Below are 56,089 nucleotides of genomic sequence, written 5' to 3' on the forward strand. Positions count from 1 at the left end.
AAAGAAGAAGAAAAACAACAGACCACTGATAAGCCAGTACTCGCGTTTGGCGGCAAGCTGCATGTGACAACCCTCTTGTTTTTATATAGGTTAACGTTAACATCGCAACACATTACGCGTCTTCGAACGCTTCGCTGTCAAGTGCAAGCCGCTGCAACAGGTGCTGAAAATGCCCTGGATGTCCGCTACAGGCCCCTGCCCGAGCGCCGTCCGCAAGCCGTTCGAAAAATGCCTGCACTACCCGAATACAAAAACAAGAGGGTCATCTATGCGTTCTGCGGTTTGCCGGCCTTGGGCTGGCTTTTCTCTGTTGCTGCTGTCCACCCAGTTGTTCGCCGCACCGGCGCCAAGCATCGAGGAGCGTCTTGCCCGGCTCGAAGCCCGGACCTCCTCCGCCGAAGCGCGTGCCGCGGCGGCCGAAGCCGACGCGGCGCGGTTGCGCCGCGAAGTCCAGCAGCTCAATCAGCAAATCGGCGGCCGGCTGCCGCCCCCCGCCGAACAGGCCCTCGACCAGCGCATCGCCCGGATCGAAGCCCATCAGCAGGCCCTCGCCAGCGCCGCCCCGGCGGCTGATTCGTCAACCAGGGCCAGCGAGCACTCGAGCGATGGCTTCACCTTCGGTGGCTACGCTCGCTCAGGTTTCATGAGCAATGGGTCCGGCGCCGGCCACGGCGGCCCTTACCTGACCCCCGCCGGCTCCGTGGGAGGCGCGGTCGGTCGCTTGGGCAATGAAGTCGATACCTACATGGAGGCCAAGCTGGCCAAAGAGAGCCAGGCCGACAACGGCACGCGCTCCAAGTACCTGCTGATGCTCGCCGACGGCCTGGAGACACCCAATGACTGGACCGCAGCGCAGAGCCAGTTGAATGTGCGCCAGGCCTACGCCGAGCTGAGCCACCTGGCCTCGTTCCAGGACACCCCCCTGCTGCGCAATACCACGCTGTGGGCAGGCAAGCGCTTTGACCGGGACAATTTCGATCTGCATTGGCTCGACAGAGGGATAGTGTTCCTGGCCGGAACCGGCGGCGGCATCTACGACCTGCAGCCGACGCAGGACTGGCGTATCAATGCCTCCTTGATCAGCCGTTCATACGGCGACTTCGGCACCGAGGAGAAAAAGGATATCCGCAGTTATGTCGCGACCCTCAATCAGTTCTTCGATCAGGGGCGTTGGCAGGTCATGCTCAATGGCATCTCGTCCGGCCAGAACGATGCCGACCTGAGCAGCACCAAGACAACGCCACTGGAGCGCAAGAACCGGGTCAACAAGTCCGGTTTCAGCCCCGCCACCGGGGGCGCCCACGGCCTGTTCGCCTACCATCGACCCGACTTCTTCGGCCGCGAGGGCTACGCCAAGGCGGTGCTGCTCTACGGCCAGGGCCTGGGGGCGGAGGTCAACAACATCGGTGCCGATGGCGACTTGCTGGACCAGGCCAGGACCTTGCGCCTGGCGTTCTATGGCCATACCCGCCTCAACCAGGACTGGCGCATCGCCCCGGCGCTGATCGCCGAGCACAGCCAGCACCGTTACGTTCCCGGCGACGACTATCGCTACATGACCTTCAACGTGCGCCTGGCCAACGAGTTGAGCAGCAACTTCGAAATGCAATACGAACTGAGCTGGCAGACCATGGATCTCGACGCCCGGGGCTACGATGGCCGCCAGGCCGCCAAGGGCGACTACTGGAAGCTGACGTTCGCGCCGACCTTCAAGGCCCAGACCGGCGACTTCTTCGTGCGCCCGGAGCTGCGTCTGTTCGCCACCTACATGAACTGGTCCAAAGACCTGGATAACTTCAGTGCAACGGACGATTTTGGCCAGAAAGGCTTCAAGTCCGGCGGCGACTGGCAACTGGGCGTGCAGATGGAAACCTGGTTCTAGAAGCGCGCAAAGCGGGCCGGCGCAGCAAGGTGGCAGCTCCCGCTGCGGCCAATGTTGCACCGGCGGCAACACTGAATTGCACGTCAGGGCATTGTTAACCGGCCAACCAGAGGCGCAGGCTAGAGGGCTGGCTTTGGTCTTATATCATTCCGAATGATAGTTACCTTCGCTTCATTCGATTCGTGAGATACCAGCCTGCCGAGCATCATCCGCCCATCTCAAATTACCTTGGCGGATGAACCATGGACCAGTCAGTCAAATTCTTGCGTTACCCCTTAGCCGCCCTCGCCGTACTGGTAATGAGTGCCTGCGGCAAAGCCCCGGAAACCGCCTCCGCCCCACCCGCCGCCAAGGTCAGCGTGGCCAAGGTGCTGGAGCAGCCGGTCAACGAATGGGACGAGTTCACCGGGCGCCTGGAAGCCCCGGAAACCGTGGAAATCCGTCCGCGAGTCTCGGGCCAGATCGATCAGGTGGCCTTCACCGAAGGCGCCCTGGTGAAGAAAGGCGACCTGCTGTTCCAGATCGACCCGCGTCCGTTCCAGGCGGAAGTCCGCCGCCTCGAAGCCCAACTGCAGCAAGCCCGGGCCACCGCCACCCGCAGCGCCAACGAAGCCCAGCGCGGCCAGCGCCTGCTGACCAGCAATGCGATTTCCGCCGAGCTGGCCGATACCCGCAGCAGCGCCGCCCAGGAAGCCCGGGCCGGGGTCGATGCGATCCAGGCCCAGCTGGACCTGGCCAAGCTCAACCTGAGCTTCACCCGGGTGGTGGCGCCCATCAGCGGTCGCGTCAGCCGCGCGCAGATCACCGCCGGCAACCTGGTGACCGCCGATGTCACCCCGCTCACCAGCCTGGTGTCCACCGACAAGGTCTACGCCTACTTCGACGCCGACGAGCGCGTGTACCTCAAGTACACCCAGCTCGCCCGCCAGGGCCAGCGCGGCCAGACCACCCCGGTGTACCTGGGCCTGTCCAATGAAGAAGGCCACCCGCACCTGGGCCAGATGAACTTCGTCGACAACCAGGTCAACCCCAAGACCGGCACCATCCGCGGCCGCGCGGTGTTCGACAACCGTGATGGCAGCTACACCCCGGGCCTGTATGCGCGCCTGAAACTGGTGGGCAGCGGCACCTACTCGGCGATGCTGATCAACGACGAGGCCGTGGGCACCGACCTGGGCAAGAAGTTCGTGCTGGTGATGGACGCCGACAACAAGCCGGCCTACCGCGCCGTGGAACTGGGGCCGAAGATCGAAGGCCTGCGCATCGTGCGCAATGGCCTGAGCAAGGACGACACCATCATCGTCAAGGGCCTGCAGCGGGCGCGTCCCGGTGCACCGGTGACGCCTGAGGTGATCCCCATGGCCAGCCAGGAAACCCTCGCCGCCCTGGCCCAGCAACGCCAGGCACTGGAAGCCAGCAACCTGCAGCAGGCCACCCCTGCCAAGGCGGCTCCGGCTGTGAAACTCGCCGCCGCGACTCCACGCGGTTAAGGGACGACTCTCAAGATGAATTTTTCCCAGTTCTTCATTTCAAGGCCGATCTTCGCCGCGGTGCTGTCGCTGCTGATCCTGATCGCCGGCGCCATCTCGCTGTTCCAGCTGCCCATCAGCGAATACCCGGAAGTGGTGCCGCCCACCGTGGTGGTACGCGCCAACTTCCCCGGGGCCAACCCGAAAGTCATCGGTGAAACCGTGGCCGCGCCTCTGGAACAGGCGATCACCGGGGTCGAGAACATGCTCTACATGTCCTCGCAATCCACTGCCGACGGCAAGATCACCCTGACCATCACCTTCGCCCTGGGCACCGACCTGGACAACGCCCAGGTCCAGGTGCAGAACCGCGTGACCCGCACCCAGCCCAAGCTGCCGGAAGAAGTGACGCGCATCGGCATCACCGTGGACAAGGCCTCTCCGGACCTGACCATGGTGGTCCACCTGACCTCGCCGGACAAACGCTACGACATGCTCTACCTGTCCAACTACGCCCTGCTCAACATCAAGGATGAGCTGGCGCGCCTGGGCGGCGTAGGCGATGTGCAATTGTTCGGCATGGGCGACTACTCGCTGCGGGTCTGGCTCGATCCGAACAAGACCGCCTCGCGCAACCTGACCGCCACCGACGTGGTCACGGCGATCCGCGAACAGAACCGCCAGGTCGCCGCCGGGGCCCTGGGCGCGCCGCCCGCCCCTAGCGCCACCAGCTTCCAGCTGTCGGTCAACACCCAGGGTCGCCTGGTCACCGAGGAAGAGTTCGAGAACATCATCATCCGTTCGGGTGAAGACGGCGAAATCACTCGCCTGAAGGACATCGCCCGCATCGAGCTGGGGTCGAGCCAGTACGCCCTGCGTTCCCTGCTCAACAACCAGCCGGCGGTGGCGATCCCGATCTTCCAGCGCCCAGGCTCCAATGCCATCGAGATCTCCAATGAAGTGCGGGCCAAGATGGCCGAGCTCAAGCAGAGCTTCCCCCAGGGCATGGACTTCAGCATCGTCTACGACCCGACCATCTTCGTCCGCGGTTCCATCGAAGCGGTGGTCCACACCCTGTTCGAAGCGCTGATCCTGGTCGTGCTGGTGGTGATCCTGTTCCTGCAGACCTGGCGCGCCTCGATCATCCCGCTGGTGGCGGTACCGGTATCGCTGATCGGCACCTTCGCGGTCATGCACCTGTTCGGTTTTTCCCTCAATGCTCTGTCACTGTTCGGCCTGGTGCTGGCCATCGGCATCGTGGTGGACGACGCCATCGTGGTGGTGGAGAACGTCGAGCGCAACATCGGCCTGGGCCTGACCCCGGTGGAAGCCACCAAGCGCGCCATGCGTGAAGTGACCGGCCCGATCATCGCCACCGCCCTGGTGCTGTGCGCGGTGTTCGTACCGGCGGCCTTCATCAGCGGCCTGACCGGGCAGTTCTACAAGCAGTTCGCCCTGACCATCGCCATTTCCACAGTGATCTCGGCCTTCAACTCCCTGACCCTGTCGCCGGCCCTGGCCGCGGTACTGCTCAAGGAACACCATGCGCCCAAGGACCGCTTCTCCAAGCTCCTCGACAAGCTGCTGGGTGGCTGGCTGTTCACGCCGTTCAACCGCTTCTTCGAGCGTGCAAGTGGTGGCTACGTCGGCACCGTGCGCCGGGTCATCCGCGGCAGCGGCATCGCCCTGTTCCTCTATGCCGGCCTGATGGTGCTGACCTGGTTCGGCTTCGCCCACACCCCGACCGGTTTCGTTCCGGCCCAGGACAAGCAATACCTGGTGGCCTTCGCCCAACTGCCGGACGCCGCCAGCCTGGACCGCACCGAAGACGTGATCAAGCGCATGTCCGACATCGCCTTGAAGCAGCCCGGCGTGGAAAGCGCGGTGGCCTTCCCCGGCCTGTCGATCAACGGCTTCACCAACAGCCCGAACAACGGCATCGTCTTCGTCACCTTGAAGCCCTTCGATGAGCGCAAGGACCCGAGCATGTCCGCCGGCGCCATCGCCGGTGCCCTGAACGGCAAGTACGCGGACATCCAGGACGCCTACATGGCGATCTTCCCACCGCCGCCGGTACAGGGCCTGGGGACCATTGGCGGCTTCCGCCTGCAAGTGGAGGACCGCAGCGGCCTGGGTTACGACGAGCTGTATAAAGAGGTGCAGAACGTCATCGCCAAGAGCCGCAGCGTGCCGGAACTGGCCGGGCTGTTCACCAGCTACCAGGTCAACGTGCCCCAGGTGGACGCGGCCATCGACCGGGAAAAGGCCAAGACCCATGGCGTGGCGATTTCCGACATCTTCGACACCCTGCAGGTCTACCTGGGTTCGCTGTATGCCAACGACTTCAACCGCTTTGGCCGCACCTACCAGGTCAACGTCCAGGCTGAACAGCAGTTCCGTCTCGAACCTGAACAGATCGGCCAGTTGAAAGTGCGCAACAACAAGGGCGAGATGATCCCCCTGGCGACCTTCATCAAGGTCAGCGACACCGCCGGTCCCGACCGCGTGATGCACTACAACGGCTTCGTCACCGCGGAAATCAACGGCGCAGCGGCCCCGGGTTACAGCTCCGGGCAAGCAGAAGCGGCGATCGAGAAACTGCTCAAGGAAGAACTGCCCAACGGCATGACCTACGAGTGGACCGAGTTGACCTACCAGCAAATCCTGGCCGGCAACACCGCGCTGTTCGTGTTCCCGCTCTGCGTACTGCTGGCCTTCCTGGTGCTGGCCGCGCAATACGAGAGCTGGAGCCTGCCGCTGGCGGTGATCCTGATCGTGCCGATGACCCTGCTGTCGGCCATTACCGGGGTGATCGTCTCCGGTGGCGACAACAACATCTTCACCCAGATCGGCCTGATCGTACTGGTGGGCCTGGCGTGCAAGAACGCGATCCTGATCGTCGAGTTCGCCAAGGACAAGCAAGAGGAAGGCCTCGACCCGCTGGCCGCGGTGCTGGAAGCCTGCCGCCTGCGTCTGCGGCCGATCCTGATGACCTCCTTCGCCTTCATCATGGGCGTGGTGCCCCTGGTGATCTCCAGCGGCGCCGGCGCGGAAATGCGCCACGCCATGGGTGTGGCGGTGTTCGCCGGGATGCTCGGGGTGACCTTCTTCGGCCTGCTGCTGACCCCGGTGTTCTATGTCCTGATCCGCAATTACGTGGAGCGCAGCGAGGCCCGCAAGGCCGCCCGCGCCCTGCAACTGGAGGCGCAACAATGAGTGCCAAAGTCTTCCTGCCGAGCCTTTTGGTACTGGCCCTCGGCGCCTGCGCCGTCGGCCCGGACTACCAGACCCCGACCACCGAGGCGGCGCATATCAGCGCCGCCACCGACGGCGCCGCGGGCCAGAAGAACTTCGACCGCGCGCGTTTCGAAGGCATCTGGTGGCAGCAATTCGATGACCCGACCCTCAACCAGCTGGTGAGCAAGTCCTTGCAGGGCAACCGTGAACTGCGGGTGGCCTTTGCCCGCCTGCGGGCCGCCCGGGCGATCCGCGATGACGCCAGCAACGACGCCATGCCGACCATCACCAGCCGCGCCAGCAGCGACCTGGGCAAGGGCCAGATCCCTGGCCAGACCACCAGCCGGGTCAAGACCGAGCGCTACGACCTGGGCCTGGACATGGCCTGGGAACTGGACCTGTTCGGCCGCATCCAGCGCAACCTGGAAGCCACCGAAGCCGACCAGCAGGCTGCCGAGGCCGACCTCTACCAACTGCAGGTGACCATGATCGCCGAGCTGGTGGACGCCTACGGCCAACTGCGCGGCGCGCAACTGCGGGAAAAGATCGCCCTGGCCAACCTGGACAACCAGCAGGCCTCGCGCAAGATCACCGAAAGCCTGCGCGACGCAGGCGTCGGCGACCAGCTCGACGTGGTCCGCGCCGACGCCCGCCTGGCTTCGGTGGAAGCCAGCGTGCCGCAGTTGCAGGCTGAGCAGACCCGCCAGCGCAACCGCATCGCCACCCTGCTGGGTGAACGTCCGGACCAGCTCAGCGTCGACCTGTCGCCGGCGCAGCTGCCGGCGATTGCCAAGGCCCTGCCGATTGGCGACCCGGGCCAGTTGCTGCAGCGCCGCCCGGACATCCTCAGCGCCGAACGCCAGCTGGCCGCCGCCACCGCGCGCATCGGCGTGGCCAAGGCCGACCTGTTCCCCAAGGTCAGCCTTAGCGGCTTCCTCGGCTTCACCGCCGGACGCGGTTCGCAGATCGGCTCCTCGGCAGCCAATGCCTGGGCCCTGGGCCCGAGCATCACCTGGGCGGCCTTTGACCTAGGCAGCGTGCGCGCCCGCCTGCGCGGCGCCGACGCCAACGCCGACGGCGCCCTGGCCAACTACGAGCAACAGGTGCTGCTGGCCCTGGAAGAATCGGAGAACGCCTTCAGCGACTACGGCAAGCGCCAACAACGGCTGATCTCGCTGATCCGCCAGAGCGAATCCAGCCGCAAGGCCGCGGACCTGGCCGAGATTCGCTACCGCGAAGGCACCGTGGACTTCCTGGTACTGCTGGACGCCCAGCGTGAACGGCTGGCGGCCGAAGATGCCCAGGCCCAGGCCGAAGTCGACCTGTACCGCGGCATTGTCGCCATCTACAAGGCCCTGGGTGGTGGCTGGCAGCCAGAGACACTGGCCAGCCGGTAAGGATTGGCAACGAGCTCCTTTGGTTGGCCGCAACCAACCAATGTTTGGCCCCGCGACTCATTCGGTCGCGGGGCTTTTTTTCGCTCGTCCCAAGGGCCCCTTCGCCGGCAAGCCGGCTCCTACAAGTAAAACCGCGTGCGGCGCAAACCCTGCTGGAGCCGGCGGGTCAGCGGCGGCGGAACAAGGGGCGCGGTTCGATCACCGAACGGCCGTAGAGCACGCTCATGCCCGCCAGGCCCTTGAGGGCGTCCTGGGCGCATTTGTCTTCGCGCACGGCAAAGCTGTCGAAGCCGCATTGGCGCATGTGGCTGAGCTGGTCGCGCAGCACGTCGCCGATGGCGCGCAACTCGCCCATCCAGCCCAGGCGGGTGCGCAGCAGGTACGCCTGGCTGTAGCCCCGGCCATCACGAAAGCTTGGGAAGTCCACGGCAATCAGCGGAATCAGCTTGAGCCAGGGCTTGAGGCTCTCCACCTCGTCGTCCGGACCGATCCACACCCCGTCCCGGGCCGGGTGATGCTCGATACGGCGGATCAGCCACAGGGCCAGCGGCAAAATCAGCGGCCCCTCGGGCAGCACCGCATCGACTTCGCGTACCAGGCTCCAGGCATCGTCCGCCACCAACAGGGCTTCACCTTCATGCAGACGCAGCAGGTTGTTCATGCCAGTGCCTCCACGGCCTTGGGATAGACCCGCTCCTTGAACGGCTCAAGGCCAATGCGCTGCAGGGTATCGACGAAGGGTTCGTCGCTTTCGCGGTAGCGCACGAAGGTGGCGATAATGCGCTCGATCACCTCGGGAATTTCCTCGGCGCTGAAGGACGGGCCGATCACCTTGCCCAGTGCGCTGTCACGGCCCTTGGCTCCGCCCAGGGTGACCTGGAACCACTCGCTGCCGTTCTTGTCGACCCCGAGGATGCCAATGTTGCCAATGTGGTGGTGACCGCAGGCGTTCATGCAGCCGGAGATGTTCAGGCTGATGTCCCCCAGGTCGTGGAGGTAGTCCAGGTCGTCGAAACGCTGCTGGATGGCCAGGGTGATCGGCAATGAGCGGGCGTTGGCCAGGGCGCAGAAATCGCCGCCCGGGCAGGCGATGATATCGGTCAGCAAACCGACGTTGGCGGTGCCCAGGCCGTGCTCGCAGGCCCGCTGCCAGAGCTCGAACAGCCGTGACTTGGGCACGTCCGGCAAGACGATGTTCTGTTCGTGGGCAATGCGGATCTCGCCGAAGCCGTAGTCCTCGGACCAGTCGGCCACTGCTTCCATCTGCTGGCCGGTGACATCCCCGGGAGGCGAGGCCGGGCCGGGCTTGGTCGACAGCACCACGCAGGTGTAGCCCGGCACCTTGTGCGGGTGCACGTTGCGCGCTACCCAGCGGGCGAAGGCCGGCGACTCGGCCAGGTGACTGCCGTAGTCCAGGTCGGTGTCCGCCAGATGCTCATAGATCGGCGGCACAAAGGCGCTGGCCACCCGCTGGTACTCCTCGTCGGTGAGCTGCGCCGGACCGTCCTTGAGATGCTGCCACTCCTCTTCCACTTCCTTGGCAAAGGCCTCGATGCCCAGGGCCTTGACCAGGATCTTGATCCGCGCCTTGTACTTGTTGTCGCGCCGGCCGTAGCGGTTGTAGACCCGCAGCACCGCCTCGACATAGGACAGCAGGTGCTGCCAGGGCAAGCCATCGCGGATCTGCAGGCCAAGGATCGGCGTGCGCCCCAGGCCGCCACCGACGATCACCCGCAGCAGCATCTGGCCACTGCGGTCGCGGTACAGGTACAGGCCGATGTCATGCATCATGATTGCCGCGCGGTCCTGCCTGGCCGAGCAGATGGCGATCTTGAACTTGCGCGGCAGGAACAGGAATTCCGGGTTGATGGTGGACCACTGCCGAAGGATCTCCGCCAGCGGGCGCGGGTCGAGGTATTCATCGGCAGCAACCCCGGCGAAGGCCTCGGTGGTGATGTTGCGCACGCAGTTGCCGGAGGTCTGGATCGCGTGCATCTCCACCTCGGCCAGACGCTGCAGGATGTCCGGCACCTGGGCCAGCTCGATCCAGTTGAACTGCAGGTTCTGCCGGGTGGTGAAATGGCCGTAGCCGCGGTCGAAGTCCCGGGCGATGCTGGCCAGGGTACGCATCTGCCGGGCGCTCAGGGTGCCGTAGGGAATCGCCACCCGCAGCATGAACGCATGCTTCTGCATATAGAGACCGTTCTGCAGGCGCAGAGGCAGGAACTCCTCTTCACTGAGCTGGCCGCCCATGAAGCGCTCGACCTGATCACGAAACTGTGCCACCCGCTCAAAGACCAGGGCCCGGTCATATTCGTCGTACTGATACATATCCCTACCTCATCGAAACTGGTCGTGCTCTAACGGCGCGTGCTGTGAGGGGGCGACTATGCGCGTACAGCGCAGAACGTTACAGATTCAGGTAAAAACTAAAAAACCATATCAGCCATGACCACGATCCCGTGCACACTAGATAAATCTGATCCGTATTAATGCGGTTTTTCTGAGCCTGTTTTGTTTCCTCGCTGATTCCTACAGTGCACCCCGTGCCAGACCGGGTGGCCTGGCAAGACTTTGCAACCGTGGAAGCATTGACCATGAACTCAGCAACAATCGGACAGGCCTACAACTACAAGGTGGTTCGCCAATTCGTCGTCGCAACCGTGGTATGGGGCGTGATCGGCATGGCCATGGGGGTGTGGATCGCCTCGCAACTGGTATGGCCGGAGATGAACCTCGATCTGCCCTGGAGCACCTTCGGCCGCCTGCGGCCGCTGCACACCAGCCTGGTGATCTTCGGTTTCGCCGGCAGCGCCCAGTTCGCCGCCAGCTACTACGCGGTACAGCGCACCTGCCAGGTACGGCTGTACTCCGACACCCTGGCCGCCTTCACCTTCTGGGGCTGGCAGTCGGTGATCGTGATCATGCTGATCAGCCTGCCCCTGGGCTACACCACCACCAAGGAATACGCCGAGATCGAATTCGCCGGCGCGGTGTGGATGGCGGTGGTCTGGGTGGCCTACGCGATCGTCTTCTTCACCACCGTGGTGCGGCGCAAGAGCCAGCACATCTATGTCGGCAACTGGTTCTTCGGTGCCTTCATCCTGGTGATTGCCATGCTCCACGTGGTCAACCACCTGTCGATCCCGGTGGACTGGTTCAAGTCCTACCCGGTGTATTCCGGGGCCACCGACGCCATGGTCCAGTGGTGGTACGGCCACAACGCCGTGGGCTTTTTCCTCACCACAGGCTTTCTCGGGATGATGTACTACTTCGTGCCCAAGCAAGTCGGACGCCCGGTGTACTCCTATCGCCTGTCCATCGTGCACTTCTGGGCGCTGATCACCCTGTACATCTGGGCCGGCCCGCACCACCTGCACTACACCGCCCTGCCGGACTGGGCCCAGTCCCTGGGCATGGCCATGTCGCTGATCCTCCTGGCCCCGAGCTGGGGCGGCATGATCAACGGCATGATGACCCTGTCGGGCGCCTGGCATAAGTTGCGCACCGACCCGATCCTGCGGTTCCTGGTGCTGTCCCTGGCGTTCTACGGCATGTCGACCTTCGAAGGCCCGATGATGGCGATCAAGACCGTCAACGCCCTGTCCCACTACACCGACTGGACCATCGGCCACGTGCACGCCGGAGCCCTGGGCTGGGTGGCGATGATCACCTTCGGCGCGATCTACCACATGGTGCCCAAGGTCTTCGGCCGCGAGCAGATGTACAGCGTGCCGCTGATCAACCTGCACTTCTGGCTCGCCACCATCGGCACCGTGCTGTACATCGCCTCGATGTGGGTCAACGGCATCACCCAGGGCCTGATGTGGCGCGCGGTCAACGAAGACGGGACCCTCACCTACTCCTTCGTCGAGGCCCTGGTGGCCAGCCATCCGGGGTTCGTGGTGCGTTTCGCCGGTGGCGTGTTCTTCTTGAGCGGCATGCTGCTGATGGCCTACAACACCTGGCGCACCGTGCGCGTGGCCGATGAAAAACTCGCGCTGAACGACGCCCAGATCGCCTGAGCCGGACCTTGCCCGCCGGCCCCAGTGGCCGGCGTTTTCTTTCAGGGAGCCTTTGGCCGATGGATATTCTGTTCAACCTGCTGGGGGTGGCGTTTCTCTACCTCTGCATCGAGTACTGCCTGCGCCACCAGAGCGCCAAGAGCCTGGACGACGCCAGCCTGATCCCCTTCGCCGACGACCCCGAGGTGGCCCACCGGGTCGAGCTGGCCACGGGCAAGAAAGTCAACGCCGTGGCCCCGGAGGAAGCCAAGCCGGGCTGGATCAACCTGGACATGTAACCCGCTGGCGCCTGCAGGCTCGCGTCGCAACTCCAGCAGGTCCGGCAGCGGCGATGCAGGCGCTGGCTACAGGGTGAAATCCGCGGCGCGCGTGGCAAACCGCAGCCGGTACTGACGCGGGGTCAAGCCCGTGGCCTGGCGCAAGGCACTGCCCAAATGGGACTGGTGGGCAAAACCACAGTCCTGGGCAATCGCCGCCAAGGGCAGGTCCGTGCGCTCCAGCAGGCGCCGGGCGGCTTGCACCCGCACCTCGGTGAGCCAGGCATGGGGGGTGATCCCCACGGCACGGCGAAAATCCCGCAACAGCCGCAGTTCGTTGTGCCCATAGGTCAGCGCCAGTTGCGCCAGGGACAGCGGCAGCGGGTATTCATCGGCCATCCGTTGCAGCACCGGCGCAAGCTTCGCCGCAGGGGACGGTGTTGCGCGCTCGCCTTGAACCAGCCCGAGAAACTCCAGCGCGCAGTGCTCCAGGGCCAGTTGGTCGCGGTCTGGTGCCAGCAGCAGGCGCCGGGCCTCGCGCCCCAGGGCCAGGGCACTGGCATGCCCCGGGCTCTGCCGGCGCTGCTGGCCGGCAATCAGCGGCGTCGCACCCTGCCAGCGCAGCAACAGGTACTCGCCGCCCTGGGCGGATTCGGAAAATACTTCGATGCCGGCGGGTGTCAGGGCCAGGGTCCCGGGCCAGGTGTCGAAATCCTCGCGCCGGTCGGAATCGATGGCATGCACCCCGCGCTGGCGCTCCAGGGTCACCCCCAGGCTTTGCCATTGCACCGGATCACGGGCGCTGTAGGCCGCTGCCGGCAGCAGTTGCAAAACCAGCCGGTCATCCAGCAGACGCTGTTCGAGAACCTCGGGCATGTGAAATTTCCTGATAGATCGCCAGCTCGGGCGCGACCAAACTGCGGCTCACTGACCCACACCACAGAGGAGTTGCCCATGCGCACCATCGGCCTGATTGGCGGCATGAGCTGGGAGTCCAGCGCCGAATACTATCGCCTGATCAACCAGCAGGTTCGGGACCGGCTGGGGCCGCTGCGCTCGGCGCGGCTGCTAATGTACAGCGTCGACTTCGGGCCTGTCGAACAGGCCCAGCATGCCGGGCGCTGGGACCAGGCGGCCGCGATCCTGGTGGACGCGGCCCTGCGCCTGCAGGCCGGCGGCGCCGAGTGCGTGGTGCTCTGCACCAACACCATGCACAAGGTCGCGCAGCAGATTCAGGCGGCCATCAGCGTGCCCTTCCTGCACATCGCCGACCCCACCGCGCAAGCGGCAGTGGACGCCGGCACCCTGCACGTCGGCCTCCTGGGCACCGCCTTCACCATGGAAGAAAGCTTCCTGAAGCAGCGCCTGGCGCAACGCGGGCTCAGCGTGCTGGTGCCCGATGAACAGCAACGCCAGGCAGTGCACCGGATCATCTACCAGGAGCTGTGCGTGGGCCTGGTCAGCGAGGCTTCGCGTCGGGTGTATCAGCAAGTGATCGACACGCTCCAGGCCCGGGGCGCCCAGGCGATCATCCTCGGTTGCACGGAAATCGGCCTGCTGCTCAAACCCGAGCACAGTCCCCTGCCCCTGCTCGACACCACCGCGCTGCATGCCCGGGCGGCGGTGGCCTTTGCCCTGGCGGACGACAACAGCGACCCGGGCTCGGCACCGGCCCCGTAGCCGCTATCGAGCCAAGGCGAGATTGCGAAACGGCCCGCAGGGCCTTGCCTGATGATTGGCAGAAGCGCCTTTGGCGCCCGCAAGATCCTTGCGGGCGCCAAGCACTGGTTCGCCGCCTGCGGCAGCGGCTGCAAGGTGCGGCGGGGTCAGGCGGGGCGGCGCAGCCGTGCCATGCTCAGCACGTCAACGAATTGCCCGCCACGGATGGCGTAGTCGCGCAGCCGGCCTTCGGTTTCAAAGCCGAATTTCTGGTACAGCGCAATGGCCGGCTGGTTGTCGACATACACCGTCAATTCGACCCGGCGCAGGTTCATCCAGTTGTCGGCCACATCCAGCACCGCCGCCAGCAGACGGCTGCCAATGCCCTGGCCCTGCCAGCTTGGGGACACGCCCATGGCCACATCCGCACAATGGGCGCGGCGCACCCGCGCCACCTGGTTCAGGCTGCAACTGCCGATCACCGAGCCCTGATGCAGAGCGACCAGAGCCACCCGCCCTTCGTGGTCCTGCCCCAGCCCTACCCGCTTGTGCCACAGCTCGCGGGATTGGTAGGGCAGTTGCAGGGTCTGGGCGGCCACGCTGGGTTCGCTGTACAGCGCGGTGAGGCCATCGATATGGGCTTCGGTGCAGCGCTCGATGACGATGGAGGGTTGGGCGTTGGGCATGGCGACGTCGTCCTTGAAGTTGAAGTGGCCAGGGAGTGTAAGGCGATCAGCCTGGAGCTGACGAGGGGATGGTTGCGCAGGCTTGTCGGCTCTTTGCCGACACCCGGGCCTTCACCACGGCTATGCGCAGATCAAGCGCGGTTCAGGAGCTGGCTTGCCGGCGAAGGCGAATCTGCGGCCGGGGCCAGGCTTACGGGCCCTTCGCCGGCAAGCCGGCTCCTACAGGCGGGGGTGGTGTGGCGGGCTCGCTCAGACAAACCAGTCCTGGCGTTCGCTGAAGGTATTGAGGATCAGCTCCACCAGTTGCTGCACCTGTTCCTCATGCTCCAGCCGGGCATTCACCGCCAGCCAGGCGCGGCGCTGCATGCTGTCCTGGAACAGCCCCGGCAAGGCGATCAGGCCGCGGTCGAAGTGGCTCATGTACTGCGGCAGCAGGCCAATGCAGGCGCTGCAGCGGATCATTTCCAGCATCAGCTCATAAGAGTGCACCTGCACCACGCCGGCCAGGCGCTGTTCCACCAGGCTGTTCCAGGGCCGGAACGGTTCCACCTGACGGTCGTGCTGCCATTGCACCAGCATGTAGTCGCTGAGGTCGTCGAGGCTGTCGGGACGCGCCGCCACCCGCGAGTAGCGCTTGGCGATGTGCGGCAGATAGTCGATGCGCGCCAGGGGCATGGGTTCGCGAGTGGCGAAGCTGGGGCCCGGCAGCGGCGATTCTTCGGCCGCCAGCCACAGCACCAGGTCGGCGCTCAGGGCCTGCAGGGACAGGTCGCTGTCGATGGAGATGATCTCCAGGCGCGCGCTGGCGTTGCGCCGCAGCAAGGCGATCAGGTCGCGGCCGAGGATGTCGTGGAGAATGGCTTCCGCCACGGCCAGGCGAATCAGCGGCTGTTCCACCACCGGCAGCCGGCGCTGGTGTGCCAGGGCCAGCAGCTGGCCCTGCAGTTGCTGGCCTTCGCGGCTCAGGCTCAGGACATTGCCCTGGTAACAGAACAGCGAACGGCGCAGGTGCTCTTCCAGCAGCGCCAGTTGCTTGCGCAACAGGGTGGCCTTGATGTTCAGGCTGCGCGCCGCCTGCATGAAGCAGCCGCAACGGGCACTGACCAGGAAATACTGGGCGACCTCCGGATCGATCCCGGCGGCCAGGGCCAGCCAGGCCTCCCGGGGTTCCTGCGGCGTGGTGTACGGCGCTACGCCCTGAAGTGGAGCGGGTTCGAGAAATGCCATGGGTGACTCCCTGTCTTGTTGAGTATTGCTTCCTTGGCTGGCGCGCGGCGGGGCCGGTGAAATCGCCATCGCTGGCCCGCTGCTGCCCATTGCCCTGTAGGAGCCGGCTTGCCGGCGAAGAGGACCGTGAGATCGCCTTCGCTGGCAAGCCAGCTCCTACAGTTTGTCGTCCAGGACTTGATTCAATACCGCGCCATCGATGCTCAGGGTCGCGGTGTTGAGCATGCCTTCCAGGTAGGCCTTGGCGATCTGCTCCTGACGCTGGGCACGCAGGGCCTGGGTCAGGCGCTCGCGCAACTCGTCCAGGGTCGCGGTACGCGCCGGTTGCTGTTCGGTGAGCTTGAGCACATGGAAACCCGCCGCGCTCTGCACCACCTCGGACACGCCACCAACCTTGAGCCGGGCCACCGCGCTGCGCACTTCCGGCAGCAGTTGCTGCAAGGGTTGCAGCCCCGAGTCGCTGTCGCGGTCCTGGGAGTACTGCGCCGCCAGGGCGGCGAAGTCAGCCGGTGCGGCCTGGGCCTTGCGGCTCAGTTCCTGGGCCTGGCGCCGTACCTGCTCAACGGCCTGCGGCTCGGCGACGGCGAGGAAGATCTGGCTGACCCGGTACAGCGGCGGGGTCATCCAGGCCGCCTTGCCGCTGTCATAGGCCTGCTGCAACTCCGCCGCGCTGGGGTAGTCCGCCGGCACCTGGCTGACCGACTGCATATAGTCGCGAAACACGATCTGTTCAGTGGCGGCGCGGGTCTGCTGCTCCACCTCCGGGCGCTGGCGCCAGCCCTGGGCGTCGGCCTGTTCCAGCACGGCCTTTTGCGCCAGCCGCGAGCGAATCCAGGCGTCCAGCGCCGCACGGTTGCCCCGCAGTTGCGCACGGGCGTCCTCGGGCAGGCTGGCGAACAGCGTCTTCAACTCCTCGGCCGCCACCTGCTGGTTGCCCAGGCGCGCCACCGCCGGGGAGCTCGCCGTTTGCTGCAGCACGGTCGGCGCCGGTTGCTGGGCCGCCACCGGGTCGCTGCCCGGACGCAGGGCCAGCCCCAGCGCCAGGCCGAGCAGGGTCAGTGCCCCGGCACCGACCACCAGGGTCGGCTTCTTCACAGGCTGGCCGCCTCTTCCCGGGGCTGCTGCTCGGGCACCGGCGGCTGTTCGCCCCGGGCCTGCAACTGGGCCGCCTGCTGGCTGTATTCGCGCAGGTAAACGATGAACTCCTGCAGCAGCCGGTCCCACAGTTCCAGCTGGCTGCGCAGGTAACTCTCGCCGACCCCGGCCACCACCACGTCCATCTCCATCAGCAAAAACTCGCCCTGCAGCGACAGCCGGGCAAAGCGCCGCGAGGCGTTCCACAGTTCCGCCAGCCCGACCGGCAGCTCACCCTGCACTCGCAAGGCGCAGCTGTAGGTGAAGTCCACATAGTGCCCGGCCTCGCTGCCCGGGTTGCCGAAACGCACGGCATAGCCGATGCCCTGGCTGGCGCTGAGCAGTTGCACGATGCCGTTCTGCTCGGTCTGGTTGACCCGGTAGCCGGCGCCTTGCAGCAGGTCGGTGAGGCTGTCGGTGGTCACGCTATTAATCAAGTTCATGCTGGTCTCTTCCCTGGTGATCAGTGGGTGCTCGCCGCCCGCGGGGCGTCGAACTGGGTCTGGTAAAGCTCGTCGCCAAAACCCTGGGCCAGTTCTTCGAACTTGACCCGGGCCTTGCCGGCGAAGGGCTGGCGGATGTTCACCACCTCGGCCACGTCGATCTTTTCGTAGGCCGTCAGAATCTGTTTGGCGATGCCGTACATCTGCTGATTCTTGACTGCGCATTGCTGCACTTGTGTGTCACGTTCGCTCAATTGCGCCTGCAATTTCGCCCGCTCGGCTTCCTTGCCCCGGGCCAGCACCAGCAAGTCTTCGTAGGCTTTCTTGAACTTGCCCAACTGCTCGCTGCTGGCCGCCGCCTGGGCTTGGGCCTGGCTTTGCAGGTTCTGCTGCTGGCCGGCCAGTTGCTCGGCCACGCCGCGGGTCTTGGCCAGCTCGGCGCTCAGTTGCTTGACCTGGGCCTGGGCTTGCTTGGCCGCGTTCTCGGCGGCAAGCCGCGCGGCCGCGGCCTGGGCCTGCTCGCTTTGCAGGGCCTGCAACTGCTGGGTGGTGCTGCGCAACTGGGTGCGCAGGCGTTCCTCCATGCCTTCGGCACTGGCCCCGGCGCAGGCCAGCACACTGCAGGCCAGCAACAGGCTGACCGCCCCTGCCCTCACTCGGCTGTTCATAACCTTCCTCCCGATGCTTAGAAGCGCGTGTTGAGTTCAAGCTGCATGACATCGACTTCGTAGCGCGGCCCGTAGACTTCCGAGGCGCTCATGTAGCGGGCCGTGGCGTAGATGTTCTTGTCGATGCCGTAGTTGCCGCCGACGAAATAGCCCTTGGCGTTGGTGCCCCCCAGGTGGAACGAGGAATCGTTGAAGCCGTCGGGCAAGGCATCGGGCTGGATGTACTTGTAGCCAGCCAGCAGGTTCCAGTCGCCGGACTTCTTCATCTCCAGGGCGTTGCCCAGGGTGAACTGCACCATCAAGGCATTGCCGCCGCTTTCGAACTCGCCGTTGCGGTTGATGTTGTTGACGATCTGGCCTTCGCTGCGCTTGAGCATCTCGCCCTTGTCGTAGGCCAGGTTGCGGATGTAGTTGGTCTGGCTGCGCAGGCGCAGGTCGTCCGGCAGCTCGGTGTCCCAGGCCAGGTTCAGGTCGAGCACGTCGAATTTGGAGGCCAGGCCGACGAACTGCGGCTGCGGAGTCAGGCCCGGGGTGGCCGGGTTGGGGGTGATGTTGCGCAGCAGGAACACGCTGTTGCCCTTCTGCATGAAGGCCACGCGCGAGCCGTCGGTGTCGCAGCCCGGGGCCCCGGCCCAGGGCGCGCAAGGGCTGGAGCGCTGGCCTTCGATGTCATCGAAGCGGTAGTAGGCCAGGGCACCCTTGAGGCTGTTGCTGCGGTTGATCTTCCAGTTGGCGCCGATCTGCCCGCCGAACAGCCACTTGGTGTCGCTCTCGTTCTTGTCGAAGCCGTTACTGGTGGCGGTGTCGTTGGTGTACTCCACCGGGAACACGCCGAGGGTGCCGAACAGGCCCCAGTCGCTGCTGAGCTTGTGGTTGAACAGCGCCGCCACGCCGTCGAAGTTCAGGTCGTTGGAATACAGCATGTCGGTGGAATAGAACGGGTTGGCGAAACGCCCGCCGGTCAGGGTCAGGTCCTGGCTGGCCTTCCAGGTCAGGTAGCCCTGGTCGAGCCAGATGTCCTTCTTGCCAAAGCCCCCGCCCAGGGTCTGGGTGGTGGACACCGGGTTGTTGTCCGAGCCGGTGCCGATGCGGATGCCGGCGGTCCATTCCGGCGAGATCACCGCCTTCATCCCCAGGCGCGCGCGCAGGCGGAACAGGTTGTCACGGTCTTCACGGCTGTTGAGCAGTGGCGGCAGCTTGCTGTTGGTGTCCTTGTTGACGTCGTAGGGGCCGTTGTCGTTGAGCTTGGCGTAGTCGACGATCTCGTTGCTGTTGTTGTCGGCAAAGAACCGCGACTCCTCGCGCAGGCGGATATCGCCGTCAAAGCTGATGCGCGACACCCAGTCCGGGAAGGTGTTGGGCTGGGCCCAGTTTTCCTGCTTGGCGGTGGCCATGACCTCGGCCTTGACCTGATCGCGGATCTGCTCGCGGACGATCGCCGGCACGTATTGCACCCGCACATCCCCCGGCGCCGCCGTGGGGCCAGGAGCCGCCACGACGGTGGCGGCGCTGGCCTGCCGGGCCTGCTGGGCCTCTTGTTCGGCCTGGGCGATCAATGCCTCGGCCTTGGCCTGCGGCAGTACCCCCTGCTGCACCAACAGACGGATCAGGTTGATCGTGGCGTTCTCCGAAGGCGCGGCCGCGGCGGCCGAGGCCTGTCCGGCCAGGGTCAGGGCGACCATGCCGAGCGCCAGGGTCAATCGATTCACGGTGGAAATCATCTGCACACAACTCCTGTAGAAACTGCAAATAGGGGTTCGCTCATTCCGGTCGCCGGCCCTTGAGGGACAAGCGCACCGGCAAGGTCAGGGAGGCCGGCATACGTTCTTTCAGGCGCGGCGTGGCCCGCAGCGCCGCCAGCACCTGCTGGTCGGTCTCGGGGTTGCCGCTGGAGCCGGCCAGCTCGGCGCGGGTCACCTGGCCATCGGCGCCGAGCCACAGGTCGACCTGCAGCGCATAGGCCTTCTTGCGCAGCTCCGGATCCTCGCGCAGCACCCGTTGAAAGGTCGCCGCCAGGTACTGCTTGTAGGTGCCGGTGCCCAGCCCGCCGCCACCGGCGCCGGCCATGCCGCCGCCCTTGCCAGCGCCGACGTTGAAGCCGTCGTTGCCGGACTGGGCGTCGCCATCGATCTGCATCGGGTTGGCCAGGTCGTCCGCCGGCGATGGCGGGGCTTCCTCCTCCGGCTTGACCTCATCGGGGGTCGGCGTGGGTTCGGGTTCCGGCACCTTCTCCTCCACCGGTTCCGGCTCCTTGGGCTGCTCCGGCGGCGGTGGTGGGGGCGGCGGCGGAGGCGGCAGCGGGATGATGGTCGGCACCTTCGGCGCTTCGCGGCGCACCCCGGCCATGTCATTGGCCCACTGCCACAGCAGCCAGGCAGCCACGGCCCCCAGCAGCAGCCCGGCGCCCCACTTCAGCAGTTGCACGGCGCGCGGCTTGTGCTGCACCGGCGGCAGCTCGATCGGTTGTTGTGCGGTCATGGCTCAGCCCTGGCTCGGTTTGCCGGTGACCAGGCCGACCTGGGACAACTCCAGGCGGCGCAGCAGGTCGAGGACTTCAATGACCTTCTGGTACTGCACCGTGGCATCGCCACGGACGATGATCGGGAAGTCCGGGTTCTGCGCCTTCTCGATGCGCAGGCGCTCTTCCAGCTCGCCCAGGGTCACCGGGTAGGCATCGAGGAACACCTGGCCGCCATCGTTCACCGAAATGGCCTTGGTCTTGGCCTCGGACAGCGACACCGAGGCACTGGCCTTGGGCAGGTGGATCTGGATGCCCGAAACCTGGGCGGTGGCGGTGAGGATGAACATCACCAGCACCACCATCAGCACGTCCACCAGGGGCGTGATGTTGATGCTGTCGACGGCGGCGTCGTCTTCGTCGTCATGGGAGGCGTTCACGGAAGCCATGGCAGTTCTCCTCAGGCCGGAACCGACGCGTTGCTGTGACTGACCCGCCAGTGGGCGTTCTCGCTGTGCTGGCTCTCGCCATGCAGCTCCGCCAGGCGAGTGATGAACTCGTCGACGAACACCCGCATGTCGGCGCCGACTTCCTTGTTGCGGGTGATCAGGCGGTTGTAGCCAAACAGCGCCGGAATCGCGACGAACAGGCCCATGGCGGTGGCCAGCAAGGCCGCAGCCATGCCCGGGGCGATCGCATTGATGTTGACGTCACCGGCCATGGCGGTGCCGAGGAACACCACCATGATCCCCAGCACCGTGCCCAGCAGGCCGATGTAGGGGCCGCCGGCAATGGCGTTGGACAGGGTCGAGAGCTTGGCACTGAGCTGCTGGTTTTCCCGGGTGCGCACCCCGTCCATGGAGCAGCGAATGGCTTCGATGGTGGCCGCCGACACCGAGGAGGTATCGGCGCCCTGCTCGCGGCGGGTGCGGATCTCCTTCACCGCCACCAGGTACAGGCGCCACAGCGAGGAATGCTCCAGGCGGCTGGCCAGTACCTGATCGTCGGCGAACATCTCCAGGCGCGTGCCGACCTTGGCGAACTGCTCGCGAAACAGCCCGTTGGCGGCGCTGACCCGGCTGACCATGCGGTTCTTGCGCAGCATGATCACCCAGGACTGGATCATCATTGCCACCAGCACCAGGATGATCACCCAGGCATCCACCGGCACCGCCTTGAGCAAAAAGCCCAGGCTGCCGAAACCAAACCCCGACTGTTCTTCATCGACGCCGTAGGCCACCAGCTTCGACTCCGCGCCCTGGGCGCTGGCATCGGCCAGGATCAGCGCCGCCGGACGCGCCACCTTGGACAGGCGCAGCTCGTCCAGGGCCCCAGTGAACGGCAGGAAGCGGCTGGCCTCGGCGCCAGCGGCGGGCGGCAGGTCGGCACCGATGGCCATGACCGAATTGAAGGTTGGAATGGCTTGGGCCAGGCTCGCGGTTTCCCGGCCATTGACGTACAGCGCCAGGCGGCTGCCCTCGCCGCTCAGGGCCAGGTGCTGCCACTGCCCCGGGTTCAGCGGCTGGGTGGAGGCGGCGCGCTGGCCGTCCACTTCGACGAAGGGCATGCCCTGGTTGACGCCGATCAGCAGGCTGCCGGCGCCTTCGCGGCGGGCCAGCAGCAGCTGTTCACCGCTGGCCTGATCCAGGCGCACCCAGGCGCTGAAGGGGAAGGCGCCGCCGGCGTTGTGCTGCAGCGACGGGCTGGCCGGCAGCAGCAGCGGCTGGCCGCTGAACTGCAAGGCGCGGCCGATGACCCCGTCAATGCTGGCGCCGGTGGCGTTCTGCGCGGTGTTGCCGTAGGCGGTGGTGTCTTTGGCCGGGGTGCCGTTGCTGCCATCGAAGTGGTAGATGGCGGTGTAGCTGGGGTCGAAGGTCAACTGGCCGTTGGCGGTGCTCGGCGCCTTCGGGTTGCCGTAGTACATCCAGAGGTCCTGGCGCTGGCCGCCTTCGACCTTGGGCACATCGACCCAGATCAACGCCATGCCCATCAGCGGGTCGAAGCTTTCGATCTGGTGGTTGAGCACGGTCTTGTCATCGGCGGTGACAAAGCGCAGGTCGGCGCCGTCTTCCTTGACCCCATCGAAGGTGAAGTTGCCGGTGTGCAGGCGCACCAGCAGCGCGGTGCGGCCCAGGGCCTCATTGATGGCGGCGCCCTGGGGGGTGGTGTCCACCGAGATCTGCTTGCGGTAATGCCAGTCGTCCTGCCACCAGGCGTGGGCCGTGGCCGGGAGCACGAAGCCCAGGCAGATCAACAGGCTCAGGAATAAGCGTTGCATGGGAAGGGTCTCCGTAATGGGTCAGAACGTCGCTTGCACGCTGAAGTGCAGGCGCGGGTCGTATTTCTGGGTGTTGGGGCCGTCTTTCAGCGGGTAGCCCCAGTCGAGGCTGCCGGACAGCCACTTGCTCAAACTGGCGCGGGTGCCCAGGCCAACGCTGGCCAGGCTGTACCGGTCTTCCTGCTCCGGCAGCGGCTCGTGCAGCGACAGGTGCGCGCCTTCGGCAAAGGCGTAGAAACGCCACTCCTGCACGTAGCTGCCAAGGAACTTGGCCAGCGACGGCGTGCGCAGCTCCTGGGAGAACAGGTAGCCCTCGTCCCCGGTGCGCTCGGCGGCCAGATAGCCGCGCACCGAGGTGGCGCCACCGGCGGAATACTGCTCGTTGGACACCAAGGGCCCGGAGGCCAGCTGGAAGGCGGCCTTGGACGCCGACTGCCAGTCGTTGGCGAAGGTGTAGGTGAAATTCAGGTCGCCCTTGAGCACCGAGAAACTGGCGCTGGCCTCGTCGCGCTTGTAGTGGAACTCCTCGGCGTCGCTGCCGTAGCCGAAGAAGCGCCGGGTGCCGACGATCAGGTTCAGGCCCAGGCCCAGCTGGGATTTTTCGCTGTAGCGGTAGCCGTTGTAGCCAAAGGTCACTGGGGCGTACTTCAACGGAATCTGGTCGCTGCTGCGGCCAAAGCGCATCTCTTCCTCGAAGTCCTTGAAGTCCACCCCCAGCGACAGCGAGTTGGCCCAGTTGCCGGCCGTGGGCAAGGTGTAGATCGCCGACACCCCGTAGGAATGGCCCTTGCCCAGCACGTTGCTGCCGCCGATGGTGGCGATGTTGCTGTCGGACTGGTAACCGGAGAACTGCAAAGCCCAGCGCTCGCTCAGCGGCGCGGTGTAGGAACCGGACCAGACCTTGGCGTTGTCGGTGTCCTGGGGTGCGGTGAAGTAGGTCAGGGAAATGCTGTGGCCCAGCTGCCAGAGGTTGTCGTAACCAACGTTGACCACCGTGCGCAGCTTCTCGGTATCGGCGCTGTAGTCATTGTTCAGGCCGACGCTGGCGTGCCAGGGGTTCTGGTCTTCCACTTGCAGGTCGACGTCCATGGTCCCCGGGCGCTGGCCCTCGCGCACCAGCGGCATGACCTGGCGCCCGGCACCGCGATTGAGCCCGGCCAGCTGGCTTTGCACCGTGGCAAAGTCCGGCACCTGGCCTTCTTGCAGCGCCGGCACCTGATCGCGGATCTCCACCGGCGAGTAATGCTTGGCGCCCACCACCCGCACCCGTCCGACCTTGGTTTCACTCACCTGCAGGTAGACGATGCCGTCCTCGACCTTCTGCTCCGGCAGCTCGACGAACACCGACTGATAGCCGCGCTCCTGATAGACCTTCTGCAGCGCATCGCGAGCGCCTTCGATATCCGCCAGGGCCTTTTGCGGCCCGAGGAACGGGTACACCGCCTCCTCGATGGCCCGGGCATCGAGCACGGTATTGCCGCGCACAAAGTACTCATTGACGTCCACCAAGCGCGGCGCGGCCGTGGCTTCGACCGGCACCGGCTCGCCCTCCTCGGCCTGCACCGCCGGCGCCAGCGCCAACAGCGCCAACCAACCGCACAACGGCCACCAGCGCCCGCCACTGCCGGGTCGCCCTGATTTGCCCAGATGCTCCACACCGCCCCCTAAAAATCTGAAAATTGGCGCGCGCACGCGCATTGCCGTCGCCGTCTGCACAGCGTTTGGCCGCTTCAATTACTGCTGATCGAGGTGTTTTCGTGGCGCGCCAGCCAGGTGTGCAACAGCGCAAAATTCAGCGAGAACTCGGGCATTTGCAGCAGAGCGCCGCAGAACACTTCACCGATGATTTTCTGGATCAGACGCACCGCCCGCGGGTCATTGAGCAGCGTGCCGATGTCACGACTCAGCACGTTGAAGCTCCAGACCTTCTGGTTCAGATCCAGACCGACGAACCAGCGGAACAGCAGGTTGTAGCTGAGCTGCTCATACAACTGCTGCTCGCTGGGCACCGAATACAGCAACTGCAACAACAGAATCTGCACCACCGTGCGCGGCGCAATCAGCAGCCCCGGCTCGGCATTGAGGCCCTGGAGCAGATCGCCGTGCTGATCGAGCAACTCATCGATCTGCGGACGCAACAGCACCAGCGAATGGCCGGGCGGGATATAGCTCGACACCTCCTTCAAGGCGCCCTGCCAGTCATCCTGGGACACGATCCAGACCCAAGGCGCCCCATAGCGATAGACCGACACCGGCTTCTTGCGCGCCGCCTCGACAATCTTCGACAGCCGTTGATCCAGCTCCTGCATGCCCACTTTCGAGTAGCGTTCCATAGTCCCCATAGCCTCACTCCCGGCGTCCCGCCTCGGCTTAAAAAAGTGGCCTGGCGGCCCCCTCAAGCGCGTTACATACCCAAGACATGCGTGGCCATGTGCTACCGAACTTTTGTCATAAAAGCTTCATTCACAAAGGCCAACGGACGGTGAAACCACGACCTCCGAAAGTGGAGCGTGCACACAGCCCATTACCGGATGGGCAGGCCTGGGCTGCTTCGCGAAATATTTGGTCGTGAATTAATTCTCGCCAGCCCCAGCCTGCGTTACAGCCCGGTGCGCAAGCCCTTGCGCAGTGCATTCAGGCTATAAGGCCGGCAGCTTTCAGCGTGGCGGACGGCCACGCCAACACACTGTTACGACAGGAGGAACCATGGATGTTCAACGCCTCGCGCAGGGCAAGGCACGGCGCAGGACTGGCCTGCTGGCGCGGGTACTGGTCAGCGCCCTAGCCCTGCAAGGCTGCGCAGGACAAACAGCCGACATGATTGGATTGCCCATCGAGGGCTTCAGCCACACATCGGCAGCCATCAACCGCTTTTCGGTCAATGGCAATGGCGGTCCGAATATCAGCCCCTATGGAGGTGGGGGTAGCCAGATGTGCTGCGCACCACTTCCGGTCAAGTGGCACCCTGGTTTGACCGTGGTCGTAGAGTGGGAAAAAGACTCTGACCCTCACGCATCTGCAAATTGGCCACCACTAGGGACTGATGGCTACAGGGCGGCCTACAAGATTCACGCAGCCAAGTACACCCGTCATCGCGCGGTGGTGGTTGTTGCACCGTATGAACGACCCGGAGCTATCGACGTTCATTTTCTGCCCTGCAATCAAGTCGCGGTATCCGCCGTGGCGGAGTTGCCAGGCCAACCTGGGTATCCCTTTAACTTCCCTCAAAAAATGCAGGAGCCCACGACATGTCCGAAGCCTTAACTCCGCCTCATTCCCGGCCAGAACCACAATGGCTCCCCCCTACACCCGAGTTCAGAGAGGGTGGGCTGCTACCTGAAACCTCGAAGCAAGTAGCACACAACCGCCGAGAACAACACAAAGCCTATGCCCCCTTTGAGCTCGCAGCGCAGCGCGCGGCCCAAGCCGCAGGAAACGTTTACATTGGTTCGCCCTGCATGAAAATTCTGAGCATCACTCTGTGTTTTGACGGCACCAATAACCATGAGCCCAGCGATAGCATCGCCCGACCCTCTACCACCACCAATGTGGCCCGCCTATACCATGCCAGCCTGGGAGGAAGTGGTACCGAAAGAGAACAGAGCGAAGGGTTTTATCGTTACTACATGCAAGGTGTCGGCACCGAGTTCAAGGAAATAGGTGAGTTCAAGCCCGATGCTGACGGCCTGAAAATGTCGGTGGGCGGCGAAAGGCGAATTAACTGGGGTCTCACACGCCTAGTCGATGCACTCAAAAGAGCCTGTGGTAAGCCTCGTCTTGATCCTGCAGAAGCCTACAAACTCGTCGAAAAAATGGGCACCAGCCTCACCGAAGATCTGCTCGGCGCATCCCTGTTCAAAGACAGCCACACCCGCCGTCAGGAAGCGCTGAAAGAGCCATTGGCAACCCTGAAAAGCGAAATAGATGCCGCCCACGCCGACAAGTCCATCGCCAGGATCAAAGCAGTGCGCCTGTTCATATACGGCTTCTCCCGTGGCGCCGCCGAAGCCCGGGCCTTCGCCACCTGGCTCGAAGCCTTGACCAGGGTCGAGGTGAACGGCGAAACCTGCTACCTGTTCGCCGGGCTGCCCATCAAGATCGTGTTCATGGGCCTGTTCGACACCGTGGCTTCGGTGGGCATTCCCTACATAGTGCCCTTCGCTGCCGGGCACATGGGCTGGGCCGACGGCTCGCTGCGCCTGCCGGACTCCGAAGCCTTTCTCGAACACTGTGTGCACATGGTCGCCGCCCACGAACAACGGGGCTGCTTCCCCCTGGATTCGATCCGGCGCAAAGCCGACCCGGACGACCCCGACTGCCCTTCCACCTATCGCAATGGCACCGCTGAATACCTCTACCCCGGCATGCACTCCGATGTCGGTGGCGGCTACCCGCCCGGCGACCAAGGCAAAGCCGCGTCCGGTAGCCATGAACTGCTATCGCAGATTGCCTTGCACCATATGTACGCCGAAGCATTCAAGGTTGGTGCGCCGTTGCAGGTACCGTCCCGGGCACTCGGTGTCTGGAAGAAGGAGTGGCCCTGGTTGGAAATGGATGTTGAAACAGAAAACGAATTCGACATCGGCCCCACCCCAATCAAGCGCTTCAACACCTGGCTCAAATCCGTAGAAAATGGCCCACTGGAAGACGTCATGGAACGCCAGGCCGGCCTGATCACCGGCTGGCGCATCAACCGCTATGCCAACTACCGCCTCAGACACACTCCCTCCTATGGCGAAGTGATGAAGAGCGGCCACCCCCGCGGTGGCGACATGACCGCCAGGGAAATCGAATCCTTCGAAGCCCTGCACCGAATGCAGCTCGAAGAAGACGCCGCCGTCCGGGCCAATCAACCGCTGCCTGAATGGTCGGAGCGCCAGCAGCAAACCCGGCAAGAACATGAACGGGTGAAACAGGAGTACGAACGCCGCACAGGAGCCGCCTCCCCGGTCGAGCTCAATACCAGCAAAGTGTTCGAACCGAGCCTGGACCACCGGCAATTGGAAAACGCCATGACCGACTTTCGCCGCGACTACATCCCCGAATGGGGCTTGAGCGAAGGCGACGGCTTCAGCCTGGGCAGCCTGCCCAATATCCTCCTGGGTGGCATCGTCTACATGACCAACGACCAGGACGAAGCCGAGGACTACGCCAAACTGCGCCGCGCCGGCAACCATCATTACGCAATACTGTTCGACTCCAATGGCCAGCCTCAGGACGAACAGGCCAAGGCCATCATCAGCCTGTTCGACGAGCAGGTACACGACTCCCGAGCCTGGTTCATGAACTCCAACCTCAACGAACGCGAACTCTTCAGCGACTACTTCCGTTACCGCTGCGTCTTTTTCGACAACGAATCGAACAAGCAACTGTCGCTGCTGGCGACCGCCACCCGAGTCATCGGCGTAGCCGTGGCCGTGGGCAGCATTGGCCTGAGCATCAAACGCCGCGACCCACGCTTGCTGGTGGGGCTGATTATTCCGTCCCTGGGCATCCCGGTTCTTCGAGGCAAAGCCGGCTTACCAGAGATCCGCGCCTTCGACAGCGTTACCGGCCTCGCCCTGCCGATGCTTGAAGGCATGGAAGCCCTGCGCGTCTTCACTCAAGATCCTGGCAGCGTACTGAAACAAGCACAGGCACTGCCAATGCCTGCGGCGCTTAACGAACAGACCGCCACCACCGACGACTTGAAAACCATCCTCAAAGCCGCCCAAGCCCTGGCAGCACACGCTGCACCAGAAGAACCCTTGAATCCACTTGATGCAACACAAGAAGCAACAGCCCCGAGCTGGCTGGACCAAGCAAAGAGCGCAGCCAGGCACCTCAATACATGACCAAAATTATTCTGGCTTTTGATTCTGCTGTTGATTTGGCTGTTGATCTTGCCCCACCCGCCCCCTCGGCAGGCTGAGTGCAGGTGTTCATCAGGGGACTGGCGCGTAGCGCCCCTCGACGCAGTCGAGGCCATCGCTGGAAGCGATGCCCCCTGATGGGCACCGGAGCGAGGGAACCTGAGCGCAGCGAAGGCCGAACGCGGGGGCAAGCGTTTTTGGTTCCTTTTTAGGCGACTGTAAAAAGGGACTCGCCGTAAGGGCGAAACCGCCAGCGGCCGTTACCGCAGCAACGGATATGTACCCCCCCCAGAAAAACTGGCCGGCTCACAGGCCGCCAAGTCCCCCCCACGCAATCCTACAAAACTTGCAGACGCGTCTGACTTGTCCCCCCAAGACCCAACGTCCATAGTCCCCACTCGCCCCAATGGCGACCGGGTTTGGCGACCTGGCTACTCACCCACAGGCACTTCCGCTTGCAACCTTTGCCGAGGACCCTTTATGTTCACGGCGATCTTTCATGGCGGCTGTACGCGGGAGATCCTCGGATCTGCCGATTATTGTGGGATGAGTCGGCTCGCCAACCCGCGTATAGCTGCCACCTATTCGACTGGCGACGACAGGACAGCTCCCTTACCCACAAGCGGAGGTTCCCATGACTCAGCAATACATCCCCATCACCGGCATCGACTGCCTGATTCCCTGCCTGTTTATCGACAAGACCGCACCATTGGACGTGCTGCATGCCAACGGCACCGCACGTTTACTGGCGGTCACTCAACTGCTGGAAAGCCTCTCCCGCGCAGAGTTCAAGAGTGCTGACGACACCGATCTGCAACATATCTCCAACGCAGCGGCGATTCTGCTGCGTGACAGCTGCGACCTGTTGGGAGTGATGGGCTGGCGCCTTCAAGCCTGACGCCTGAGCGCTCCGCGCTGCTTGGTGGCGCGGAGCGTTTCAAATGGGGTCTTGGACTTTTTAGGGGGAAGAGTCTTTTAAAAATCGACCACCTTCTGCTTGCTTCTCATAGATTCAGGCGCAGATGGTGAACTACGAGGGCTAGTACAAAAGCCTCAGCGCTGCCGAGGCTTTCATCAGACCTACCGAGCAGATGAGCAAGCTTACTCAGACCTCAAGCCGTTGTTTTGCCCCATCAAGTGTCGTTCTTGATCTTGCTCCAAGTGCGGGTACGTACACGCTCCAGCTTCAATGGCAGAGTTTCCAGGGGAAACAGGCTGTCCATGACTGACTGCGGTGGATACAACATTGGGTCGTTGCGCAGATGCTCATCAACTAGTGCAGTGGCAGCCTGATTTCCGTTGGGATAGCCGACGTAGTTGGAGTTCTTGGCGATGATCTCAGGGCGCAGCATGTAGTCGAGAAATTTGTAGGCAGGCTGCGGATTGGGGGCGCTCTTGAGGACCACCAGGGTGTTGATCCACAGGGGCGCGCCCTCGCGCGGGATGCTGTAGGCCAGGTTGACGCCGTTGTGGGCGTTCTCGGCGCTGAGCTTGGCGCTGTAGACCGATCCACCCCAGCCCACCACGACGCAGATATCGCCATTGGCGAGGTCGGTGCTGAACTTCGCAGAGTTGAAATAGCGAATGTAGGGACGGATCTCGTGCAACAGCGCCTCAGCCCGTTGGTAGTCGTCTGGATTCTTGCTGTTGCTGGGCAGCCCCAGGTAATGCAGGGCGATGGGGATGATCTCGACCGGCGCATCGAGCATGGCAACGCCGCACTGGCTGAGCTTGGCGATGTTGTCCTTCTTGAAAATCAGATCCCAGGAGTCGACCGGCGCGTTGTTGCCGAGCAGTTCGCGCACCTTGTCGATGTTGTAGCCGATGCCTGTGGTGCCCCACATGTAGGGAATCGCGTAGCGGTTGCCGGGATCGTTGACCTCCAGTTTGCGCATCACGTTCGGGGCCAGGTGGGACCAGTTGGCGAGCTGCGAGCGATCCAGCTCCTGCAGCAGCCCGGCTTTAGCAAAGTTGGGCAGCAGATCGTCCGGCACCACCACCACGTCATAGCCGCTGCGCCCGGCCATCAGTTTGCTTTCCATCACTTCGGCGTCATCGAACACATCGAGGATGGGGGCGATGCCGGTTTCCTGCTTGAACTCTCTGGGCGTTTCCGGGGCAAGGAAGTCGGACCAGTTATACAGATGCACGCTGGGCGTATCTGCTTGCGCGTGACCCAAGCCGGAGAGCAGACCGACCAGGCTGAGGGTGAGCAAAGGCTTGCACTGCATGGTGATTCCTTCAGGTGTTGTTATTCGAGGACGGGAGGATCAGGCGCGTGAGGGAATCAGCAACTCGCGACGGCCGTCGGCATGGCGACAGCGTTCGCCGGGTAGGGCGAAGCGTCGGTCGGCCTGGTAGTCGTAAAGCTGGCGAGCGCTGGCGATGCGCGTCATGTCCAGACGCAGGCTATGCCGACACTCTTCCTGGCCCGCCTCGAACAGCAGGTGGCCAAAGGGATCTACCACGGTGCTACCGCCAGCAAAGGTCAGCTCGTCGATACCTGGGCCTACCCGGTTCACCATGGCAGCGAACACCTGGTTTTCCTGCGCCCGCGCGGCCACCGCAGTGCGGTGTACGAAGCCATAGGGCTGCATATTGCCGTCCGTGATCAGAAGTAGCTCGGCGCCCAGTTCGGCCAGGGCGCGAGCGCTCTCTGGGAACTCGCAGTCGTAGCAGATCAGCAGGCCGATACGCACACCGCGCCACTCCACCGTGGTGTAGCGATCGCCGGCCTCAACCAGTTCGCCTTCACCGACCCACAGGTGGGTCTTGCGGTAGCTCAGGGCGATGCCGTCCGGGGTGATCAGTACGCTGGTGTTGTAGTAGTGGCCTTGGTCGTTCTCGGTCAAGCCGACCACCACGGCGACATCGCGTTCGCGTACCACCTGCTGAAGCGCGCTCAGGCTCGGACCATTCAGTGGCTCGGCCAGGCTGGCGATGTTGTGCGGACTGGGGAAGCCGGTGATCAGCGACTCAGGAAAAATCAGAATGTCGGTGTCGTCCTGGCAGGCGGCAATGGCTTCCAGTGTGCGCTGCAGGTTGTAGGCAGTATCACCATCGCGGCCGGCCATTTGTACGAGCTCGAGTTTCATGAGCAAACCTTGTTGTTATGCGATTAGGCGTGGGCTCCGGAAACACTATGACTTTCCAGAGGGGAGGTGTAAGTATGTGTTTTCATTTTGAATTTCATATAACCCGGATTAGCTAACCCAGGGAGTAGTAGACATGGGGCTGACCCTGCAGGATCTGGCGTGGCACCGCGCTGTCGGTCAGTTGATCGAGCGCCTCGACCACCCTGGCTTCTGGCTGGCATTGAGTCGCTTGCTGCAGGACTACGTGCCGGCCGACAGCTGGGTCGTCCTGCTGTTCAGCCAGGGTCGCCCCCGGGTATTTGCCGAGAGCCCATATGAGGGTGAGAGCAGCGATCCGCTGTACTGCGACTACCTCAAGGGCCTGTATCTGCTCGACCCTTTCTACATCGCCTGTCGCGAGCACCCCGGCAGCGGCCTGGTGCGTCTGGCCGAAGTAGCTCCCGAGTGTTTCGAGCAAACCGACTACTACCGCCTGTACTTCACCCACAACGTGGTCGCCGACGAGGTGCAGTTCAATGTTCAGCTGAGTGCGGACAGCACCCTGTGCCTGTCTCTGGGCAGCAAGCTCCGCTTCACCCCCGAGCAGATCGCCCTGTTGGAGTTGATCCGCCCTTGGCTAATCGCCTTGATGCGCCAGCGCATGGCCTTCGAACCAGAGCCTGCAGAACCCGTGGCCGAGCAGTTGGCGCAGGAGGCTGGAATGGAGATGGTCATGCAGCGCCTAGGCGCAGCGCTGACGATGCGCGAAGTGGATGTGGTTCGCTTGATGCTGGCCGGCTGCTCGAACAAGGAAGTCGCGCGCAAGCTGGATATCTCTACCGAGACGGTGAAGGTTCACCGACGGCATCTCTACGCCAAACTCAACATCAAGTCGCAGCCTGAACTGTTCGCGCTGTTCATAAAGGCTCAGGGCTCGCTCAGCGCAACATCAACCTGAACCGTAGAGGACCGTGCCTGCTAGGCCCATAAGGTTAGTTTGCCAGCGTACAGAGCCCGCTACTTGCGGCCCTGGTCACAGGCCGCTACTGGCCGGTTCCTGCCCTTCATGAAGTGCAGCTTCGGGAAACTCTGTACGAAAACCCGGAACTCCAATCATTGCCCCTCGCGGGCTCAGTTTTTGTAGAGCCCCCACTACTCCACAAGAAGGAATTCTGCAATTGCAAAGCGTTACGAGTTCTCAGATGAGACCTGGTACAGGGTTACCGATCTCTTCAAACCCCAAAGTGGGCCATACACGCGCCCGTAGCGCAGCTCAACGACCACTGTCTTGATGCGCATGTTCGAAGAATCTGCCCTCGCCAGCAGCCCACTCCTACCCTGCCGGCCCCATCTCGACCGCTACACAACGTCCTTTAGTTCGCACCTTCTCCACCAGTCGCGCTCTGTTGACGAACACATTGATTTCACAACTGCCTGAGTGCTGCACGTCTTCCCAGTATTCAGCGTGCACAAGTTGCCCGTTCTGCGGCCCCGTGTAAGTACCCGCGGCTTCACGTGAAACATAGCTACTGTCACGTACATATCTGAGCACGACCATGTCTTCCTCAGGCGCCACCATGATCTGCCTTGGCACGCCGAAGAAGTCGATCAGTTCGCCCACCGGGCGATCTTTCCAGGCACTGCTGGCCGACAATGATGCGCAGCCACTGAGCAAGGTGGCGAGCAGGGCCAACATAAACAATCGGTTCATAAGGTCTTCTCCCTGAAGGCCAGGTTACTTGGCAGACATCTGCGCGAACCCTTCATCTATCTTCTGCATGATGGCCGCCTTGGCCGCCTCGCGATTCAATATCTGGAAGAGCTGCGGCCCTGCCTTGCTCATTTGCGACGCGGACATCACACCCAAGTGCTCCATCTTCTTGGCCTGGCGTTCAGTCGGCTTACAGACAAAGTCACGGCTTTGTGCCAGCCAGGGGTCAGGTTTGCTCTGCCACTGGCTGGAATACTTCGCATTGTGAAACTCATTGAACACGCTGCGGAAATCCGCCGCACCCATGATGCGCACGCGGTTCTTCGCACAATCGATTTCGACATCGTAAGCGGTGAAGTTGGGTTTACCGGGCTCTTCGTAAAGTAGATAGACACCCAATGATTTTGCGCCACCTGGACGATTGACGATGTGATTGGGGTCGCCGTCGGCGATGAACACCTGATTCTTGCCCAAGGCACCCTGGTAGTGAACGACCCAGTAGTCGCCCTTCAGCACTTCGCTCGCCTGGGCAGCGAGGGCACTACACAGCAATGCGGCAGGCAAAAGCTGCCTTGTAAAAGCGATCATGGGGGCGGTCCTTTGCCGTTATTTTTGAAGGCGATAGCTTCGCACCCTGAACATGCAGCAAAGGGCTATCTAGCACATCCGTCCTATGCCTTTGACGAGAACAACGGTCGCAAGCCCCCCCATGGAGCAAGCCAGCCAAACCCGCGCGTGGGCCATGGCGTTGGCCCTGGTGGCCGAGGAACGTCCGCAAGTGACCGCGAGCATTTTCGCGGACAAAAACAAGCGAAGTGCAATCTGCAACTTACCTGAAGAAAACCAGTTCAATTATGCCGCCACCTTTAAAAAGGTTAGTTCCGCCGTACCGCTATCACATCTATCTCAACAAGAAACGCCTTATTCGCCAATCCCGATACTTGCATGAGGGTTCTCGCAGGCAAGTTAGATTGCGCCTGAGCGCCGAAAAACATTGCATACCCTTCGGTAAACCCTGCCAAGTCCATCTTGTTATCCAATGCAGGGTCACCCACCAGGAAGACTTGCATCTTGATTACATCACCCAACGTCAACCCTAAGTCGGCCAGTGTTTTTTCTATGGCGGTCAACACAGCCACTGTCTGCCCTTTAGTGTTACCGCCATACGCAAGGGGGCTATCGCTGGGTTGCGAAGAGTCTATCAATGGTGGCAGTTTTCCCGATAGATAAACGAGAGAGGCCGACGCTGGCACTTCAACAGCAGCTGAAACAGGAACATTAGAGTGAGCAACAGGGTGACGAATAACCCCCTGCTCATTGGCCTGAATCAAGGTAGTGTTAAGCGAAAAAACAGCAACCATGCCAATAAAAACACTTCGATTCACAAGCACGCAACAATACCCCAGCACACGGATAGAAATTTAGGCGCCAACGCCATGACTCATAGAAAAGACCATCAATGCGTACTTCAAATAGCAGGTAGTGCCCCGACCGCCTGCAAAACTTCCCGACCAATCGCCTCGCGCTTATACGCGTCAGCCATGCGATTGGGGGTGTCAATATTTAACGCGAAGAACACCGGCCCGGCAGGCAACTCAATCCAGCCCACCCACCAGCCGACACGCTGGCCCAGGCCCGTTTTCGAGCGCATGATCCATTCCGGGCCAGCCCCGGTCAGCATGACGTCTTTTGTCAGCAATTGGTGCTCGCGCTTGAAGGGAAGCTCATTTCTATAAAGCTTGCGGAGAAATTCAATCTGTTCAGAAGCCGATACCTCAAGTCCACCATTGATCCAATAGTCACGAACTTTTATAGCCGCGCCTTGGTTGCCGTACTTGATTTTTTGCAAATAGTCAGTTGCACCGCGTTCGCCAATAGCCTTGGCAAAGTCTCGATAGACCCATACCGCCGAATATCGCATCGCCGAACGCAGAGTCTGATCTTGATTATGCGAGGGTATTTCGTTGATTTCCCTATTCCACTTGAACACCTGGAACTCATCCTTGACCGCACCTGAATCCAAGGCAAACAACGTATGTGGAATCTTGAAAGTAGAGGCCGGCGTATAACGCACGATTGAGCGGTCCTTATTGTAGACGTACACCTTGCCGCTGGCACCACGCTCATCCCTGATCACAATCGTTCCAGCGGCATTATACTTATCGAAAACGCTCTTCCAGCCTGAAACTTCAACCTCACTTGTGTCGGCATTAGCCAATGCCGCTCCAGAAAGGAAAGCAAAACAAATCGCTAGCCATGAGGCACTTAACTTAGTCATTAAGAAAATCACTTATATAGAAGGGGATCAGGCGGGATTGTAAAATGAAACTGGAAAACCCTCTCAAAAAATTAGTGTTACACCCAGTGTCCGAATACCCCTGACGGCTGTCATCGTCCCTCCACGACAGGCAGTACAGCATTCAGTAAGGCACACGCTATCACGAGACGGTTCCCCGCAGCCCTCTAGGGGCGTCAAGGATTGCCGCTAGGATGAGGCTAGTTTTTATGCGTGCATTCTCGTGAAAAAAACAAAACGAAAGCTACTTTCCAGGCTGGCGCCCTTTTAAACCGCACCCTCTACATGCTCCAGATATTCCAAGGAAACCTCGCCACCGAGGTAAGGGCCGTCATCACTGCAGTCCATCGCCGGCTCATCAAAATCAATCCATACACTGGTAATAATTCTGTCTTTTCCAGCCATAGTTCGTTGAGTGCTAGATAACTCCACTTCACCACCCAAGGCTTCCTTTACATATGCCGCAGGTAACGAAACCACTCCAACTCCGCCATTCGGCCACCACACGTGGGGCTTAACTTTTACCCTGTCACCGTCATTGAATTTCATTGATTGATTGACCCGTTCTCAAACCGCCAAGCCCCATAATGCAATCCTACAAAACTTACAGACGCGTCTGACTTGTCCCCTCCGGGACCCAACACCCATAGTCTCTCTCGGTTCGCCAACCCGCGTTTCGAGCGCATCTCGCGCACCGAAAAAATGCTGACGACACCAACCGGCAGCACATCACCAAGGTCGCTGAAATGACTCAGCGCGACGGTCGCAACTTGCGATTTTGTATCCGAACGACAAGACCGGGCTTGATCGTTGCCTGCGGATTTTGAGGATGGCACGCCCGAAGGGCTTCGCAGACCTGCAAAAGCTTTTCGGTACGCAAGGGATCGACTTGTTCAAACCGAGAGCCGCAGCGAACTGGGTCGTGATCGACGTAGGCGGCAACAATCTCAGGGTGATCGGCGGCGTCAACTACACCCGACAGAAGTTTTACGGCAAACACATCTACACACATGCCGACTACGACCTTGCCAACGCCTGGTATGCAAGAAACCAAGGGGTAAAACGATGAGCGAAGCCCGAAACGAACTTCAAACCGTGATCGCAACGCTTGGCGAACTGCACGCGGTACTGGAGCGCCTGCGTGGTGAGTTTGTGCACGGCATCAAGACCCCCGCCGACTATGAACGTGCGACCGACCTGCTCGATGAACTCACAGACGGGCGCGAGCTGAGCAAGGTCGAAGAGAAAATTCTTGTCGAACTCGAGGATGAAATCCTGGCCTACCAGCGCCACGCCGAGCAGTTTCGCGAATCGAACGCTGCTTTTGAGGCGACCTGCCCCCCCGTGCAACTGATCAAGGATCTGATGGAAACGCTCGGGCTCACGGGCTCTGACCTCCCGGAAATTGGCGATAAAACAGCGGTGTCCAAGGTACTCAGTGGGGATCGCCCCATCACTCACAAGATGGCATACGCGCTGGCAGAGCGATTTTCGATGGAGCCTAGGGCGTTCGTATCGGCAGCTTCGGGAAAGGCCGCACCACTCGAAACCGTTCGGACAAAGGCCAAGAAAACGCCAGCCCATCACCGCGTTCGCAACATCTCAAGGAACTTACGCCCAGAACAAAGTGCCGATACCGGCGAGTCCAAACGGGTAGCTTCCAAGAGCCGCATGCACTTGGGCAAAGCTCCGACCAAGTGATAGGGCGTTTCCATGCTGCCTTTCTGAGCATCGGTTCAATAGCGCCTGATCGCCCTACCCCAACTGCAAAAAGAACCGGCCAATCCCCGCGCCTGCCCTCTCTGAAAAGTCCTCATCCAGAAACAGATACCCCATGCCATCCGAAAGCACGCCTTTATGCTGAGGCAGCGCTACATCCAGATCGCCGCCATAAATAGAAACCCTTCTACGCCCTGCCCCCGCTGAAACAGGCGACTGCAGCCAAGCGTCCACGCCATCCAACTTGGAAGCCAGGTTTTCATCATCATCGGCGTCGCAGTTCACCTCCAGCCGCACGGTACCGCGATCTGAAATCGGCTGAGCAGCCTCATCCCGCTCGGAACCGGCTCGCACATAGCCCATGACAACCGCCTGCGAACGACCGTCAATGGCACGCAGCTTTCGATAGTGAGCCACTTCTCCCGGCTGGTAGGGCACAAAAACCGAAACCCAATAATTCCTGTCGATCAAGGCTCCTGAAAACCAACGTCCAGGAAAGGCCATGAGGTGTGTGAGCGGCATGCCATCAGGCGAACAGGGCCAAGCCAAATCCGTGGGCAGGCAGGCCCCGCCACCGACATAGGCATCATCTTTTGCAGGCGTTCCGCCGGTAAATATCAGCTCGTCAAACATCCGTTTTTTTTCGCGTAGTTAATGATTCAAACACGTTACTTTCCAACTTAGAAGTTTATTTAAATGGATGAGTCCTCTCGCCGACCGCAGAAATGACCGGGAGTAACTTACTGGCGGTCAACCAGGATATGCCGAATGCGATCAGACCGACCCGCTCACAATAAAAAGTCAGCCTCGAGATAAAGCAAGACAATGCACCATTAAAAACATGATCAACAACCATCACCAGCATTGACAAAACTATTGCGACACCACAGAAGGTATAAATCACCGATCGGCGCCTTGCCTCAACATGCCCCTTGGACTCAGCACGCCCACGAAACAAGTAACAAAAATAAGCCAAAATGGAAAACATCACAGCAGCAGAAATATAGTGCACATGAGGTATGATTTCTATATATCCATTGCACCCGCATGGAAACGTTGCAACACCAAATGCGGCAACGGCCGCCACTTTACTAAACAACATCTCTCTTCGCGAAAAGCCATTGTACGCGAGCATAAAAGCAGATATCGCAAAAAGCAGTCCAACAAACAAATTGCGTCCCCACTCACTCTCATGATACGAAGCACTTATAGAAGTTATGTCCCCTCCCGAAAGAAAGTCCGTTACATTCGCAAGCACCATAGCTATTATGCCCACTTGCAACTTTATCGTATTGTTATCTATTTCAGGACGCTGAGGAGTTGAGAGCATAACCTGTCCCTCACATAGTCTGATATTCATCAGAGCTTTTCAGGTACACCGTTGCCCCAGCGTGGACTCCATTGACAAATCTGGACGCCGGGGCATTTAAATCCATCTATAGGTGTTCAATTAGTCTTGTCGACACTGCGGAAATTACATCTTTGTCAGACCAATACTCACCATGACTCGCGACGTTCCATGACGAAAGTATGCCACCGGCATTTATCGAATGATCATGAACGATGTCGTAATTCTTTCCAAGCTGGCGTAATGGCCAGCCTAATACGTCATCCTGATCATAGTAGTTATCCCAGGTAAAATTGGGGCTTGGCGGATCAAAGCAAACCCTTGCGTCCAGACCTGAAACGAAGATGGGGATATTGCACCCCGTTGTAATTAGATTATTGAGCGACTTCAGCTTAAGAAAATTCGCCTCCGGACCGGTATTGGGCGATGAAAATATATACCTTCCATTTTGCGCATCCCATAGATAATTCGATATAACTTGGCAGCCCAAAGACTGAGCAATCAAGACTATTGGCGTATTCGGATCACTACCGCACTCTTTGAATGCAGACAGCAAAACATTTTGGATTTCTTTTTGGACATCAAGATATTTGCGAGGGTCCTTTTGCGCACTGTATTCCAAAGACCCGGCATCCCCAAAACCAAACAGAAAGAATTGTCGTATTTTCAGCGCATCAAGCTCATTGGTTTTCTCCTTCAACATGGCATCCCATAACTTATCCTGAGGACCTTGTAAAATAGGGGCATACTGTATGTTCTTGAAGGACACTTTATCCCACTGCTTACTCCCGAGTTTTTCGATGACCCCCTCTTCAAGATCTCGAAAATACCCCGGTTTTATTTTTCCCATGCCATGAATCGTTATCAGTGCGACGCTTTTCATGAATGACTCCTTTCTTCGGAAGTTACATCTGACGCTTGGCCACATAGCTGCAAGAGTGACCTACATATAAATCAGATCGAGCACATATCACCCGTGAAGTAATATTCCTGACTTGCCATTATGTAATCAGGGAGCATATCGCCGGTTAACACTTGATCTACTATGGCTGCCGAAAAAAGCATGGCGGTTAGAGCAGAACAACCGAAAAGTTCAATTTGATATACTGAAATGTGGAAGCTCGGGATTGTCGACGTAGTGCTACTCATTGGTAGATCCCTCTAAAGCACTCTCCATTGAGATGTTTATAGCTCAGATAATGGCATTGTGCTCCGAGCTCACCAATGAACCAAAAACTCATCATTGAAAGATGCAACCCATAGATAGAGGCCAGGCACCCCAAGGTCGATTCTCAGGGTATGCCAAAATTGGCTGCGCAGCGGGTACTACAACGCGATGCAGGAACTGATCAAGCGCTTCTGGGGAAAAACAGGCTCCCCGCCCCTTCAACCTCGACGTGAATGCCCATGAATCCGCACCTAGCCCAACTTGTTTGTGACTACCAGGCCAGCGTCCGCTGCGCTGTCGAATTGATGCAGCAATCCGCCATCCCCCTCCCCGCCAGCGACAACGACTGGGCGGGGTTCGATATTCCGCAGCAAGGGGAGCTGACTGGCGGCATTCGGTACTTCAAGCACGGCTATGGCTGCGCCGTTCACCTGCCAACGGCAACGGTGAGTTTTGACTTTGGCGAGCAGGGCGAGATCGGCGGCGTCACCCTGTCCAGGCTCGCCGGCTTTGCCGAGAACCGGCTCGCGCAATACGGTTTTACCGCTGAGGATGAACTCAAGCACTGCTTCGAGCAGGAAGTGGCAGCCGGCTCGCTGGTGTATTCGGGCTACATCCTTTACTACGTCGCGGCGGCCGAGTCCCGGCCATGCAACCGGGTCGATGGCCACACACCTTCAGCCTGAAGCGCTCCACGCACTGTCGCTTCAGGCGTGGGACGCTGGCCGTCGAGCAATCACATCAAAGCGGTGCCAATGCTTGCTGCCGCGCAGGCTGGGACCATCGTATTCATGCGCCTCGAAGCTGATCAGATCTAGCCCCTGGAACAAACCACGGGCCTGCGCCTCGGAATGAAAGGTTCTCGACGGGTCGCCCGCCCAATCATCCCGGTTGCCGAACAGTTGCCCAACGAAGAGGCCTCCCGGCAGCAGAGCAGCCCTGACCTGGGCCCAGAATTTCTCGAAATGCCGCGGATGACAAAAAGGTATCGACATGCCCGCGTGAATCAACGAGGCAGCCGGCAATGTCGCGAGGCTTTCAAACTGTTGCGTGCGGGTTTCCAAGCAGACGCCCGGGAAGCCGGCGCGGATGGCGTTGACCCTTTCAATTGCCTCGCGCTCCTGGTCAATCGCTATGACATCCCAGCCAGCCTCCAGTAGGCCGCGGGTTTCATTGCCGCTGCCACAGCCCAGATCAATGGCCTGTCGCCGGCTCGCCTGAGGGCTCAGCCGCTTGAGCGCGGCACCTAGAAGCAATGATATCGGTCGCTCTGTGTGGTGCGCGTAGTAAGCTTCCCAACCTGACGGCCTGTCTGGATCTCGCCGTTGCATTCCTTGAACCTCCGTTGAAGACCATGGACTCATTGAGTGCCACGGATACTGACAGAGTTCTAATCAAGCTTCATGGATAAGAGCCCCCTATTTCACCTACCTCGAATCCCGGAACAGCAGCATGAAGTTCACCTCAGCCGGCCAACTCATCGACCCGCGAACCGTCGGCTATCGCAGCCTGGGCTTCGGCGAGGCGCTGTCGATCCCGGCATCGCCCTATGAACTGCGCATCAACCACAGCGATCTGCCGCCAAGCTTTCTGGACGTCGCCGACACCTTCAACGCCGAATGCAGGACCGACGATCTGGCCCAGGGCTTTGTCGACATTCCGGAACTGGCAGCGCTTGGCTACCCAAGCTTCAGGGCGCTGCTGCAAGAACATCCGGACCTGGCGGCACGCTTGATCCAGGACTACCTGTATTTCGAGTTGTTTTTTTTCCTGTTGCCGAATTCCAGTGCGCTCAAGGTGGTGATCAACAGCATCACCAGCGTCCACTCAAGAGACAACGTCATCATCCTGACCGGCGAAACCTTCGCCGCCAGAAGCGCAGGACAATGACCGGGCGCTAGCCACAGCACAGGCAACCGCTGATCAGTGGCTGATCGGGATCGCTTTCAACAAAGGTGACCCTGACTTCCACGCCCGCTTGCAACGGTGTGGTTGCACAGCGCCAATTGGCGGCGCCTCCGAGCCAGCAGCTGCTTTTGTCATCGAAGCGACCTTCGCGGTCCCAGGGAAACTTGACCTTGAGCCTTGCCAGGTGCCGATCACCGCGCAATGCCTCGTCGTCCACCGCGATGACCACCGCGGTCTGGCTGCTCACCAGGGGCTTTTCGTGCGCCGAAGGTGGACGGTAGGCCAGGTCCCACGGCACCAACGTGAAACGATTGCGATAACCCAACTGCTGGCCGTCCCCGGCGCCCGGGTTGTCGGCGGCGTACTCGTCCGACAGCTGCGGTTGTCCGCCTGCGTGGATGACCCGAGTCAGTAGCCATGCCTCATTACGCTCTTGGCCAGGCGGGCCGGGGATGTCCAGAACATGGCCGCTGTGCAGCGCGGTGCACGCCCCCTGCCCCTCCACCTGGCGATAAGCCGCGCGGCGGTATTCACCGGTCGGCGGGTTGATTGCTCCGGCGGGCTCAGGCGTGACAACCATGGTTGGCTCGATCCGCTGGAACACCGCCTGATGATCGCCAAACACCAGCACGTGTCCTTGAGCGCTGTGCTGGAAGTGAAAGTGAATCCCTTCCTCCTCGCACAGGCGCTGAATAAAGTGCAGATCCGTTTCACCGAACTGGGTGCAGCAATCACGCTTGGGGTAGGTGGAGCCCAGTTGGAAGCGGTAGGCGTCACCCAGGATCCCGTGTTCTTCGAGAATCAAGGCAACGATGGCCGGCACCGAAAACTGTTGATAGATGCGCTGGTTGGTGCGATGGCGCAAGTAGGACAAATGCGGGACCAGGGCCAGGTGGTAGCGCTGCGGATGTGCATGCTCAGTGTCTTTGCCGATGTGATAGATGCGTCCATGAACGCCGTTGCCCTGGGTATCGAAGGCCAGAAAGGCTTCACTGTCGACCAGGCTTTGCAGCTCGGGCTCTGGCCGCTCGCAGACAAACTCCACCTTGAAGAAGTACGGCTTGCCGATCGCCTCCTCGCCAGTGAAGGCAAGCACTTGTACATCCTGATCAAGTGCGTCGAGTGTCAAGTTGAAGTGCGTTTGAGGGGCTGGGCTGAACATCCACTGTTCTCCTGATGCTTGAGGTGTTGAATGGACGCAGGCACATACCGCCATGCGCAAGAGTTGCTCTGCGCATGGCCAGTACATTTCACCGAATGTTGTAAATAATGAGCCCGCACTGGCTAGGGAAGTTGCACAGGGCAGAAGATGAAGAGTCGAACGAAATCAGATGCTGCTCTTCACCTTGGTCCAGACTCGTGTGCGGATCCGCTCCAGTTTCAATGGCAGCGGCTCAAGTGGAACCAGTGTGGCAACTGTTTGCTTGTCTGGATAAATCCACGGATTGTCGCGCAACTTCTGCTGGACAAACTCCGTGGCATCCTTGTTGGCATTGGGGTACAGCGTGTGATTTGAAGTCTTGGCGATCACTTCCGGCTGCAACATGTAGTTGATAAACGCCAGACCTGCCTTGGGATGCGGAGCATCTTTCAACAGCACCAGATTCTCCGACCAGACCAATGCGCCTTCACGCGGAAGGCTGTAAGTAATCCGCCGTCCAGTGTTGGACTTTTCATTGATGGCCTGCGCGGCAAGCGCACCATTGGCCCAGCCCACCACCGCACAGATGTTGCCGTCCGCCAAGTCGGCGTCGATGCGCGACGAGTCGAAATAAAGGATGTAGGGACGGATTTTCAGCAGCAGGGCTTGGGCTTTCTGGTAGTCATCCGGGTTCTTGCTGTTGCTCGGCAGTCCAAGGTAATTCAGGGCGATAGAAATGATCTCGCTGGGAGAATCGAGCATGGCCACGCCACAGGACTGCAGCTTGCTGATGTTCTCTTCCTTGAAGATCAAGTCCCAGCTATTGACCGGCGCATTGTCACCCAAGGCTGCCTTGACCTTGTCCACGTCGTAGCCGATCCCGGTGGTGCCCCACAGATAGGGCACCGCGTAACGATTGCCCGGATCATTGACCGCGAGCTGGGCCAGGATGTCCGGGTCGACATGGGACAGATTGCTCAGTTGCGCCGGGTCCAGCGGCTGCAGCACTCCGGCCTGGATCAGGCTGGGCAGCACATTGGAGGTCGCCACGACCACGTCATAGCCCGTGCGCCCGGCCATGACCTTGCTCTGCATGATCTCGGCGCTGTCGAAGGCATCCATGTGAATGCGGGTGCCGGTGGCCTGTTCGAACTCTTTCGGGGTTTCCGGCGCGAGCAGCCCGAACCAGTTGTACAGGTACATCCCGGGCTCTGCCGCCCCTGCCGATGTGCTGATCCCGGCCCAGAGAAGCGCGGCTGAAAAAACGGTTCGCAAAGGTGATTTTCTCATGCAACATCCTTGTCCAGACGACGTGCCCTCATGGCTGTCGTAAATCCTGCAAGCGAATATACCGAGCCCAAGCCAATAGTAAATACCTCCAATTACTTACCCTTGACCCACGATTCCCTAACCCTAAAGGGGTAGAAAATGCCACTCGACCTTCATAGCCTGGCCTGGCATCGATCGATTGGAAAACTGATCATGCAGTTGAACCGCCCAGACTTCTGGAGTTCGCTGATTCGCACGCTAAATGAATATGTGCAGATCGATAACTGGGTTGTACTGATCTTCAGCAATCAGCAGGTGCAAGTGATCAGTCTTCCCGAGATCGCCGATGTGGAAGAGGTGGACGCCTTCACTCATCTGTATGTAAAGGGACTTTACTTGCTGGACCCCTTTTACATCGCCAACCGGGAAAACCCGCAGAGCGGCTTCTTTCACTTATTGGATATAGCCCCGGAGTACTTCGTTGAAACCGAGTACTACCACCAGTATTTCGCCCAGTACATTTCCATGGATGAAGTGCAATACAACGTGCAACTCGATGCCGATAGAACCCTGTGCATTTCCATTGGCAGCCGGGCTCGTTTCAATCAGGAACAAATCACCATGCTCGACCTGATCAAGCCCTGGGTGATTGCACTGATGCATCAACGCATGTGCTTTGAGAGCGATCTGGAGAAAAGCCTTGCCGCCCCAGCGCAATGGCCAGAAACCATCGGCCAAGTGGGCACGCAGATCACCACACGGGAAAGCGATGTACTCCGGCTGTTGCTCAGCGGCTTCTCCAACAAGGAGATCGCCGGCAAACTCGCCCTCTCGGCAGAAACCGTCAAAGTTCATCGCCGCAACATTTACGCCAAGTTGAACATCAAGTCACAGTCCGAACTCTTCGCTCGATTTTTCATGCCCAAGCAGGAGGTTCTCTCTTGACGCTACCGACCTCGATGACGATCCTTCCCGGCAAGCCGTAGTCCAACTGCTGCTTCACCTGGATGCTTCACGAACCCCGGATCCACTCAGCAACACCCTCCAAGCCCCTCTCAACACGGATGTGGAACACCCCATGTTTAAAGCCATTCTCTTCGGCCTGCTGTCCTGCGCCCTGGTGCTGCCTGTTTTCGGGCTGGTCATTTCACAGTTTCTCCCTCCGGTGTTCGTGGCCCCTGGCGAACCGGGCTGGAGACAACAGCACAATCAACTGGTCAGCATCGACACCGTCCAATGGCTGACGGTGCTTGGCTGGGCCATCGCGGCAGGCGTCGGAGGATTTGTCGGCACCCGAATCCAGGCGACCCGCACCTTGCGTCCCGCCATCTGGGTCGGGGTCATCATCCTGCTGGTCTGGGGCGTTCCGGTGGGAATCTTCTTGGGGAACCAAATGGGCTGGGTGCATTTCACCTGCTGCCTGATCATCCTCCCGGCGGTGTGGGTGGGAGGAACACTAGCGCGGATAACGGGTGCGCGTCGCCAACGGTTTTCCTGACCGCCGCCTACGCTTGCCAGCCATTTGCACAAACGATTGTTGGGTAATTCCCCCCCCGTTTCAGGCGACTGCACCTATCTGAGGCTTCGTCCTGCGACCTTTCAATAGAGCCAATCCTTCATGCTCATACAGCTTCTGACCAGCCTCCTGCCGTCACTCAACACACAGAACACCAAGGTTCATCTAGCCCAACACAACGGGATTGACCACCCGATGGACGTTTACCTGGCCGGCGAATTCGACGACTGGCAGTCGCGGCAGTCGCGAAGGAATTTCGAATGCGAGTACGTGATCGGCCTGGTGGAACTGCCCGGCACCAAGAAATGGCTGCTGGCCGGGGTCTACGACTCACTCAAGCTCAACGAGGCGAAGAGCGATAACGACCAGCATGACTTGGTGTACGACTACCGCCGCGTGCCTGAATTCGCCGAGCTGGAAGGTCGCTTGATACTCGACTACAGCAAGCCGCGGGGAAACTATCTCTGGCTGGAAACCTGCCTGAAAAGCATGGTGGTGTCCTCGCTCCTGGAAAGGCCCATGACGGTCGGCAAGTTTCCCGGTTTCAAGGAAGTCGATATCTCTCATCGGGAACTGAACATCATCGTCAAACAAGGCCTGGAGTCATGGCAAACCGCACTTTCCAGCGTGGCAGGCGTGTACCTCATCTCCGACCGGACTGAAGGCGAGCATCAGCTGTATGTGGGCTCCGCGACCGGCACTGGCGGTGTGTGGGACCGTTGGGTCACCTACGCCCATAACGGGCACGGAGGAAACATCCGCATACGTGACCTGCACGCCCGGCGTGGCGAGACTTTCGCGGAAAACTTCAGGTTCAGCATTCTTGAAATTGCCGACAAGCACACAGGCAAGGAAGAAATGATGCAAAAGGAAATTCACTGGAAGCGCCGCCTTCTGACCCGCGACAGCGGGCTGAACGGCAACTGAGGCGCCTGCTCCCTGATAACGGATGCGCGGCGCAAGTACAGACGCCGCGCCAACCCGACGGCTAGTTGCCGCGCCCTCCTCCAAATGACCACTCATCACTGGCAGTCGTGGAAATCACCACCATGACATCCTCCGCGTTGAGCCCTGTCGCCCGCTGCAACTTATCGACCAGATCGCGATAAAAACGCTGCTTGGTCGCCACACTTCGCGGGCGGCCCGCGGTTATCGCAATCAGCACAAAGTCATGGCTGCGCGGCCCTCCCAGGTAGTGGGGATCAAAGATCAGCTCGCCGGGCTCATGTTGGTGAATGACCTGGAAGCAATCAGACCTCGGCACCTCGAAGCTCTCGACCAAGGCGTCGTGCAAGCCCGCGGACAACGCCCTTAAATACTCGGCCGACTGGCCGCGGTGCAGTGAAATTCGTGCAAACGGCATCAACCATCACTCCTGAGGTTCTGCAAGGCAGGCTTGTAGCTCACTGAGCACATTCAGCGCCGAGGCGGCGGTCGGCCAACCTGAATAGAACGCCAGATGGGTCATGACTTCGGCCAGCTCGTCGACAGTCAAGCCGTTATCCAGGGCTCGCCTCAAATGAAAGGGCAGTTGTTCCAGACGGTACATCGCCACCAGCGCGGCCACCGTCGCCAGGCTGCGTTCACGGGGGGTCAATTGCTTACGCGTCCACATGTCGCCAAACAATACGCTGTCGGTCAGCTCAGCGAATTTCTGCGGGTAGCGGCTCTGGTGTTCTCGTCCCGTGGCCCTTGATGCATTCATGATGTTCCTCCCCTGATGTCCCAATTGACGGGAGCAAACTATCAAGTCGCGACTGTGCCGAATATCAGATTTAATAGCGCCAATCATCCCAAATAAGTGGACCATTGAATGCGGCGCCCTACTCTGGATCTTGACGTATTGCGCACCTTCGTCACCGGTGTGGAGCTCAACAGTTTTGCCAAGGCGGCGACTCGGCTCGGTCGGTCAACGTCTGCCGTAAGCGCTCAATTGAAGAAACTCGAAGAACAGATAGGTACGCCGGTACTGAGCAAATCCGGTCGCGGACTGGTCTTGACCGCCGCGGGAGAAACACTGATCAGCCATGCCCGCCGGTTGCTGGAGCTGAACGACGGGATTTTCCAGGCCCTGGGTGAAAGCCAAACCGCAGGCACCGTGCGCCTCGGGCTTCAAGAAGATTTCGGCGAACATTTCCTGAGCGATATCCTGCGCCGCTTCGTTCAGACGTACCCGAGGGTGAAGCTTGAAGTCAGGATCGCCCGTAACGCCGAACTGCTGGCGCTGCTCGAAAGCGCCAATCTGGACCTGGCCCTGACCTGGGATACCGGGCACATCTCGCCCCATGCCACACGCCTGGGCGAAACACCGATGCACTGGATCGGGGCCCGCGATACACCGCTGCTCATGGCAGCAGATGACTCACCACTGCCGCTGATCATGTTCGAGGCACCCTGCTTGTTGCGCAGCGCCGCCATCCAGGCACTGGATGCCGCGCACATACCCTGGCGGATCGCTCTCACCAGCCCCAGCGTCAGCGGTATCTGGGCCGCCGTCGCCGCCGGATTGGGCCTGACGCTGCGAACTCGCATCGGCCTGCCGAACCATCTCACCGTTGTTTCTGGCCTCCCCCCGGTGCCAAGCCTTGGCTATGTGCTGCACAGCCACGGCGGCGAGCCGACACCCGCCACCCAACTGTTGGCCGCATTGATCAAGACCAGCCTGGAAGAACAGGCGTATCGGTTAACGAGCACAACATGATTTAAGGCATTCACGAGGCAATTCGGACAACGGCTATGAGCCATGAGTAGCCCTACGCAAAGGAAAGCTATGGGCCGGAAGTACGAAAGATGACTAAACGCGTGAACCGGCTATCGCCCCTGCAAGCGATGATGGCAATATGCCGCTCTTGGAGAAAGTAGCATCCGGCGCAAGGCAAAGCCGGATGTCATGCGCATAAGGATATGGAATATGGCTTCGATTCAGGTGGATGGTGAAGACAAGACCGCAAAGATCAGCGACTGGACGATTCGCTGGAGCGACAAAAATGAAACCCTGGAACTGACCTGTCACTACCCCTCCAAGAAAAAGTACACCCGCCCGCTCAGTGAATGCCAAGTTCTGCCCTCCCGCGAACTGACCAATGTATTGCTGCACAAGCCGGGCAGCTCAGTCGTCGAGTCCATTGCCAAAGCCAAGATTTACGGCGAGCGATATGCCGTGGTGCACTACTCGGGCGGCAAAAAACCTTACGTCTTCAAGATGGACGGTATTGGATTTTCCGCCCCAACTTCGATGAAGGAAACGCCAGCCTTCCGCTATTTCACGAGCGTGGCGAATGCCCGACGGGATCACGCGCAATCGAAGACTGATCATCAAATTGCCGATAATGTGGTGCGCCAACTCGCAAAGCTGCCCGCCATCGCTGGCACGGCCTTGCAAGCCTATTGCACGGGGCACAACGGCACGCTGGCGCCGGGTCAGGGGCTCATCTATCCGTTCGGGCTCAACGAAAGTCAGCTTCAGGCGGTCGAACAGGCGTTCAGCGCGCAAGTCAGCGTGATTGAAGGCCCGCCAGGGACCGGCAAGACCCAGACGATCCTCAACATCCTCGCCAATATTCTGCTGCGTGGGCAGACGGTAGCGGTGCTGTCCAACAACAATGCGGCCGTGGAAAACGTCTACGAAAAGCTGGAGAAATACGGTCTGGGCCACTTGGTCGCCAAGCTTGGCAACCAGGAAAAACGCGAGGCTTTCTTCGCCGACCTGCCTGCTTGGCCATCAAGTACTACCGAGCCGGCACCATCTCTGGATGAGATCCAGACCTTGCTGAGCCGCTTGAAGCAGCACCTGCAAGACCACAACAGGGCGGCACAACTGCAAATCGAACTGGACGAGCTGGTCATCGAGCGGCGCTATCTGCAGCAATGGCAGGCAGAAAACCATGTGCAGGCCACAGGCCCGCTCGACAAATACGGCCTGACGCCGCGCAAGACTGCAGACCTCATGGCCTACCTGGCTTACCTCGGCGAGCAGCGAATTCAGCTCAAAGACCGTATCGAGCTCCTGTTCAAGTTCAGAATTTTTCGCACCAGGCCATTCGCCGACGGCGAGGCGCGCATGGCCGTTTTCCATGCACTGCAGATGCATTACTACGATCAGTCGCTACGGGACAAGGAAGCTGAGCTGCAGGCGTGCCGTGAGTCGTTGGCACGGGCAAACTTCACGGCCCTGCTCAAAGATCTGACAACAGCATCGATGCACCATCTGAAGCAGCATCTGCAACCTCAGGTAGCGCCGTCGGAGAGCTTTGATGTCAACACTTACTGCAGGCATTTCGATGCCTTCGTGCAGCGCTTCCCTATTCTGGGCAGCGGCACGCACTCCATCGTCAATTCGATCGCGCCGGGAGCGGTCCTCGACTACGTGATCATCGACGAAGCCTCTTTGCAGGACATCGTGCCGGGCATCCTGCCACTGGGCTGCGCAAAGAACCTGATCGTCGTTGGAGACAACCGCCAGTTGCCGCATATCCCTGTGGCACTGGGGCTTCAAGCACCGGCCGAGGCCTACGATTGCGAGCGCTACAGCCTGCTGGATTCGTGCATCGCCGTGTTCCAGGACACGCTGCCCAGGACCCTGCTGAAAGAACACTACCGCTGCCACCCCAGGATCATCCAGTTCTGCAACCAGCAGTACTACGACGACGCACTGGTGCCGATGACCGAGGACAAGGGCGAAGCCCCCCTGCGCCTGGTGGTGACAGCCAAGGGCAACCACGCCAGGAAGAACACCAATCTTCGGGAATTGGACTCCCTGCTGAAGGTGCTTGAGGACGAGGGGCAGCCTGTAGGAGTGGACAGCGAAGGCCGCGGTTACATCGCCCCGTTCAGGGCGCAAGTCACCCTGTCCGACACCCACTTGCCAACGGATTTCGTCAAGGACACCGTGCACAAGTTCCAGGGACGCGAATGCGACGAGATCGTCTTCTCTACCGTGCTGGATAAGAAGCGCTACAACCAGGCGCAAACACGCCTGGATTTCGTCGACGACCCACGCATGATCAACGTGGCAGTGTCGCGGGCCAAACAGCGCTTCACCCTGGTGACCGGCGACGAGGTGTTCACTGCCAACAATGGCCACATCGCCGCGCTGATCCGCTATATCAGCTATTACGCGCAGGACGAGCAGATCGTGCGTGCGCCGGTGGTGTCGGCATTCGACTTGCTGTATCGCGAGTACGACCAGTCTCTGGCACGCTTGGACGCCCGCCTGCGGTCAACGGACTCACGCTACAAGTCTGAGCAGATCGTGGCGCAGTTGCTGCGCGAAGCGTTATCCGCTCCGGCGTGCCAGGCATTGAAGTACCACACACAGATCCAGCTGGATAAGCTGGCATCACCGAGCAGCCTCGACTGGACGGAGCCCCAGCGGGCGTTCATGAGGCGCGCCAGTTGCGATTTCGTGATTTATTTCAAAGTGGGCAAGAAACCGATAGGGGTGATCGAAGTCGATGGCGGGTACCACGACCGCCCCGTGCAGGCCGCTCGGGATGCCATGAAAAATGAAATTCTGGCTAGAAGTGGCCTTCCCATTCTGCGGTTGCGCACAGTTGAGAGTGACATTGAGCGGAGAATTGGCGACTTTGTCGGGCAGTGGACCAGTCCTGCGCATGGCGCATAAGCACCGGCGTTGAGCGCTTCGACCTCCATTACCGCGACTCGCCCTGCTCCACCGCCAACGACGCCAGCATCTCAGCACGGCACACCTGAAGAATCTCATCCGCCAGCGCTGAATCATCCGGACAGGCGCGCGACAACAGGATCGCACCGACCGCACGCGACAGCAGGTCGATCATTTTCCTTCTGCCCTCGCCCGCTGGCGCATCCGGCCCGGTCGGGTATTTGTCACCCAGGGTTTGCAGGGTGTGCTCGATCCCTTCGGCAAAGGTCGCTTTCAGATCGTCCGGCTGGCGCGCCGCATCGCCGCCCAACGCAACCATGGTGCAGCCGTTGCCCCGCCGGTCCCGATGCTCCCGCGACACATAGACGTCAATGAACCCCGGCACATCAAGCGCCTGCGCCGCTGCCAGGGATTTGGCCAGGCTGCAGGCCGAGGCTTCGGCCATGAGGTCGGCCTTGGAGCCGAAATGCTTGTAGAAGCCGCCGTGGGTGAACCCGGCCGCCGCCATCAGATCCGACACACCCACACCGTCGAAACCGCGCTCACGGAACAGCTCAGAGGCCGTTTCAACGATGTGCTCTCGATTGGCCTGCGCCTGGGCCTTGCTCACTCTCACGTGCAGTACCTCATGTTCATTGGGAAATCAGGGGCTCAATCATACATAGATGTCGAGCATAATCAAAACCATTGACAGTTTAGATTTCGATCATCATCCTAACTGCACGCACCACCGACCTCCACTCACGGGCACGGAAGAGACACCAGATGACCGATCAGAATCTGTTCACCCCTTACACCCTTGGCGCCCTCACGCTGGCGAACCGCATCGTCCTCGCGCCGCTGACCCGCAACCGCGCGGGTGCAGGCTTTGTTCCCAGCGAATTCGCCGCCACCTATTACAGCCAACGCGCTGGCGCAGGCTTGCTGATCAGCGAAGCCACGCAGATTTCCCAGCAAGGCCAGGGCTATCAGGACACCCCCGGGATCTACACCCAGGCGCAGATTGATGGCTGGCGCAAGGTGACCGACGCGGTCCACGCCCAGGGCGCCAAGATCTTTGTGCAACTGTGGCATGTCGGCCGCGTATCCCATGTTGATCTGCAAGAGAACGGCGCCGCTCCCGTGGCCCCTTCGGCGCTGCGCGCGGCCACCCAGGTGTTCGTCAACAACCGTTTTGAAGAGGCCAGCCAACCGCGTGCCCTGGATATCAACGAACTGCCGGGGATCGTCGCCGATTTCCGTCAGGCCGCGGCGAACGCAATCGCCGCCGGGTTCGATGGCGTGGAAATTCACGGCGCGAACGGCTATCTGCTGGATCAGTTCCTCAAGGACAGCGCCAACGTGCGCACCGATGCCTACGGCGGTTCGATTGAAAATCGTGCCCGTCTGCTGCTTGAGGTGACGGCGGCCGTCATCGACGAAATCGGCGCGGAACGTACCGGAGTACGCCTGTCACCGGTGTCGCCGGCCAACGGTGTCTCCAGCAGCGATCCGCAGGCGCAATTCGATTACCTCGTCGAGCAACTCGACGCCCTCGGCGTGGTTTATCTGCATATGGTCGAAGGTGCGACCGGCGGTCCACGTGACGTGGCGCCATTCGATTTCGCCGCCCTGCGCCAGCGCTTCAAAAACACCTACATCGCCAACAACGGCTATGACCTGGACCTGGCGACCTCGCGGCTCGCCGAAGACCAGGCCGACCTGATCGCCTTCGGTCGTCCGTTCATTGGCAACCCGGATCTGGTGGAGCGCCTCAAGACCGGCGCCGCCTTGTCCGCATTCAATCCCGCCACCCTCTACGGCGGCGGCGCGGCGGGCTACATCGACTACCCGACGCTGGTTGAATCGAACGCCAGCGCAGGCTGAGCAAGCAGAAACCGAGCTGTCTGTTTTCACCCATTACGAAAGAGAGATACCCCCATGAGCCCACGCCCTACCGTTCTGATCACCGGCGCCTCCACTGGCATCGGCGCCACCTACGCCGAGCGCTTCGCGCAACGCGGCCATGATCTGCTCCTGGTCGCCCGCGACCAGGCACGCCTGGATGCACTTGCAGGCCGATTGCGCAGCGAACACGGGGTCGCCGTCGAGGTGATGAAAGCGGATTTGACCCAACTCAGCGATCTGACCAGCGTTGAAGCCCGTCTGCGCGACGACGCGCGCATCGGCATCCTGGTCAACAACGCCGGCGCCGCCCTGTCCGGCAGCTTCATCGAGCAGAGCACCGACAGCGTTGCCCAACTGATCGCCCTCAACACCACGGCGCTGGTGCGCCTGGCCAGTGCCATCGCCCCGCGCCTGGCCAAGGCCGGCGAAGGCGCGATCATCAACATCGGTTCGGTAGTGGGCCTGGCGCCGGAGTTCGGCATGACGGTGTATGGCGCGACCAAGGCTTTCGTGCTGTTCCTGTCCCAAGGCCTGAGCCTGGAACTGTCCCCCCGGGGCGTGTACGTGCAGGCCGTGCTGCCGGCCGCCACCCGCACGGAAATCTGGGATCGCTCCGGCGTCGACATCAACACCCTGGACGAAATCATGGAAGTGGGCGATCTGGTAGACGCCGCGCTGGTCGGCTTCGATCGGCGCGAACCGGTGACGATCCCGCCGCTGCAACAGGCCGAACGCTGGGATGACCTGCAGAGCGCGCGTCAGGGCCTGCTGGGGCAGATCCGGCAATCCGCGGTGGCCCAGCGTTACCAGGCCCAACGGTGATCTTCAGGTAGCGAGCATTCGCGGCGGATTCACGGCAGGTACTGCGACGAATCCGATCCGCTGTTCGGAGTAGCAATGAATCCAACACAGACAACTCTCGCCCCGGCTGTACAGACCTCGTTCATCAACGCGGCGAACCAATCGATCACGGTCAGGGGCATTCCCTTCGCCTACCGCGATACCGGCCCCACCGGCGGCGTGCCGCTGGTGCTGTTCAACCATTGGGGCGCGGTGCTGGACAACTTCGACCCGGCGATCATCGATGGGCTGGCACAGACCCGGCGGGTCATCGCCACCGACTATCGCGGCATCGGCGGCTCGGGTGGAACCGCGCCATTGACGGTCGGCGAAATGGCGCAAGACGCCATCGAGCTGATACAGGCCCTGGGGTTCAAGCGCGTCGATGTACTGGGCTTTTCACTTGGCGGTTTCGTCGCTCAGGGCATTGCCCTCAAGGCCCCCCAGTTGGTGCGCCGCTTGATTCTCACCGGCACCGGGCCGGCCGGCGGCAGCGGTATCGACAGGGTCGGTTCGGTGACCTGGCCCTTGATGCTCAAAGGCTTGCTGACCTTGCGCGATCCCAAGGTCTACCTATTCTTCACCTCGACTGCCAATGGTCGTCGAGCCGCCTCGGAGTATCTGCAGCGCCTGAAAGCACGCAGAAAAAATCGCGACAAGCGCCCGACGCCAGCGGCTTTCCTGCGGCAGTTGCAGGCCATCACGGCCTGGGGAAAACAGACGCCAGACGATCTCGAACACCTGCAGACGCCGACGCTGGTGGTCAACGGCGACAACGATCTCATGGTGCCCAGCGGCAACTCGCGGGCCCTGGGCGAACGCATCCCCCAAGCGCAGCTTGTGCTGTATGAGGACGCTGGCCACGGCAGCATTTTCCAGTACCACGCCGACTTCGTGGCCCGGGCATTGACCTTCCTTGATGACTGACGGCAGCTGGCCACAACCGCAGCAGCCCCCCCTACTGACACCAACCCAACAGAGCCGCACATCCATGAAGGCATTTTCGATTGATCGCTATGGCAAGAGCAGCGGACGCCTGAGCGAAGTCCCCACGCCCAAGGTGGGGCCCCACGATGTGCTGATCGAGGTTCACGCCAGCAGCGTCAACCTGCTGGATTCAAAAATCCGCCAGGGCGAATTCAAGCTGATCCTGCCTTATAAATTGCCGCTGACATTGGGCAATGACCTGGCAGGGGTCGTGGTCGAGGTCGGTCCGCAAGTGCGGCGCTTCAAGCCCGGCGATGCCGTCTATGCCCGCCCGCCGCAAGCGCGGATCGGCACCTTTGCCCAGTGGATCGCCGTGCATCAGGACGCAGTGGCCTTCAAGCCGGTCAATCTCGACATGGCGCAAGCCGCGTCCATCCCCCTGGTGGCCCTGACTGCCTGGCAAGTGCTGGTGGAAGCCGCGCAACTGAAAAAGGGCCAGAAAGTGCTGATCCATGCCGGTTCAGGCGGCGTCGGCACCCTTGCCATCCAGCTGGCCAAGCACCTTGGCGCCTTTGTCGCGACCACCACCAGCACGGCGAATGTCCAATGGGTCAAAGCGTTGGGCGCCGATCAAGTGATCGACTACACGCAGCAGCACTTCGAAGATGTCCTGCACGGCTACGACGTGGTGCTCAACAGCCTCGGCGGCGACGTGCTGAAGAAATCACTCCAGGTGCTCAAGCCCGGTGGCCGGCTGATTTCCATCTCCGGTCCGCCGACGCTGCAGTTCGCCCGGGAACAAGGGCTGGCCTGGCCGTTGCAGCAGGTCATGCGCCTGCTGAGCTACGGCATTCGGCGCAAGGCGCGCCAACGCGACGTCAGCTACAGCTTCGTGTTCATGCGGGCCGATGGCGCCCAACTGCAACAGATCACCGCGCTGATCGAGGCCGGCATCATCCAGCCGGTGCTTGACCGCAGCTTCAGCCTTGA

The 56,089-nt window shown here is 61.2% G+C and carries 55 protein-coding genes (2 of these 55 only partly in view); 24 read left to right on the plus strand and 31 right to left on the minus strand.

The window, feature by feature from the left end; all coding sequences use genetic code 11:
- Positions 1-63, minus strand: the beginning of a protein-coding gene (locus DNK59_RS20935) for an MFS transporter (RefSeq protein ID WP_110724454.1). Its footprint begins 1,227 nt before the window's first position; 63 of the gene's 1,290 nt are visible here — the first part of the coding sequence; it begins with the start codon at positions 61-63; the stop codon falls past the left edge of the window.
- A gap of 205 nt (positions 64-268) precedes the next feature.
- Between DNK59_RS20935 and DNK59_RS20940 the strand changes: the two genes are divergently transcribed.
- From DNK59_RS20940 to DNK59_RS20955, 4 genes are all read left to right on the plus strand, one after another.
- Complete coding sequence (locus DNK59_RS20940) at positions 269-1,882, plus strand: carbohydrate porin (protein ID WP_110724455.1); 1,614 nt, start codon at positions 269-271, stop codon at positions 1,880-1,882.
- A 242-nt stretch (positions 1,883-2,124) separates the two neighbouring features.
- The gene (mexE, locus tag DNK59_RS20945; RefSeq protein ID WP_110724456.1) at positions 2,125-3,372 is read left to right on the plus strand and encodes a multidrug efflux RND transporter periplasmic adaptor subunit MexE; all 1,248 of its coding nucleotides are present in this window, start codon (positions 2,125-2,127) and stop codon (positions 3,370-3,372) included.
- A gap of 15 nt (positions 3,373-3,387) precedes the next feature.
- Positions 3,388-6,567 (plus strand): efflux RND transporter permease subunit, encoded by a 3,180-nt coding sequence (locus DNK59_RS20950; RefSeq protein ID WP_092314995.1) that lies wholly within the window; start codon positions 3,388-3,390, stop codon positions 6,565-6,567.
- Positions 6,564-7,985, plus strand: a complete 1,422-nt coding sequence (locus DNK59_RS20955; RefSeq protein WP_092314997.1) for an efflux transporter outer membrane subunit — start codon at positions 6,564-6,566, stop codon at positions 7,983-7,985. Before DNK59_RS20950 ends, DNK59_RS20955 begins: the two co-directional genes overlap by 4 nt.
- A 166-nt stretch (positions 7,986-8,151) precedes the next feature.
- On the opposite strand, the gene DNK59_RS20960 is transcribed toward DNK59_RS20955, so the two are convergent.
- Together DNK59_RS20960 and DNK59_RS20965 are read right to left on the minus strand one after the other, a co-directional pair.
- Positions 8,152-8,646, minus strand: a complete 495-nt coding sequence (locus DNK59_RS20960; RefSeq protein WP_092314999.1) for a DUF934 domain-containing protein — start codon at positions 8,644-8,646, stop codon at positions 8,152-8,154.
- Positions 8,643-10,316, minus strand: coding sequence for a nitrite/sulfite reductase (locus DNK59_RS20965; RefSeq protein ID WP_110724457.1), 1,674 nt, complete (start codon positions 10,314-10,316; stop codon positions 8,643-8,645). The genes DNK59_RS20960 and DNK59_RS20965 overlap by 4 nt, the downstream gene beginning before the upstream one ends.
- 266 nt (positions 10,317-10,582) lie before the next feature.
- On the opposite strand from DNK59_RS20965, the gene ccoN reads away from it, so the two are divergent.
- Positions 10,583-12,010, plus strand: a complete 1,428-nt coding sequence (gene ccoN, locus DNK59_RS20975; protein WP_092315003.1) for a cytochrome-c oxidase, cbb3-type subunit I — start codon at positions 10,583-10,585, stop codon at positions 12,008-12,010.
- A 59-nt stretch (positions 12,011-12,069) separates the two neighbouring features.
- On the plus strand, positions 12,070-12,288 hold the full coding sequence (locus DNK59_RS20980; RefSeq protein ID WP_092315005.1) for a CcoQ/FixQ family Cbb3-type cytochrome c oxidase assembly chaperone: 219 nt from the start codon (positions 12,070-12,072) through the stop codon (positions 12,286-12,288).
- A gap of 66 nt (positions 12,289-12,354) precedes the next feature.
- Here the strand turns inward: DNK59_RS20980 and DNK59_RS20985 are convergent, their stop codons facing one another.
- Positions 12,355-13,143, minus strand: a complete 789-nt coding sequence (locus DNK59_RS20985; RefSeq protein ID WP_110724458.1) for a helix-turn-helix domain-containing protein — start codon at positions 13,141-13,143, stop codon at positions 12,355-12,357.
- A gap of 78 nt (positions 13,144-13,221) precedes the next feature.
- On the opposite strand from DNK59_RS20985, the gene DNK59_RS20990 reads away from it, so the two are divergent.
- Positions 13,222-13,947, plus strand: a complete 726-nt coding sequence (locus tag DNK59_RS20990) for an aspartate/glutamate racemase family protein (RefSeq protein WP_110724459.1) — start codon at positions 13,222-13,224, stop codon at positions 13,945-13,947.
- A 146-nt stretch (positions 13,948-14,093) separates the two neighbouring features.
- Here DNK59_RS20990 and DNK59_RS20995 read toward each other — a convergent pair whose 3' ends face one another.
- The 11 genes from DNK59_RS20995 to DNK59_RS21045 form a co-directional block, all read right to left on the minus strand.
- The gene (locus DNK59_RS20995; RefSeq protein ID WP_092315011.1) at positions 14,094-14,612 is read right to left on the minus strand and encodes a GNAT family N-acetyltransferase; all 519 of its coding nucleotides are present in this window, start codon (positions 14,610-14,612) and stop codon (positions 14,094-14,096) included.
- Between the two features lie 249 nt (positions 14,613-14,861).
- Positions 14,862-15,839, minus strand: coding sequence for a LysR family transcriptional regulator (locus DNK59_RS21000; RefSeq protein ID WP_110724460.1), 978 nt, complete (start codon positions 15,837-15,839; stop codon positions 14,862-14,864).
- Positions 15,840-15,995: 156 nt separating this feature from the next.
- Positions 15,996-16,934 (minus strand): peptidyl-prolyl cis-trans isomerase, encoded by a 939-nt coding sequence (locus DNK59_RS21005; protein WP_110724461.1) that lies wholly within the window; start codon positions 16,932-16,934, stop codon positions 15,996-15,998.
- Positions 16,931-17,416 carry a YbjN domain-containing protein gene (locus DNK59_RS21010; protein WP_110724462.1) on the minus strand — a complete coding sequence of 162 codons (486 nt, stop codon included), beginning with the start codon at positions 17,414-17,416 and terminating at the stop codon, positions 16,931-16,933. Before DNK59_RS21010 ends, DNK59_RS21005 begins: the two co-directional genes overlap by 4 nt.
- Positions 17,417-17,436: 20 nt before the next feature.
- Entirely contained in the window at positions 17,437-18,084 is a 648-nt protein-coding gene (locus DNK59_RS21015; protein ID WP_110724463.1) for a DNA repair protein, read from the minus strand.
- A 17-nt stretch (positions 18,085-18,101) separates the two neighbouring features.
- Positions 18,102-19,805 carry a putative porin gene (locus DNK59_RS21020; protein ID WP_092315021.1) on the minus strand — a complete coding sequence of 568 codons (1,704 nt, stop codon included), beginning with the start codon at positions 19,803-19,805 and terminating at the stop codon, positions 18,102-18,104.
- A 40-nt stretch (positions 19,806-19,845) separates the two neighbouring features.
- A complete protein-coding gene (locus tag DNK59_RS21025; RefSeq protein ID WP_110724464.1) occupies positions 19,846-20,562 on the minus strand; it encodes an energy transducer TonB in 717 nt (238 codons plus the stop codon).
- A gap of 3 nt (positions 20,563-20,565) precedes the next feature.
- Positions 20,566-20,991 carry a biopolymer transporter ExbD gene (locus tag DNK59_RS21030; RefSeq protein ID WP_011061113.1) on the minus strand — a complete coding sequence of 142 codons (426 nt, stop codon included), beginning with the start codon at positions 20,989-20,991 and terminating at the stop codon, positions 20,566-20,568.
- A gap of 11 nt (positions 20,992-21,002) precedes the next feature.
- Positions 21,003-22,820: a DUF2341 domain-containing protein gene (locus DNK59_RS21035; RefSeq protein WP_110724465.1), complete on the minus strand. Its 1,818-nt coding sequence runs from the start codon at positions 22,818-22,820 to the stop codon at positions 21,003-21,005.
- A 21-nt stretch (positions 22,821-22,841) separates the two neighbouring features.
- Positions 22,842-24,476 carry a ShlB/FhaC/HecB family hemolysin secretion/activation protein gene (locus tag DNK59_RS21040; protein WP_371920309.1) on the minus strand — a complete coding sequence of 545 codons (1,635 nt, stop codon included), beginning with the start codon at positions 24,474-24,476 and terminating at the stop codon, positions 22,842-22,844.
- Positions 24,477-24,550: 74 nt separating this feature from the next.
- On the minus strand, positions 24,551-25,153 hold the full coding sequence (locus DNK59_RS21045) for a transposase (RefSeq protein WP_110724467.1): 603 nt from the start codon (positions 25,151-25,153) through the stop codon (positions 24,551-24,553).
- A gap of 373 nt (positions 25,154-25,526) precedes the next feature.
- On the opposite strand from DNK59_RS21045, the gene DNK59_RS21050 reads away from it, so the two are divergent.
- From DNK59_RS21050 to DNK59_RS21060, 3 genes are all read left to right on the plus strand, one after another.
- Positions 25,527-26,084 carry a DUF3304 domain-containing protein gene (locus DNK59_RS21050; RefSeq protein WP_110724468.1) on the plus strand — a complete coding sequence of 186 codons (558 nt, stop codon included), beginning with the start codon at positions 25,527-25,529 and terminating at the stop codon, positions 26,082-26,084.
- Positions 26,085-26,278: 194 nt separating this feature from the next.
- The gene (locus tag DNK59_RS21055; RefSeq protein WP_256596522.1) at positions 26,279-28,654 is read left to right on the plus strand and encodes a DUF2235 domain-containing protein; all 2,376 of its coding nucleotides are present in this window, start codon (positions 26,279-26,281) and stop codon (positions 28,652-28,654) included.
- Between the two features lie 652 nt (positions 28,655-29,306).
- Positions 29,307-29,570, plus strand: coding sequence for a hypothetical protein (locus tag DNK59_RS21060; protein ID WP_060843717.1), 264 nt, complete (start codon positions 29,307-29,309; stop codon positions 29,568-29,570).
- Positions 29,571-29,805: 235 nt separating this feature from the next.
- Here DNK59_RS21060 and DNK59_RS21065 read toward each other — a convergent pair whose 3' ends face one another.
- Both DNK59_RS21065 and DNK59_RS21070 read right to left on the minus strand, forming a co-directional pair.
- The gene (locus DNK59_RS21065) at positions 29,806-30,903 is read right to left on the minus strand and encodes a polyamine ABC transporter substrate-binding protein (RefSeq protein ID WP_110724470.1); all 1,098 of its coding nucleotides are present in this window, start codon (positions 30,901-30,903) and stop codon (positions 29,806-29,808) included.
- Between the two features lie 39 nt (positions 30,904-30,942).
- Positions 30,943-31,767, minus strand: a complete 825-nt coding sequence (locus tag DNK59_RS21070) for a carbon-nitrogen hydrolase family protein (RefSeq protein WP_110724471.1) — start codon at positions 31,765-31,767, stop codon at positions 30,943-30,945.
- Between the two features lie 133 nt (positions 31,768-31,900).
- Between DNK59_RS21070 and DNK59_RS21075 the strand changes: the two genes are divergently transcribed.
- A complete protein-coding gene (locus DNK59_RS21075; protein WP_110724472.1) occupies positions 31,901-32,704 on the plus strand; it encodes a LuxR C-terminal-related transcriptional regulator in 804 nt (267 codons plus the stop codon).
- A 375-nt stretch (positions 32,705-33,079) separates the two neighbouring features.
- On the opposite strand, the gene DNK59_RS21080 is transcribed toward DNK59_RS21075, so the two are convergent.
- The 5 genes from DNK59_RS21080 to DNK59_RS31695 all read right to left on the minus strand — a co-directional run bounded on the left by DNK59_RS21080 (position 33,080) and on the right by DNK59_RS31695 (position 36,302).
- Positions 33,080-33,457, minus strand: a complete 378-nt coding sequence (locus DNK59_RS21080; RefSeq protein WP_110653312.1) for a hypothetical protein — start codon at positions 33,455-33,457, stop codon at positions 33,080-33,082.
- Positions 33,458-33,481: 24 nt separating this feature from the next.
- Complete coding sequence (locus DNK59_RS21085) at positions 33,482-34,045, minus strand: hypothetical protein (RefSeq protein ID WP_110724473.1); 564 nt, start codon at positions 34,043-34,045, stop codon at positions 33,482-33,484.
- Positions 34,046-34,332: 287 nt separating this feature from the next.
- The gene (locus DNK59_RS21090) at positions 34,333-34,848 is read right to left on the minus strand and encodes a RidA family protein (protein ID WP_256596523.1); all 516 of its coding nucleotides are present in this window, start codon (positions 34,846-34,848) and stop codon (positions 34,333-34,335) included.
- 77 nt (positions 34,849-34,925) lie between these two features.
- Positions 34,926-35,735, minus strand: a complete 810-nt coding sequence (gene blaOXA / locus DNK59_RS21095; protein WP_110724475.1) for a class D beta-lactamase — start codon at positions 35,733-35,735, stop codon at positions 34,926-34,928.
- A 285-nt stretch (positions 35,736-36,020) separates the two neighbouring features.
- The gene (locus tag DNK59_RS31695) at positions 36,021-36,302 is read right to left on the minus strand and encodes a hypothetical protein (protein WP_146249924.1); all 282 of its coding nucleotides are present in this window, start codon (positions 36,300-36,302) and stop codon (positions 36,021-36,023) included.
- A 229-nt stretch (positions 36,303-36,531) separates the two neighbouring features.
- Here DNK59_RS31695 and DNK59_RS21100 point away from each other — a divergent pair, with 229 nt between their 5' ends.
- Complete coding sequence (locus DNK59_RS21100; RefSeq protein ID WP_256596524.1) at positions 36,532-36,822, plus strand: type II toxin-antitoxin system HigB family toxin; 291 nt, start codon at positions 36,532-36,534, stop codon at positions 36,820-36,822.
- Entirely contained in the window at positions 36,819-37,454 is a 636-nt protein-coding gene (locus tag DNK59_RS21105; protein WP_110724477.1) for a type II toxin-antitoxin system HigA family antitoxin, read from the plus strand. Before DNK59_RS21100 ends, DNK59_RS21105 begins: the two co-directional genes overlap by 4 nt.
- Positions 37,455-37,508: 54 nt before the next feature.
- Here DNK59_RS21105 and DNK59_RS21110 read toward each other — a convergent pair whose 3' ends face one another.
- The 3 genes from DNK59_RS21110 to DNK59_RS21120 all read right to left on the minus strand — a co-directional run bounded on the left by DNK59_RS21110 (position 37,509) and on the right by DNK59_RS21120 (position 39,703).
- On the minus strand, positions 37,509-38,105 hold the full coding sequence (locus tag DNK59_RS21110) for a hypothetical protein (protein ID WP_110724478.1): 597 nt from the start codon (positions 38,103-38,105) through the stop codon (positions 37,509-37,511).
- A 55-nt stretch (positions 38,106-38,160) separates the two neighbouring features.
- The gene (locus tag DNK59_RS21115; RefSeq protein ID WP_256596525.1) at positions 38,161-38,832 is read right to left on the minus strand and encodes a hypothetical protein; all 672 of its coding nucleotides are present in this window, start codon (positions 38,830-38,832) and stop codon (positions 38,161-38,163) included.
- Between the two features lie 76 nt (positions 38,833-38,908).
- Positions 38,909-39,703, minus strand: coding sequence for an NYN domain-containing protein (locus DNK59_RS21120; protein WP_110724479.1), 795 nt, complete (start codon positions 39,701-39,703; stop codon positions 38,909-38,911).
- A gap of 524 nt (positions 39,704-40,227) precedes the next feature.
- Between DNK59_RS21120 and DNK59_RS21125 the strand changes: the two genes are divergently transcribed.
- Positions 40,228-40,674, plus strand: coding sequence for a hypothetical protein (locus tag DNK59_RS21125; RefSeq protein WP_110724480.1), 447 nt, complete (start codon positions 40,228-40,230; stop codon positions 40,672-40,674).
- 21 nt (positions 40,675-40,695) lie between these two features.
- On the opposite strand, the gene DNK59_RS21130 is transcribed toward DNK59_RS21125, so the two are convergent.
- Positions 40,696-41,352, minus strand: coding sequence for a trans-aconitate 2-methyltransferase (locus DNK59_RS21130; protein ID WP_371920310.1), 657 nt, complete (start codon positions 41,350-41,352; stop codon positions 40,696-40,698).
- An 88-nt stretch (positions 41,353-41,440) separates the two neighbouring features.
- Here DNK59_RS21130 and DNK59_RS21135 point away from each other — a divergent pair, with 88 nt between their 5' ends.
- On the plus strand, positions 41,441-41,878 hold the full coding sequence (locus DNK59_RS21135; RefSeq protein WP_110724482.1) for a hypothetical protein: 438 nt from the start codon (positions 41,441-41,443) through the stop codon (positions 41,876-41,878).
- Positions 41,879-41,885: 7 nt separating this feature from the next.
- Here the strand turns inward: DNK59_RS21135 and DNK59_RS21140 are convergent, their stop codons facing one another.
- Positions 41,886-43,058, minus strand: coding sequence for a contractile injection system protein, VgrG/Pvc8 family (locus DNK59_RS21140; RefSeq protein ID WP_110724483.1), 1,173 nt, complete (start codon positions 43,056-43,058; stop codon positions 41,886-41,888).
- Between the two features lie 165 nt (positions 43,059-43,223).
- Positions 43,224-44,327, minus strand: a complete 1,104-nt coding sequence (locus DNK59_RS21145; RefSeq protein WP_110724484.1) for an extracellular solute-binding protein — start codon at positions 44,325-44,327, stop codon at positions 43,224-43,226.
- Positions 44,328-44,465: 138 nt separating this feature from the next.
- Between DNK59_RS21145 and DNK59_RS21150 the strand changes: the two genes are divergently transcribed.
- The 3 genes from DNK59_RS21150 (at position 44,466) to DNK59_RS21160 (ending at position 46,749) form a co-directional block, all read left to right on the plus strand.
- Entirely contained in the window at positions 44,466-45,251 is a 786-nt protein-coding gene (locus DNK59_RS21150) for a response regulator transcription factor (protein ID WP_092315055.1), read from the plus strand.
- A gap of 133 nt (positions 45,252-45,384) precedes the next feature.
- Positions 45,385-45,804, plus strand: coding sequence for a hypothetical protein (locus DNK59_RS21155; protein WP_016966845.1), 420 nt, complete (start codon positions 45,385-45,387; stop codon positions 45,802-45,804).
- Positions 45,805-45,924: 120 nt separating this feature from the next.
- Entirely contained in the window at positions 45,925-46,749 is an 825-nt protein-coding gene (locus tag DNK59_RS21160) for a GIY-YIG nuclease family protein (protein ID WP_110724485.1), read from the plus strand.
- A gap of 61 nt (positions 46,750-46,810) precedes the next feature.
- Here the strand turns inward: DNK59_RS21160 and DNK59_RS21165 are convergent, their stop codons facing one another.
- Together DNK59_RS21165 and DNK59_RS21170 are read right to left on the minus strand one after the other, a co-directional pair.
- Positions 46,811-47,185, minus strand: a complete 375-nt coding sequence (locus DNK59_RS21165) for a tautomerase family protein (protein ID WP_110724486.1) — start codon at positions 47,183-47,185, stop codon at positions 46,811-46,813.
- Between the two features lie 6 nt (positions 47,186-47,191).
- The gene (locus DNK59_RS21170) at positions 47,192-47,527 is read right to left on the minus strand and encodes a carboxymuconolactone decarboxylase family protein (protein WP_110724487.1); all 336 of its coding nucleotides are present in this window, start codon (positions 47,525-47,527) and stop codon (positions 47,192-47,194) included.
- Positions 47,528-47,635: 108 nt separating this feature from the next.
- Between DNK59_RS21170 and DNK59_RS21175 the strand changes: the two genes are divergently transcribed.
- Together DNK59_RS21175 and DNK59_RS21180 are read left to right on the plus strand one after the other, a co-directional pair.
- Positions 47,636-48,523 (plus strand): LysR substrate-binding domain-containing protein, encoded by an 888-nt coding sequence (locus tag DNK59_RS21175; protein WP_110724488.1) that lies wholly within the window; start codon positions 47,636-47,638, stop codon positions 48,521-48,523.
- A 210-nt stretch (positions 48,524-48,733) separates the two neighbouring features.
- Positions 48,734-51,445 (plus strand): AAA domain-containing protein, encoded by a 2,712-nt coding sequence (locus tag DNK59_RS21180; RefSeq protein ID WP_110724489.1) that lies wholly within the window; start codon positions 48,734-48,736, stop codon positions 51,443-51,445.
- A 28-nt stretch (positions 51,446-51,473) separates the two neighbouring features.
- Here the strand turns inward: DNK59_RS21180 and DNK59_RS21185 are convergent, their stop codons facing one another.
- Positions 51,474-52,061, minus strand: coding sequence for a TetR family transcriptional regulator (locus tag DNK59_RS21185; RefSeq protein WP_177431282.1), 588 nt, complete (start codon positions 52,059-52,061; stop codon positions 51,474-51,476).
- A gap of 149 nt (positions 52,062-52,210) precedes the next feature.
- Between DNK59_RS21185 and DNK59_RS21190 the strand changes: the two genes are divergently transcribed.
- The 4 genes from DNK59_RS21190 to DNK59_RS21205 all read left to right on the plus strand — a co-directional run.
- Positions 52,211-53,311: an alkene reductase gene (locus DNK59_RS21190; RefSeq protein ID WP_110724491.1), complete on the plus strand. Its 1,101-nt coding sequence runs from the start codon at positions 52,211-52,213 to the stop codon at positions 53,309-53,311.
- A 54-nt stretch (positions 53,312-53,365) separates the two neighbouring features.
- On the plus strand, positions 53,366-54,154 hold the full coding sequence (locus DNK59_RS21195) for an SDR family oxidoreductase (protein ID WP_092315065.1): 789 nt from the start codon (positions 53,366-53,368) through the stop codon (positions 54,152-54,154).
- 75 nt (positions 54,155-54,229) lie between these two features.
- Positions 54,230-55,099, plus strand: a complete 870-nt coding sequence (locus DNK59_RS21200) for an alpha/beta fold hydrolase (protein ID WP_110724492.1) — start codon at positions 54,230-54,232, stop codon at positions 55,097-55,099.
- Between the two features lie 64 nt (positions 55,100-55,163).
- Positions 55,164-56,089 carry the 5' portion of an NADP-dependent oxidoreductase gene (locus DNK59_RS21205; protein ID WP_110724493.1) on the plus strand. It continues 73 nt past the right edge of the window, so only the first 926 of its 999 coding nucleotides appear in the window; the start codon lies at positions 55,164-55,166; its stop codon lies beyond the right edge, outside the window.

The sequence above is a fragment of the Pseudomonas sp. TKO26 genome (genome assembly GCF_003225665.1).
GTDB lineage: Bacteria > Pseudomonadota > Gammaproteobacteria > Pseudomonadales > Pseudomonadaceae > Aquipseudomonas > Aquipseudomonas saponiphila.

Excerpts from the sequence above, each read along its gene's own strand:
- DNK59_RS20960 (WP_092314999.1), bottom strand. The coding sequence starts at position 8,646 with ATGAACAACCTGCTGCGTCTGCATGAAGGTGAAGCCCTGTTGGTGGCG.
- DNK59_RS21065 (WP_110724470.1), bottom strand. The coding sequence starts at position 30,903 with ATGCAGTGCAAGCCTTTGCTCACCCTCAGCCTGGTCGGTCTGCTCTCC.
- DNK59_RS21035 (WP_110724465.1), bottom strand. The coding sequence starts at position 22,820 with ATGCAACGCTTATTCCTGAGCCTGTTGATCTGCCTGGGCTTCGTGCTC.
- DNK59_RS21115 (WP_256596525.1), bottom strand. The coding sequence starts at position 38,832 with ATGAATATCAGACTATGTGAGGGACAGGTTATGCTCTCAACTCCTCAG.
- DNK59_RS21060 (WP_060843717.1), top strand. The coding sequence starts at position 29,307 with ATGACTCAGCAATACATCCCCATCACCGGCATCGACTGCCTGATTCCC.
- DNK59_RS20995 (WP_092315011.1), bottom strand. The coding sequence starts at position 14,612 with ATGCCCAACGCCCAACCCTCCATCGTCATCGAGCGCTGCACCGAAGCC.
- DNK59_RS21130 (WP_371920310.1), bottom strand. The coding sequence starts at position 41,352 with ATGAGTCCATGGTCTTCAACGGAGGTTCAAGGAATGCAACGGCGAGAT.
- DNK59_RS21025 (WP_110724464.1), bottom strand. The coding sequence starts at position 20,562 with ATGACCGCACAACAACCGATCGAGCTGCCGCCGGTGCAGCACAAGCCG.
- DNK59_RS21020 (WP_092315021.1), bottom strand. The coding sequence starts at position 19,805 with ATGATTTCCACCGTGAATCGATTGACCCTGGCGCTCGGCATGGTCGCC.
- DNK59_RS21140 (WP_110724483.1), bottom strand. The coding sequence starts at position 43,058 with ATGTTCAGCCCAGCCCCTCAAACGCACTTCAACTTGACACTCGACGCA.
- DNK59_RS20990 (WP_110724459.1), top strand. The coding sequence starts at position 13,222 with ATGCGCACCATCGGCCTGATTGGCGGCATGAGCTGGGAGTCCAGCGCC.
- DNK59_RS21125 (WP_110724480.1), top strand. The coding sequence starts at position 40,228 with ATGAATCCGCACCTAGCCCAACTTGTTTGTGACTACCAGGCCAGCGTC.
- DNK59_RS21170 (WP_110724487.1), bottom strand. The coding sequence starts at position 47,527 with ATGAATGCATCAAGGGCCACGGGACGAGAACACCAGAGCCGCTACCCG.
- DNK59_RS21195 (WP_092315065.1), top strand. The coding sequence starts at position 53,366 with ATGAGCCCACGCCCTACCGTTCTGATCACCGGCGCCTCCACTGGCATC.
- DNK59_RS21010 (WP_110724462.1), bottom strand. The coding sequence starts at position 17,416 with ATGAACTTGATTAATAGCGTGACCACCGACAGCCTCACCGACCTGCTG.
- mexE (WP_110724456.1), top strand. The coding sequence starts at position 2,125 with ATGGACCAGTCAGTCAAATTCTTGCGTTACCCCTTAGCCGCCCTCGCC.
- DNK59_RS21110 (WP_110724478.1), bottom strand. The coding sequence starts at position 38,105 with ATGTTTGACGAGCTGATATTTACCGGCGGAACGCCTGCAAAAGATGAT.
- DNK59_RS21080 (WP_110653312.1), bottom strand. The coding sequence starts at position 33,457 with ATGAACCGATTGTTTATGTTGGCCCTGCTCGCCACCTTGCTCAGTGGC.
- DNK59_RS20980 (WP_092315005.1), top strand. The coding sequence starts at position 12,070 with ATGGATATTCTGTTCAACCTGCTGGGGGTGGCGTTTCTCTACCTCTGC.
- DNK59_RS21150 (WP_092315055.1), top strand. The coding sequence starts at position 44,466 with ATGCCACTCGACCTTCATAGCCTGGCCTGGCATCGATCGATTGGAAAA.
- DNK59_RS20950 (WP_092314995.1), top strand. The coding sequence starts at position 3,388 with ATGAATTTTTCCCAGTTCTTCATTTCAAGGCCGATCTTCGCCGCGGTG.
- DNK59_RS21175 (WP_110724488.1), top strand. The coding sequence starts at position 47,636 with ATGCGGCGCCCTACTCTGGATCTTGACGTATTGCGCACCTTCGTCACC.
- DNK59_RS21015 (WP_110724463.1), bottom strand. The coding sequence starts at position 18,084 with ATGAACAGCCGAGTGAGGGCAGGGGCGGTCAGCCTGTTGCTGGCCTGC.
- DNK59_RS21155 (WP_016966845.1), top strand. The coding sequence starts at position 45,385 with ATGTTTAAAGCCATTCTCTTCGGCCTGCTGTCCTGCGCCCTGGTGCTG.
- DNK59_RS20985 (WP_110724458.1), bottom strand. The coding sequence starts at position 13,143 with ATGCCCGAGGTTCTCGAACAGCGTCTGCTGGATGACCGGCTGGTTTTG.
- DNK59_RS21165 (WP_110724486.1), bottom strand. The coding sequence starts at position 47,185 with ATGCCGTTTGCACGAATTTCACTGCACCGCGGCCAGTCGGCCGAGTAT.
- DNK59_RS21190 (WP_110724491.1), top strand. The coding sequence starts at position 52,211 with ATGACCGATCAGAATCTGTTCACCCCTTACACCCTTGGCGCCCTCACG.
- DNK59_RS21180 (WP_110724489.1), top strand. The coding sequence starts at position 48,734 with ATGGCTTCGATTCAGGTGGATGGTGAAGACAAGACCGCAAAGATCAGC.
- DNK59_RS21055 (WP_256596522.1), top strand. The coding sequence starts at position 26,279 with ATGAAAATTCTGAGCATCACTCTGTGTTTTGACGGCACCAATAACCAT.
- DNK59_RS21045 (WP_110724467.1), bottom strand. The coding sequence starts at position 25,153 with ATGGAACGCTACTCGAAAGTGGGCATGCAGGAGCTGGATCAACGGCTG.
- DNK59_RS21200 (WP_110724492.1), top strand. The coding sequence starts at position 54,230 with ATGAATCCAACACAGACAACTCTCGCCCCGGCTGTACAGACCTCGTTC.
- DNK59_RS21075 (WP_110724472.1), top strand. The coding sequence starts at position 31,901 with ATGGGGCTGACCCTGCAGGATCTGGCGTGGCACCGCGCTGTCGGTCAG.
- DNK59_RS20965 (WP_110724457.1), bottom strand. The coding sequence starts at position 10,316 with ATGTATCAGTACGACGAATATGACCGGGCCCTGGTCTTTGAGCGGGTG.
- blaOXA (WP_110724475.1), bottom strand. The coding sequence starts at position 35,735 with ATGACTAAGTTAAGTGCCTCATGGCTAGCGATTTGTTTTGCTTTCCTT.
- DNK59_RS20940 (WP_110724455.1), top strand. The coding sequence starts at position 269 with ATGCGTTCTGCGGTTTGCCGGCCTTGGGCTGGCTTTTCTCTGTTGCTG.
- DNK59_RS21105 (WP_110724477.1), top strand. The coding sequence starts at position 36,819 with ATGAGCGAAGCCCGAAACGAACTTCAAACCGTGATCGCAACGCTTGGC.
- DNK59_RS21070 (WP_110724471.1), bottom strand. The coding sequence starts at position 31,767 with ATGAAACTCGAGCTCGTACAAATGGCCGGCCGCGATGGTGATACTGCC.
- DNK59_RS21085 (WP_110724473.1), bottom strand. The coding sequence starts at position 34,045 with ATGATCGCTTTTACAAGGCAGCTTTTGCCTGCCGCATTGCTGTGTAGT.
- DNK59_RS21160 (WP_110724485.1), top strand. The coding sequence starts at position 45,925 with ATGCTCATACAGCTTCTGACCAGCCTCCTGCCGTCACTCAACACACAG.
- DNK59_RS31695 (WP_146249924.1), bottom strand. The coding sequence starts at position 36,302 with ATGAAATTCAATGACGGTGACAGGGTAAAAGTTAAGCCCCACGTGTGG.
- DNK59_RS21120 (WP_110724479.1), bottom strand. The coding sequence starts at position 39,703 with ATGAAAAGCGTCGCACTGATAACGATTCATGGCATGGGAAAAATAAAA.
- ccoN (WP_092315003.1), top strand. The coding sequence starts at position 10,583 with ATGAACTCAGCAACAATCGGACAGGCCTACAACTACAAGGTGGTTCGC.
- DNK59_RS20955 (WP_092314997.1), top strand. The coding sequence starts at position 6,564 with ATGAGTGCCAAAGTCTTCCTGCCGAGCCTTTTGGTACTGGCCCTCGGC.
- DNK59_RS21135 (WP_110724482.1), top strand. The coding sequence starts at position 41,441 with ATGAAGTTCACCTCAGCCGGCCAACTCATCGACCCGCGAACCGTCGGC.
- DNK59_RS21030 (WP_011061113.1), bottom strand. The coding sequence starts at position 20,991 with ATGGCTTCCGTGAACGCCTCCCATGACGACGAAGACGACGCCGCCGTC.
- DNK59_RS21050 (WP_110724468.1), top strand. The coding sequence starts at position 25,527 with ATGGATGTTCAACGCCTCGCGCAGGGCAAGGCACGGCGCAGGACTGGC.
- DNK59_RS21145 (WP_110724484.1), bottom strand. The coding sequence starts at position 44,327 with ATGAGAAAATCACCTTTGCGAACCGTTTTTTCAGCCGCGCTTCTCTGG.
- DNK59_RS21000 (WP_110724460.1), bottom strand. The coding sequence starts at position 15,839 with ATGGCATTTCTCGAACCCGCTCCACTTCAGGGCGTAGCGCCGTACACC.